The organism is Nonomuraea insulae, assembly GCF_042656245.1.
On sequence record NZ_JBHSPA010000027.1, the window covers coordinates 1 to 57,347 of the forward strand.

The window sequence follows — 57,347 nt, forward strand, 5'->3', positions numbered from 1 at the left end:
CAACGGCCGCGTCCGGTGCGTGCACGAGCGACTCCCGACAGGGCCGACAAATCCCTTCAAGGACCCGAGGTCGGTCAGAGGCTGGGTCAAACCCTGCCGGGAGAAGCTCCCCTCCATCATCACTGTCAGAGGGCGTTTCCTGGAGGGCCGTCAGCCGGAGTGCGGCGGGTGGGCGGCCACGGCAGCGCGTAAAGGATGAAAGGGCTCAGCGGAGCGCGGGGGCGTCGGAGAAGACTTCACCGAGGACACGCCGCTGCGTCGGGAGGGCCTGCGCGTGGCGGGTGCGGCCCTCGTCGGTGATGTGGACGAAGACCCCCCGCCGGTCGGCGTCGCAGACGCCGCGGGTGACCAGCGACGACTTCTCCAGGCGGGCCACCACGCGCGACAGCGCGCTCTGACTCAGGTGGACCTCGTCGCAGAGCTCCTGGATGCGTAGCTTCCTGTCGTGATGGACGATCCGGTCCAGGACCTCGAACTCGCTGGGCCCCAGGCCGTGCCGCTCGCCCAGCTCGCGCTCCAGCGCGCACATGGCCTTGGCGTGTTTGGCCAGGACGTAGTGCCAGGTGTCCACCACGAACTGCTCGTCCATGTCGCGGAGGTTACCACTTCGCTAAAACTCATGCAATGGAATTAAATGCGGTTGCATTAGATGCGCCTGCATGTATTGTTCTGACTCATGTCCTCTCCCTCATCCCGGTGGAGCGCGCTCGCCGTGCTCTGCGCAGTGATATTCCTTGACGCCCTTGACGTCTCGATGGTCGGTGTCGCCCTGCCCGCCATCCAGCACGACCTGGGCCTGACGACGTCTTCTCTGCAATGGGTGGTCAGCGGCTACGTGCTCGGCTACGGCGGTCTTCTTCTGCTCGGGGGCAGGACCGCCGACCTGCTCGGGCGGCGCAGGGTGTTCCTGGTCGCCTTGGGTGTCTTCGCCGTGGCGTCGCTGCTCGGTGGTGTCGTGGACGACGGCGGGCTGTTGATCGCGGCCCGGTTCGTCAAGGGTGTGGCCGCCGCGTTCACCGCGCCCGCCGCTTTGTCGATCATCACGACGACTTTTCCCGAAGGGCCGGAGCGCAACAGGGCATTGAGCATCTTCACCGCCTGCGGCGCCAGTGGCTACTCGCTCGGCCTCGTGTTGTCCGGGTTGCTGACCGAGATCGGCTGGCGGTGGACGTTGCTGATGCCGGTGCCCGTCGCGATCATCGCGCTGGTCGCCGCGCTGAAGGTGCTGCCCAGGGGCAGGGAGGACCGTGCCGAGGGCGGGCACGACCTGGTCGGCGCCGTGACCATCACCGCCTCGATGTTGCTGCTGGTGTTCACGGTCGTGCAGGCGCCCGAGGCCGGTTGGGCCTCGGTGCAGACGATCGGCTCGCTCGCGGGCGTGGCCGCGCTGCTCGCCGCGTTCGTCTTCACCGAGTCGAGGGTGCGCCACCCGCTGGTGCGGCTGGGCATCCTGCGCTCCGGGCACATCGTGCGGGCCAACCTGGGGCTGCTCATCCTCATGGGCTCGTACGTGTCCTTCCAGTTCGTGGCCATGCAGTACTTCCAGAACCTGCTCGGCTGGTCCGCCCTCGGCACCGCCATGGCGTTCCTGCCCGCCGGCGTGCTCGTCGCGGTCACCTCGACCAAGATGGGCGACTTCGCGGACCGGTTCGGCACCGGCAAGCTGATCGTCATCGGCGCCGCCGCGCTGGCCGGCGGATACGCGATCTTCCTCGGCATCGACCGCACGCCCAGCCTGGGCGGCATGGTGATCCCCGGCATGATCCTGCTGGGCATCGCGTTCGCCCTGTCGTTCCCCTCGCTGAACATCCAGGCCACCAACGGCGTGGACGACGACGAGCAGGGGCTGGCCTCCGGCCTGCTCAACACCTCCGGCCAGGTGGGAGGCGCGATCGTGCTGGCCGTGGTCACCGCGGTGCTCACCTCGGGCGGCGAGACGCTCTCCATCGGGGCGTTGCGCGCGGCGATCGTGGTGTCGCTGGTGCTGGCCCTGGTCGGGGTGGCGATCTCGGCGACCGGCCTGCGTGCCCGCAAGGCGGTGGTGGCCGCCGAGCCGGACGACGTGAAGGCGTACGAGACTGTCTGATGGTCTCTCACGGTGGGCTCCGGGCGGGGCCCACCGTGCTCCACTGATCGGGCAATTCTGCCGGAATGATTCTGCTTCCCCAGAAATCAGACCTGCGATAGCATCTGCGCGTTAGGTGTACGAAAGGTACTGATGTGGCGGATGCATTTCAGGCGACGATCGAGGAAATGGCAGCTGAGGTCAATCAGCAGATCGCGCGCATCCGGGAGACCTGCACGGAGTTCGCCGCCATCGAGCACACGTCGCGTTCCAAGGACGGGCTGGTGAGCGTGACCGTCGGCGCGCACGGCCGGCTCTGCGGCGTCGAGCTGAATCCCCGTGTCTATCGCACGCTGTCCCCCTCTGAGCTCGCCGAGGCGATCATGCGGCAGGCCGAACAGGCCAGTGCCGCGGTCACCGAGCAGAGCAAGGAGCTCATGACGCCCCTCATGCCCGAGGGAACGCTGGTCGACGAGATCTTCGGCGGGACCGCCACACTGGACGCCTTCCTCCCGGGACCCGTGGAGCCGGCCCCGTGAGCGACGGCTTCTCCGTGGAGCCGGCGTCGTTGCGCCGGCACAGCGCCGTCTACAGCGACCTCAAGAGCAACGCCGAGGAAGCGCGTGACGGCCTGCGCACCGCCTTCGACCAGGACAGGAACACCCTCGGCAACGACGAGTACGGCGCCGAACTGGCCAAGAAGCTGCCCGGCATCGAGCAGAGCGTCTTCCAAGCCCTGAAGGCCTACATCGACGAACTCGACGACCTCGCCTCGGGCCTGCACGTCTCCAGCCGCAACTACGAGTGGGCGGACCGGCCCTCCAACGGCCGCGCCTGATCGTCCGTGGGCTTCGACGGATTGCTCGTGCCCGACTGGGCCAAGCCGTATGTCGGCTGGGTGGTCGGCATGGACTGGCCGGAAGGGGACGAGACCGGCTGCTTCCGGCTGGCCGACGCCTGCGTGACCGCCGCGCACCGGCTCGTCGAGGGCACGGAGGCCGACCAGCCGCGCAGCGCGCACAAGATCGGGGTCGCCTGGGACGGCGAAGCCCACCTCGCCTTCGCCACCCACGTCAAGCAGATGGCCGACGGGCGGGTCGTCGCCCTGGTCGAGCGGTTGATCAACACCGCGGTCTCGCTCAACGGCGTGGGTGTGCAGATCCAGTACACCAAGTACATGATCGAGGCCACCGTCTGGCTGCTGATCGGGCAACTGGCGGTTCTGCTGCGCGCCGCCATCGCCAACAAGGCGGTGCTGGCACTCATCCCGCTGCGCGTACAGATCGCGCGGATGACGGTCGCGCAGATCGCCAAGACGTGCCTGCGCAACATCCTCATCTTCGCCGGCATCGTGGGCGGCATGGACCTCGGCATCCAGGTCCTGCAGATGATGCAGGGCCGCAGGGACGAGATCGACGTCCGGCAACTCGCGATCTCGGCGCTGAGCGGCGGCGCCATGGGCGGGCTCATGGGGCTGCTCTCCGGCGGGCTGTCCCGGCTGGCCACACCCGCCCTGCGGGCCGGCCTGACCAGGGCAGAGATGTCCGCGGCCGAGCGGCTGCTGGCCGCGGCCAACTCCTCCCTGTACGGGCAGGCCGCGCAGTACGCCGTCACCGGCGGCATCACGACCGCGGGCACCATGCTGGCCCAGGGGAACTTCAGCTGGGACCTGCTGGCCAAGGGCATCACCTCCAGCGCGCTCGGGGCGGACGGGCAGCACCTGGTCACGGGTTTGCCGCATGGCGGCGACGGCCCGGTCCGTACGGCCTCAGGGGACCCTTCGCCCGTTCCCGACCCGCGCCCCGCCCCCGACGGACCGGGGCGTTCCGCCGATCCGGGCCGGGACCCGGGGCCGGGCGCCGCCCCCCAGGCCACGCCCCGCGCGGCCCCCGACGGATCGCTGCCGGGTCCGGCCTCGTCCGGCCACCCCGCCGCGCACCCACCCGAGACCGCTCTCGCGGCCGTCACGGAGCCCCGGACCGCCGTCAACCAGGTGACCAACGGGTCCGGCGCCCCCGACCAGGTGGCGAACGCGCACTCGACGGCGGTCTGGAAGAGCCCCGAGCTGCTGCCTCACCAGGCCGAAACCGCCACGTCCCGCCCGGCTGCCGAAACCATGCCGGTCAACGCGTCCACGCCGAAGTCGGGGACGAACGCCGTTCCGGCGTCCCGTCCGGACGGGACGCCGGTGTGGAAGGGCGCCGACACCTCCACCCAGCCACCGGGCAGCGCGGCTTCACGGGCTGAGGCTGCGGCGAGCTCGCCGGACAAGCCCGAGATCCATCCGCCCCGTACCGTCGAGATCGACGCCCTGGGCGAGACGGCCGTGCACGATGTCACGGTCCCGGAGAACCCGATGGCGGCGGCGCAGGCCCTGGCCGACGGCATCACGGGGGTGACTCCGCGGGAACGGGCGGCGATCCGCGACTGGCTCGCGCAGGTGCTCGCCGACGGCGACCGCGACGCGTGGACCGGCCACCTCCAGAGCGGGGTGGCGCTCAGCGTCGGGGACAAGGTGCTCTATCTCAAGCTGCGGCCCGACTCGTTCACGCATGTGGAGCAGCCGGGCGTGCCGCCCGAGAAGCCGGTCGCGTTCGGCGGGGACGGCGTGGAGGGCAAGTCCGCGCAGACCTCCACCAGGGACGTGTCCGGAGGTGTGGTGCGCAACCTGTACGAGTCGCCGGACGCGGCCGAGGAGTCGACCGCCCTGCCTCGTACGGGCATCTCCGAGACCTCGCGCACGACGCAGGTGAACAACACCGAACTCATGAGCGGCCACAAGACCATCTCGGCGAAGCACGACTACTTCGTCGCGGACCTCGCCATCGACGTCTACCGCGACGGCCAGAAGGTCACCTCGACCGCGAAGGTGCCCGAACTGGCCGTGACGCTCCCGTTCCCGCAGCAGTTCAACCGCACGGGGCCGCTGCTGGACGCCGACCATCCGCCCGCGCTCCCGTGTTACGAGGTCCCGCCCGGAGCCGCTCACAAGTTCCGCGATCACGGGGTCACCGTCACCGGGATGGACCTCACGCCTCTGGTGCTGGAAGTGCAGCGCCGGGCGCTGGCCGAGGGCGTGCCCCCGCGCGAGGTGGCCAAGATCATCGAACACCTCACAGGGACCGTGCTGAACGAGCAGGGGATCAAGAACCGCAGCCAGGCGTTGTTGTCGAGCGGGGCGGTCTCCGAGGCGGTCCGGTACAAGACCTCCGCAGTGCGTTCGGCGGAGGAGTCCATCCGGGTCACCGGGGAGGTGACGCGGGTGGAGGCCGTGGACGGGGACGGGCGGCCGCTCGTCGAGACGATGCTCCGGGACGACATGGGGCGGCGCACCGGCGAGGGCGTGTCGTACCGGCAGGGCAAGGACCTCAACGTCCATGTGGGCGGCAAGGTCGGCGTGCACTTCGGCGGCGCGGTGGAGGCCATCGGGCGGGTCATCGGCGGGTTCGGCTTCGGTTCGGATCACGGGACGACGACCAGCAGGGCACACGGCAACCACACCGTCGTGAACACCAGGGGCGACGTCACCATGTACGACGCCCACATGCGCCTGCACGTCGAGACGGAGACGATGGGCACGTTCGCGGTCGATGTGCGGGCCGAGCTGGCCGTGCCGACGCGCGACGCGGCGGGCATGGAACGGGACGTCTTCGGCCACGACGTTGGCCGGCCGGGTGAGTTCAACCGCATCCAGGAGGAGCTGGCCGGCCTGCATCAGGAGGTGGAGCGCGCACGCGAGGAGTTCGCGGCCGGCGAACCCGAAGGTGCGCCCGCGAACCGCGGCGGCTACGACCCGCACCCCCTGGAGCCGGAGACGCTCGCCGCCGGGCGGGGGCCGGGACTGGGCAGCGGCATCCGGGTCCACGTGGACTCGCGGCTCTTCACGGAGCTGCGCCAGGCCGTCGAGCAGGCACTGCCCGACCTGCCGCAGAACGTCAGGCGGCAGGTCGTACGCGACCTTGAGCATCGTTACGGCGGCGCCGCCCTGGAGGGCGACCTGACGTACGCCCTGCACGGGATCAGGTACGAGAAGACGATCGCCGGCCACACCATCGAGATCGTGGCCGAGGGCGTGCTCGGGCCTCGGCGCGAGGTCGGCTCGACCAACATGACGGTGAACGAGCGCAGGATCACGGCGTGGAGCGGCACGAGCCAGCGGGAGGTCTCCGGCGGGCTGCGCGGGGAGGTCGCCGCCGTCGCGCGCATCGACGTGGGCGAGGCGCTCAGGACCGGTGTCCCCCATGGCCTGCTCAAGGTCGACGCCCCCAACATCGTCGGCTCCGGGAGCGGCACGAAGGCGGACGCCGTCGCCTTCACCTCCGGGCACACCAGGTACGACCGCACGGAGACCAGCGGCGAGGGCTTCGTCTTCACCCGGGACCTCTCCTTCGACGTCAAGATGCGGATCTCCCAGGACGGCACGGAGACGGCGAACACCTCGTGGCGGGTCGAGGGCAGCAGGGCCGAGATCGTCGTCCCCAATCCGCACCTGCCGGAGACGCCGGTGCTCGCGCGGGACGTCACGAACGTGGGCCGCATCGAGACGTCGTCCGAGCCGCCCCACGACGTGTGGGCTCATGGCCGGCTGCACGCCATCGTCCGCCTCGGTGCCATGCCGGACCTGGCCCAGGCGGTGGCCAAGGTCCACGCCGGCTGGGCAGAGGTGCCGGTGCCCGCGCAGCGGCTCGACGTACCGATGGTGCTGGAGACCGCCACCGACGTGATCAAACTGGAGACCATGATCACGTCCCACCCCGACGGCCTGCGGTACACCGTGTCCGAGCGGGGCGGATGGCGTTACGAGGTGCACGTGCGGGCCGACGTCGCGGGGTTGACCCACACGAAGTCGGAGGCCGGGGTCGAGCACGAGTCGTACACGAGCAGCAACTCCCGGGCCACCGAAGGCGAGCGCAGCTCCCGGAGCCTGGGCGGGCACGCGCGCGCCGGTGTGCGTGTCACGCTCGGCAACGACGGTACGGCCGAGGGCGGCGCCGCCCACGCCGGGACCGAGCACAAGATCATGGCGCGGGTGGGCGGGCACGCCGCCACGAAACAGATGTCCCTGAATACGACGTACCGCGGCGGCAGCGACGTCGCCCGGGTCACCTACGGCGACGGCGGCACCTCGCACTGGTACCGCGGCGACCTCGTCCTGACGGTGACCCCGAGCAGGACCGACGGGACCGTCGTCGAGCGGGGTGAGCCCTCCTACATCCGCGTGGACCAGATCACGGACGTCGTCCTGCCCGACGAGATGGCCCGCCGGCACGCGCTGGACGGTCCGGAGTACGGTGAGCCCGCCACGTCCGCCGGGTCCGCCGGGTCCGCCGGGTCCGCCGGGGACACGGCCCGCGCCTACTCCGCGCCGGAGGCGGCGATGAGCACCGCCTTCGTCGATCATCTCGACGCGGGGGACGTGCTGCCGACGATCGTGGAGACGCTCCGCAAGGAGGGGCTGCTGTTCCCGGGCCAGGAGTTCACGAACCACCCCGTGGCCGAGCACCTGCGCGGTCACTTCGGCCAGGACGCGCTCGGCACCAAGCTGGGCGAGCTCCGCGGGAACGGAGTGTCCTCCTGGCTGCTCGTCACCGACGAGCACGGCCGGATCACCGAACGCGTGGGCGTCAGGGTCACAGCCGAGATCGGCGACGGGGCACACGTCGGCGAGCGTTCCGACACGGGCCTCATGCTGCGCAGCGAGCGCCTCGGCGGCGATCTGAGCCTGCACGAGAAGGGGGCGGACCACGGCAAGGAGGCGCTCGCCCGCTACATCAACAGCTCGCACGGGAACATCACGGGAGCCGAGGGCGGGGTCGCCAACTTCCATGACGCCCACGCCGTGGACGCGACCGGGACCAACGTGAAGGACATCAACCGGTTCCAGACGCGTGAGGCGCCGCAGGAGTTCACGCATCCGGTCACGTACGACATCACGCTCGAACGGGCCAAGGTCAGCGCCGTCATGGAGCCCGTCCAGGGCGGAGCCCGCGGTCTGCTGCTCAAGGTGGGCGAGCTGACCGGGCACGACGGCGCCGTACGGTTCTTCGACCGGCACGTCGGCGTGACCACCACGGCCGACGCCGTCGCACACGGCCAACTCGGCCTCCTGGTGCCGGGGCACCTCACCACGGAGGTCCCGCACGGCACGCCGGTCCTGGCGGGCACGCCGGTCGCCGCCGCGGACCCGCGATGGGCGGATCCCGCCGGGCCCAACCCGGCGACCGCGACGCTCGTGAACGCCATCCCCAGAGGGGACGTCAACCAGGTCGCCTTCCCCGCCGCCACGCTGGTGGAGGGCTGGGCGCCGCTGGCGACGGTGCCGCCGCGGCTCCGGGAGGGGGTGCCCTCGCTGGACGACCGTCCCAACGGGTTCGGGCTCTCCCGCCCCGAGGGCATGGCCCTGACCGAGGCCACCAAGGAACGGACCATGCGCGCCCACCTCGGGGAACTGCTCGCGCACGAGTACGAGATCCCCGGGGTCGGCCGGGTGGGGGTCGACGTCCATGAAGCCCGCGAGATCGGCGGTGCGGAGGTCAAGCAGCGCGTCTACGCGCAGACCATGGACACGACCGGCCACGGTCAGGGGGAGGGCAAGGGCAGGGCGGCCCGGCGCGGTGCGTCCGGCAGCCTGAGCAACCCGTCCCCGGATCACGGCGACGGCGCGGACGCCGGTCACGGCACCCCGACCGTGGGCTACGGCGGTGTCGGCGGCGCGTCGAAGGTCAGGGAGGAGGCCGGGTCGCGCAACGGTGACGTGCTCGAACGCAACTTCCTGGAGGAGGTGCACACGAACACGTATCTCGAATGCGACATTTCCGTCGTGGTCTACGGCAAGGGCCGGCCCTTGGTGCTGGACGTGGACAAGGGCCTCTATCTGAGGCTCACCCCGCAAGGGCTCGCCGGCTTCGAGGCCGCGCATCCCGCGGTCATCGTACGATGAGTCATCAGTCGTCACGCTGGGCATCTACCGGGCATGCGCACGCCATCCCCGCCCGGTTCACTGTCGTCCAGCCGTTCAGCACGTGCGGTCGTCTCCCTCGCCTGCCTGGCCGTGCTCACCGCCTGCGGCACCGTTCACCAGGCCACGCTGCCGGACACCCCGGCGGCGACCGAGAGCGGCCCGGGTCCCGGCACGCCGTCCGCGAGCGGGAGCGGGCCAGGGCCTGACGCGCCGACCAGCACCGCCGAGGTGGACGTCGATCGTGGCGGCATGGAGCCCGCGGTCGTGACGGCCGTACGGTATGCCGCGCACGAGACGTACGACCGGCTGGTCGTCGATCTACGGGGCGATATACCGGGATACAACGTGAAATGGGTGGACGAGTTCGTTCAGGATGGCTCCGGCAAGCCCCTGGGCGTGCGTGGCGGCGCCTATCTGCAGCTGACGCTCTTCCCCGCCAACGCCCATGACGACGAGGGCGTGTCCACCTGGGGCGGCGGGCCCGTCTACCCGGCGCACCTGACCAACCTCAGCGACGTCGTCAGGACCGGCGACTTCGAGGGGCGCGTGGGGATCGGGCTGGTGTTGTCCAGGCAGGCCGCCTTCCAGCTCACGGAGCACAGGTCGCCGAACCGTCTGGTCCTCGACGTGGCACACTGACTCCGTGGTGAGAAAGATAGAGGGCCCGGCCCGCATTCCCGTACCGGGTGGAAAGATCATCGACGAGCACGTGGGCCGCGTCGGCAGCGGCGACGAGGCGATCTCCATCGCCCACATGACGGCCCCGCCGGGCTGGGAGGAGCCGGCGCAGACGCCGTCGTTCACGGAGTACACCGTGGTCCTGCGCGGCACGCTGGTCGTGGAGCACGCCGAGGGCACGACGCGGGTCGAGGCCGGGCAGTCGGTGGTGACGGAGCCGGGGGAGAAGGTCCGTTACAGCGTCGGGCCCGAGGGGGCCGAGTACATCGCGGTGTGCCTGCCCGCGTTCTCACCCGAAGCCGCGGGCCGCGACTGAAGCGTTCGCGCTTCGATCACCGCGACCGAATGCCGGGCAGTACTCATATCATGGCGTGATGAGCCCCACACTTGACGAGATCCGGCGGGCTCCCAAGGTGTTGCTGCACGATCACCTCGACGGCGGGCTCCGCGCCGAGACGATCGTCGAGCTGGCCCGGGAGATCGACTACGGCCGGCTGCCCACCACTGATCCCGACAACCTGCGCCTGTGGTTCGAGGAGGCGTCCGACTCCGGATCGCTCGAACGTTACCTGGAGACGTTCGACCACACGGTCGCCGTCATGCAGTCCCGCGACTCGCTCGTGCGCGTGGCCGCCGAGTGCGCGCAGGACCTGGCCGCCGACGGGGTGGTCTACGCCGAGGTGCGGTTCGCGCCCGAGCAGCACACCACCACGGGGCTGAGCCTCGACCAGGTCGTTGAGGCGGTGCTCGACGGGTTCGAGCAGGGCTCGCGCGGCCGGGGCATCCGGGTGGGCACGCTGCTGACGGCCATGCGGCACCAGGCGCGCTCCAGGGAGATCGCCGAACTCGCGGTGCGTTACCGCGACGGCGGCGTGGTGGGGTTCGACATCGCGGGGGCCGAGGCCGGCTACCCGCCCACGAGGCATCTCGACGCCTTCGAATACCTGCAGCGGGAAAACGCGCACTTCACCATCCACGCGGGTGAGGCGTTCGGGCTGCCGTCGATCTGGCAGGCCATCCAGTGGTGCGGCGCCGACCGGCTCGGGCACGGCGTGCGCATCATCGACGACATCTCCGTGGCCGGCGACGGGTCGGCGAAGCTGGGGCGGCTGGCGGCATACGTGCGCGACAAGCGCATCCCGCTGGAGATGTGCCCCACCTCCAACCTGCAGACCGGGGCCGCGGCCTCGATCGCCGAGCACCCGATCGGGCTGCTGCGGCGGCTGCACTTCCGCGTCACCGTCAACACCGACAACCGGCTGATGAGCTCGACCAGCGTGTCGCTGGAGTTCCACAAGCTGGTCGAGGCGTTCGGCTACGGCTGGGACGACCTGCAGTGGTTCGCGGTCAACGCGATGAAGTCGGCGTTCATCCCGTTCGACGAGCGGCTGGCGTTGATCAACGGTGTGATCAAGCCCGGGTTCGCGCAGATCAAGTGGCAGCCGTGAAACGTACCTACCGCTCCAAGACCGCGTTCGTGCTGGCGTGGGTGTGGGTGGCCTTCGTCGCCTTCAACGTCTACGACCTGATCACCCGCTACAGCGGCAAGCCGTCGCTGGTGGCGCTGGCCGTGCTGGGGGCGCTGACGGCGCTGGTCTACGCGGTCGCGTTGCGTCCCGCCACCGTCCTCACGGAGGAGGCGCTGGTGGGGCGCAACCCTTTCCGCACCACCTACCTGCCCTGGGCCTCGGTCGAGGACGTCACGGTGTCGCACTCCGTCAACGTGCACTACGGCGACGAGCGGGTGTTGCGGTTGTGGACGCCGATGAGCAGCGCGCGGGAGCGGGCCAAGGCGCAGCGGCGCGGCGCCCCCGCGCCGCAGCGGGGGCGTTTCAGGACCGAGCCGACGTTGTCGAAGGGCGAGCAGGCGGCGGTGGAGGCGTTCGCGGGCAAGACGCACGCCGACTATGTGGGCGAGCAGATCCGCGAGCGCGCCGAGTCGGCCAGGCGCCGCCAGGAGGAGGCGGCGCCGGTCCGGGTGACGTGGTCCTACGACGCGATCGCGGTGCTGGTCGTCGCGGTGGCGCTGGTGGTCGCGGCCATCGTCGTCTAGCTCCTCCGGGGGGTCGACCCAGACAGAGGTGATTCGTTCCTCATGACGACGGACCTGGAGGCGCACCGGGCCGAGCTGACCGGCTACTGCTACCGCATGCTCGGCTCCGGGTTCGAGGCCGAGGACGCTGTGCAGGAGGCGTTCGTCAGGGCGTGGCGCACCTACGACCCCGGCCGCGGCCCCCTGCGCTCCTGGTTGTTCCACCTGGCCACGAACGTCTGCCTGGACATGCTCCGCGGCCCGCAGCGCCGCGCCCGCGCCATGGACCTCGGCCCCGCCGCCGTCCCCGGCGCAGCCCTGGGCGAGCCGCTGCCCGAGAACCGCTGGGTCCAGCCCGTCCCCGACGCCCGGGTGCTCGATCCAGCCGACCTGGCGGTGACGCGGGAGACGATCCGGCTGGCGTTCGTGGCGGCCCTGCAACACCTGCCGCCCCGGCAGCGCGCCGTCCTCATCCTGCGCGACGTGCTGAAGTGGAGCGCCGCCGAGACGGCCGCCCTGCTGGACACCACGGTCACCTCGGTCAACAGCAGCCTGCAGCGCGCCAGGGCCCGGCTGCCCGCCTCAGAGCCTCTCGACGAGGAGGTGGACGAGGGACTGCTGGCCCGCTACGTGGCGGCGTTCGAGAGCTACGACGTGGACACGCTGGTGTCGCTGCTGCACGAGGACGCGACGTCGTCCATGCCGCCGTTCACCTGGTGGTTGCGGGGGCGCGAGGCGAGCCGCGCGGTCCTGCTCGGCTCCGACGCGCCGTGCGCGGGATCGCGGCTGGTCCCGACGCGGGCCAACGGCTGCCCGGCCTTCGGCCAGTACCTGAAGGGGGAGGCGTTCGCCCTGCTCATCCTGGAGGTGGCCGGTGGGCTGGTCGTGGGGCAGACCACTTATCTGGATCCCGGGTTGTTCCCGGTTTTCGGGCTGCCGATGAGTTTCGAGGGCGCGCTCCGTACTGAGAGGTGAAGGAGGAATCATCGACATGCCACAGATCATCGAATTCCCGGAGACCCCGTACATCGGGGTGCGCCGCGCCATCACCATGACCACTTTCGGGCTGGTCGCCGACCGTATCGGCGAGATCGTCGGCTGGCTGGCCGCACGCGGCGCCGCGCCCGCGGGGGCGCCGTTCCTGAGGTACGACAGCATCGACATGGCCGGCGACCGGCTGGTGGTGCAGGCCGGGGTCCCGGTCGCCACTGCCTTGGAGGGCGAAGGAGACCTGTTCGCCGACGTCCTGCCCGCCGGCCGGTACGTCACCGTCTCCCATCACGGTCATCCTGACCAGCTCATGGACGTGACCGAGTCCATGCTGGAGTGGGCCAGGGAGCAGGGGCTGGAATGGGACATGACGGAGAAGGACGGGGCCGAGCACTGGGGGTGCCGCCTGGAGCTCTACAACACCAACCCGATGGAGGAGCCCGACCCCGCCAACTGGGACACCGACCTTCGCTTCCGCCTGGCCTGACGACTTAGGTCCGGCACCGAGGGGGTGGGGAGACTCAGGTCCAGCGTCCTGCCCGCCCCCACGGCCGGCCCGTCCGTGACGCCGGTGGCCAGGACTCAGCGCCAGACGTCGAGCAACTGCTCCGGGGTGATGTGCGTGACGCCCTCCACGGTGCAGCCGCTGCGGGAAACGGCGTAGAGAGGCGTCGAGGAGTCGGCGCCCTGCACCTGTGCTTGATGGACGATGAGCTCGCGCAGGTCATGGCCGTCGAAGGGCCGGTTCTCCAGCCACTTCACGGAACCGACCATGGTGATCTTCTTTGCGACGGGCTCCTTGTCAGCGCCGATCAGGTCGATTTCCGGATTGTTGGTCCTCGTCCAGTAACCTCCGATCGCATTGGTCTCTTCAGGAAGGCCGTCCATGCGACGAAGTGACTCACGGATGAAGGGCTCCACCGCGACACCGCGCCACGACGTCCACGAGCTTTCGATCTGCTCGAGCACGAGGTCGCCACGGTGGCGTTCGATCTCGGGCACACCTGGTTCGATGAAGGACAGCCAGAAGCGCAGGTGCGTGTCCGCGATGTGGTAGCGGCGGTCCTTGGAGGGACGGACGGACAGCGGAACCTCTGTCGTGACCATGCGCTTCTCCTGGAGGATCTGCAAGCCGCGCTGGACCGACGTGCCCGGCATTCCACCAGCGGCCTTGGAGATCGAGGAGTAGGTGCGATGTCCGGATCCGATCGCTTTCAGCAGAGTCCTCGCCTGTGCTTCGGATGGGAACTCCGCCGCCATGGTTCGCTCACCGCTGACGGTCAGCGTCGAGGTGGGGTCCGGGATGGTGGCACGCAGGAACTCCTGCGCGGTGGCGCCGGACGGCCATTCCTCAAGGATCATGGGCATGCCGCCGGTGATCAGGTGCGCGTCGATGGCCTCCGCGGCAGGCAGGCCGAGCTTGTCGGCCACGTCGGCGACGGTGAGGGCATTGACCACCATCTCGGAGGCCCGCATGTAGAACGGGCGGTCGTACTGGTTGATCGCCTCCATGACGGACAGGTCGGAACCGATGAGGATGAGCAGCATGGGACGGCGGGAGAAGTGGCGGTCGAAGAGCCACTGCAACACGCCTTCAAGGTAAGGGTCCTTCTGGATCATGTAAGGCAGTTCGTCGAGGACGACGATGCTCGGCGAGTCCTGGGGGACCGCTTGGGCCAATATCTGCAACACGTTGTCCCAGGAAGTGGGCGTGGCCCGGTCGAAAAGCGACGCATCGGGCAGGTCTGAGGCGGCCGCGCTTGCGATGAAGTGCTTGAGCTGGTCGGCCTTCGACTGCCGAGCTGCTGTGAAGAAGAGGCTGGGCACGCCGCTCCGGCGGATGAACTCCTCCGCGAGCCGCGACTTGCCTACTCGGCGCCTCCCGCGCATGAGGATGGCGCGGCCAGGGCGGTCGCCCGCGCCTACTCGGGTGAAGAAGCGGCCGAGCTTGTCCAGCTCGCGTCGACGTCCGATGAAGTGGTCCATACGAGAGCCCTCCCAGCGGCAAGCATCCACGTTTGGTTCATCCACTGACGGTGCAACCAAATTTGGATGTAAGCCTACCGCTGGCGATTACTCTCCGCGCATGAACGCCAAATCCTTTCCCCACGCATCCAGGACATGGCCGTGGCCCGCGGCGCGTGCGTGCGGCTCCAGGTCGTTCAGCAGTCCCCGGACGACTCGCGGGGCCTCGGGAGACAGGGCGGACGTCAAGGCGCGGCAGAAGCTCCTCTTCCGTCCAGGCCTCCAGCGGATGGCGCCGCAACTCCCACCCCAGATACTTGTTGTACGGCCGCAGCCGCCCATGCGACGCGAACACATACGTGAGGAAGTACGGAACGGCCTCCGCCCCGTCCAGCAGGGCCCCGGCGAGGTTGCCGTCGCGGTCGTTCTTCAGGCAGCGATACGCGCTGTTCAGGAACGCGCCCAACGCCTCCGACGCGACCGCCTCGGCCTCGGACGGGGTGAGGGTGGCTTTGGCGACGATCAGGTACAGGTCGTGGTCGGAGCGGGCGGTGGCGGTGCCTTCGCGGGCCTGGGAGCCGCTCAGCACCAGCCCCAGGGCCTGAGGATCCGGCCCGACCCTGCCCAGGAAATCCTCGAACGTCTCCATCCGGCCTAGAGTGCCAGCCGGGCCCCCAGATCCGCCTGCACATTTTCGAGCTGCTCCGCGGCGCGGGCCCTGGCCTCTGCCGGGGTGCCCGTCACCGGGACGACGACCTCCAGGTAGCACTTCAGCTTGGCCTCCGTGCCGGAGGGGCGTACGACGACGCGGGCGTCCCCCGCGAGCGTGTACCGCAGGCCGTCCGTCGGTGGCCGGCCGCCGTCGCCCTTGAGCAGGTCGTCGGCGCGTTCCACCGCCCTGCCGCCGAGTGTCGTGGGCGGGTCGGTGCGCAGGCGGGTCATGGCGGCGCTGATCAGGGACAGGTCGGCGACCCGGAACGAGAGCTGGGAGGTCGCGTGCAGGCCGTAGCGGCGGGCCTGGTCGTCCAGGAGGTCCAGCAGGGTACGGCCGTCGCGTTTGGCCGCTGCGGCGATGCCCGCCACCGTCAGCGCCGCGCCTATCCCGTCCTTGTCCCTGACCGGCAGGCCCGCGTCCGACCCGATGCTGTAGCCGAGGGCCTCCTCGTAGCCGAAGACCAGGCCGGGGCCCGCCTTGATGATCCACTTGAAGCCGGTGAGCGTCTCGCCGTACCGGACGTCGTACGCACGGGCGATCTTGGAGAGCAGGGTCGAGGAGACGATGGTGGTGGCCACCATGCGGTCGCCGGTGGTGTGCGTGATCACGTGCTCGGCCAGCAGGCCGCCGGTCTCGTCGCCGGTCAGCATGCGTACGCCGCCGCCGGGCAGCGGCACGCCCACCGCGCACCTGTCGGCGTCGGGGTCGTTGGCCAGGACCAGGTCGGCCTCCAGCTTGGCGGCCAGCGCGACCGCGAGGTCCATGGCGCCCGGTTCCTCCGGATTGGGGAAGGAGACCGTGGGGAAGTCGGGGTCGGGGGCGCGCTGCTCCTCGACCGCCATCGGGGTCTCGAAACCGGCGGCCAGGAAGGCGCCCGTCAGGGTCGCGGCGCCGACCCCGTGCAGGGGGGTGTAGGCGATGCGCACGTCGCGGGCCTCGCCCAGGGGGAGGGACGTGACGGCGGCGATGTAGTCGTCGACGATGCCCTCGCCCAGGTCCGTACGGGTGCCTGGGGCGTTCAGGGGGAGTTCGTCCACGCGGCCGACGGCGTCGATGGCGGCCGAGATCTCGGCGTCGAGAGGCGGCGTGATCTGGGAGCCGTCGGCCCAGTAGACCTTGTAGCCGTTGTCGCGGGGCGGGTTGTGGCTGGCCGTGACCGTCACTCCGGCGTCCGCTCCGAGGTGGCGGATGGCGAAGGCCAGGACCGGGGTCGGCAGCGGGCCGGGCAGGAGCGAGGCGTGCAGGCCCGCGCCCGTCAGCACCGCCGCGGTGTCATGGGCGAAGACGTCCGACTTGTGTCTGGCGTCGTAGCCGATGACCACGTGCTTGCCCGGCCCGAGCACCGCGGCCAGGCCGGCGGCGGCGCGCATGACGGTGACGCGGTTCATCCGGTTGGGGCCCGCGCCCAGTTCGCCGCGCAGGCCCGCCGTGCCGAACTCCAGCTTGGCCCCGAACCGGTCCTCCAGGTCCGCCAGCGCCTCCAGCGCCTCCGAACCCGCCCCCGAATCCGCCAGCGCCTCCAGCGCCCCCGAATCTTCCAGCGCCTCCAGACTCTCCCGGCCCGAAAGGTCCTCCCGGCCCGAAAGGTCCTCCCGGCCCGAAAGGTCCTCCCGGCCTGACAGGTTCTCGCGGTCGATCAGGCCCGCCAGGTCCTCGCGGTCGAGCAGGGCGGAGAGCTCGGCGCGGGTGTCGGGGTCCGGGTCCTGGGCCAGCCAGCGCCGGGCCTCCTCCAGGAGCGCGGCGGTGCGCCCGTTCACAGGCGGTCCACGACTTTGGACAGGAGCACGCCCATGCGGGCGGCCGTGGCGCGGCCCACCTCCAGGACCTCCTCGTGGTTGAGCGGCTCGCCGGACAGGCCCGCCGCCGGGTTGGTGACCAGGGAGAGGCCGAGCACCTCCAGGTTCGCCTCGCGGGCGGCGATGGCCTCCAGGACGGTGGACATGCCGATCATGTCGCCGCCCATGGTGCGGAGCATGCGGATCTCGGCCGGCGTCTCGTAGGTGGGGCCGCGGAAGGCCACGTACACGCCTTCGGCCAGGCTCGGGTCGACCTCGCGCACCAGCGCGCGCAGGCGGGGCGAGTAGACCTCGGTGAGGTCGATGAACGTGGTGCCGGTGATCGGGTTGGTCCCGGTCAGGTTGATGTGGTCGCTGATCAGGACGGGGTCGCCGACGTTCTGCGTCTCGGGCCGCAGGCCGCCGGCCGCGTTGGTGAGCACGAGCGTGCGTACGCCCGCCGCCGCCGCGGTGCGTACGCCGTGCACGACCGCGTCCACCCCGAGACCCTCGTACAGATGGGTGCGCCCGAGGAAGATCAGCGCGTGCCTGCCCGCGGAGGTGCGCACGACGCGGATCTTGCCGCCGTGCCCCGCCACGGCGGGCGCGCGGAAACCGGGCAGGCCGGTGAACGGGATCTCCTTCACCGTCTCGCCGATCGCGTCGGCGGCGGGCACCCACCCCGACCCCATGACGAGCGCCACGTCGAAGGTGTCGAGGCCGGCGGCGCTTCGCAGCTCCGCGGCGGCCTCGCCGGCCAGGGTGTATGCGTCGTTGGTCACATCTCAGTAGTTTAGGAGGAGCCTGTCCAGTACTCGTACGCCGAACTGCAGCGCGTCCACCGGCACCCGCTCGTCCACGCCGTGGAACATGGCGGCGAAGTCCATGTCCGCGGGCAGGCGCAGCGGCACGAACCCGAACCCGCGCACGCCCAGGTCCGCGAAGAACGTCTTGTTGTCGGTGCCGCCCGACATGCAGTAGGGGATCGCCCGCGCCGCCGGGTCCTCGACCTTCAGCGCCGCGATCATCGACTCCACCAGCGCCCCGTCGAACGTGGTCTCCAGCGCGATGTCGTGGTGCACGAACTCGCGCCGGATCTTCGGCCCGGCCAGCTCGTCCACGGTCTTGAAGAACTCCTCCTCGAACCCTGGCAGGAATCGCCCGTCCACCACGGCCGTGGCCTGGCCGGGGATGACGTTCGACTTGTAGCCGGCGGCGAGCTGGGTCGGGTTGGTGGTGTTGCGCAGGGTCGCGCCGACGAACCGTACCAGCGGGCCGATCTTGTCGAGGATCGGCTGCGGGTCGTTCTCGTCGAACGGGATCCCGAACGCGTCCGCGACCTCGGTGAGGAACCGGCGCACCGTGGGGGTGTAGGTGAGCGGCCAGTCGTGCTCGCCGAGCCTGGCCACCGCCCTGGCGACCTCGGTGACCGCGTTGTCGGAGTTGAGCATCGAGCCGTGGCCCGCCGTGCCGTCGGCGGTCAGCTTCATCCAGGCCAGGCCCTTCTGGGCGGTCTCGATCAGGTAGAGCCGCAGGGACGGGTCCACCTCCAGCGAGTAGCCGCCGACCTCGCTGATCGACTCGGTGACGCCCTCGAACAGGCCGGGGTGGTGGGCGGTGAGGTATTTGGCGCCGTACACGCCGCCGGCCTCCTCGTCGGCCAGCCAGGCGAAGACCAGGTCGCGGCGCGGCTTGCGGCCCTCGCGCTTGAGCTGGCGCAGCACGGCCAGCATCATCGCGTCCATGTCCTTCATGTCCACCGCGCCGCGGCCCCAGATGTAGCCGTCGCGGATCTCGCCCGCGAACGGGTCCACCGTCCAGTCGGCGGCGTTGGCCGGGACGACGTCGAGGTGGCCGTGGACGAGCAGGGCGGGCAGCGACGGGTCGGAGCCCTCGACGCGGGTGATCACGTTGCCGCGGCCCGGCTCGCTCTCGATGTAGGTGGACTCGATCCCGACCTCGGCCAGCCTGGCCATGACGACCTCGGCCGAGGCCCGCTCGCCGGGGCCGCTGCCGTCCCCGTAGTTGCTGCTGTCGACGCGGATCAGCTCCACGCACAGGTCGGCGACTTCCTTCTCAGCGGGTGTCATGGTGATTTCTCCAGTGTGAGCAGTCCGGACTTGTGGAGGTGGCCGCGCTTGTGGGCGCGGGTGATCAGGGTGAGATCGACGTCGGTGATCTCGTCGTGCCGGCCGACGACGCCGGTCATGAAACGGTAGAGGTCGGCTTCGTGCGCCGCCACGACCTGCACGATCAGGGAATGCGTGCCCGTGGTGGCGGCGCAGTAACGGACGTGGGGGTGCGCGGCCAGTTGCTCGCCGACGAGGTGCAGGCCGTTGGGGCGCACCTTCAGCCAGAGCATGGCCTCGACCTCCAGGCCGAGCAGCGCGGGCTCGACCTCCGCCCGGGGCAGCAGCAGCCGCCGCTCGATCAGCGAGGTGACCCGGCGGCGCGCGGTCGGCACGGAGATGTCCAGCTGTTCGGCGACGGTGGTGAAGGCGATCCTGCCGTCGGCGGCCAGCAACTCGGCGATCTCCTGCTCCAGAGGTGACAGGCCCTCCTCGTCGGGCAGGCACTCGGAGAGCGGTTCCGGCCGCAGGGCGGCCACCTCTTTTTCGGTCAGACAGGGCGCGTGCCACTCGGCGACGGTCCTGAACGTGTGGAGCACGACTTGGGTCTGCGTCTGCAGGACACCGTCGATGTCGGAGACCTGCGAGGACAGGATGCGGTGCAGGTCCTCCCTGGAGGGGGAGACCAGCTCGCAGCCGAGGTCCGCCGCGCCCGTCAGGGAGTAGACCGAGCGCGTGTCGGCCCGGTCGGCCAGCGCCTTGGCCACCTGCGCCGCGGTGCCGGGGCGGACCTGTACGTGCAGGTGGACAGGGCGTCCGTGCCCGGTGCGCAGGTCGTCGTAGATCGCCGTGACGCGCACGACCCCCTCGGTCATCAGCCGCTGCAACCGCCGGGCTACCGTGCGTTCGTGCTCGCCGACGGCCCGGCCGATCTCACCCCACGAGGCCCGCGGGCTGACCTGCAGCGCGGCCACGAGCCTTCGGTCGAGAACGTCCACCTGTACCCGTTCCTGTGTCGGGATTGTAAAAATCGGCTTAAACATTTGACTGTTTCGGTCGCCCGAATGCACAGTAAGCCATTACCGCACATGTCAGCAAAGGAACCCTTGTGGCGACCTCCCCCGTGACACACTCCCCGCTCGGCATCCCCAAGAGCCGGGTTCGCCAGCTCATGGCGGCCAGCATCGGCAACGTCGTCGAATGGTACGACTGGTATGCGTACTCGGCCCTGGCGACGATCTTCTCCGTACAGATCTTTCCGACGAGCGCCGGCAACAGCCTGGTGCCGTTGTTGAGCGCCTTCGTCGTCTTCGCGGTGGGCTTCTTCATGCGCCCTCTCGGCGGCCTGCTCGTCGGCGCCTTCGCCGACCGGTACGGACGCAAGTCCGCCATGACGTTCACCATCGTGCTGATGGGCGTGGGCTCCCTGCTCGTCGGCCTGACCCCCACCTACGCGGCCGTCGGCGTGCTGGCGCCGATCATCCTCACCCTGGCCAGGCTCATCCAGGGCCTGTCGGTGGGCGGCGAGTTCGCCGCCGCGACCACGTTCCTCGTGGAGTCGGCCCCCAAGGGCCGCCGCGGCCTCTTCTCGAGCTTCCAGTACGTCAGCACCACCATCGGCCAGCTCCTCGCCACCGGCCTGGCGGCGCTGATGGCCACGACACTGATCAAGGCCGACCTGGACTCCTACGGCTGGCGCATCCCGTTCATCGTGGGCGCGCTGCTCAGCCTCGTGGGCCTGTGGATCAGGAAGGGCGCCGACGAGACCTCGGCAGTGGCGGGGGAGATCCAGCGGGGCGAGGCCCAGCGGCCCAAGCTGTTCGAGTTCCTCAGGAACTATCCGCGGTCGGCGGCCACGATCGTGGGCATCACCATCGCCGGGACCGTCGCGTACTACACCTGGACCACGTTCCTGCCGACGTACGCGCAGATCACCGTGGACTTCGACAAGGCCGAATCGCTCCAGATCGGCACGATCTCGCTGGTCTTCTTCATGATCCTGCAGCCGCTGCTCGGCATGTTGTCGGACCGGATCGGGCGTAAGCCGCTGCTGATCACGTTCGGGCTCGGGTTCCTCATTCTGCCCGTGCCGCTGCTCGGCCTGCTCTCCGACGCCTACTGGAGCCTGCTGGTGGTGCAGCTCGTCGGCATGGTGTTCCTCGGCTGCTTCACCTCGATCTCGGCCGCGGTGAACTCCGAGCTGTTCCCGACCCGGGTGCGGGCTGCCGGGGCCGGGTTCCCGTACTCGCTGACCGTGGCCCTCTTCGGCGGCACCGCCCCGCTGATCGGCACCGCGCTGCAGGACGCGGGGAGCCCGGGGCTCTTCCCGTGGTACATGTCGGCGCTGGCGCTGATCTCCACGCTGGTCTATCTCTTCGTCCTCAGGGAGACCAAGGACCAGCCGCTGAGCTGAGCGGCTCTAGCCGCCGAACGAGGTGCAGGGGCGCTCCCGCAACTCCTTGACGTAGTCGTCGGGGGCGCCCGCCCGCTCGGCCGCCTCGGCCAGGCTGCCCAGGTAGCGGGCGGACGGCAGGCCGCCCTCGTAGCCGTCGAGCACGTAGAACCAGGCCACGACCTCGCCGTCCAGGGTCTGCACCCGCAGCCGGACCTTGTGGTAGGCGCCGCGCACCGCGCCCTCCCACTGGTCGAGCGAGGTCTCCTCCCAGTCGGGGACGTCATAGAGGACCACGAAAACGTGCTCTTCAGGATCTTCGACGATCGTGGCGATGGCCCCCTCCCACGCGAGGTCCATGCCCCCGAACGTCAGACGCCATTTGGGCAGCCAGCCCACGCCCCAGACGGGTGAGTGGGGGGCACGCATGGCCATCTGCTCCGGGTCCATGTTCGTGCCGTACGCGCCATAGAGTCTGAGGTCACTTGGGCTCCCCGAACGATCTGAAGACCACGCCACGATCCACCCCTCTCGCCGGGTGCCAGTCGTCATCCAGCTACCGCGCCATCCTGCCACGCTGGACGGCCGCGCCGGTCCATCGGATCCGGGCGGAGAGGCATCGTGTCACCCCCGCGCGAGCCACGCGGAGATTGGCCCCGATGCAGCTTCATGCGCGTCGTGCGGGACAATGGGACACGTGACGAGGATCGTGATCATTGGTGGCGGACCAGGCGGCTACGAGTCGGCGTTGGTGGCCGCTCAGCTAGGCGCGCAAGTCACGATGGTCGAGCAGGACGGCCCGGGGGGCGCCTGTGTGCTGACCGACTGCGTTCCGTCCAAGACGCTGATCGCGACCTCCGTGCGTAAACAGGCGCTGCTCGACGCGCCGTCCCTCGGTGTGGCGTTCTCCGGGGGGCCCGACGGTGACGCCGGGGTCGTCGGGGTTGATCTGCCGCTGGTGAACAAACGGGTCAAGGAATTGGCGCAGGCCCAGTCGGCCGACATCGCGACGCGGGTCGAGGCCGAGGGCGTCGAGATCATCAAGGCGCGCGGGCGGCTGGTGGACCCGCAGGTCGTGCGGGCGGGGGACCGGACGATCAGGGCCGACGTCGTGCTCGTCGCGACCGGCGCGACGCCGCGCATCATGCCGACCGCCGAGCCCGACGGTGAGCGCATCCTCACCTGGCGGCAGCTCTACGACCTGGAGGAGCTGCCCGAGCATCTGATCGTGATCGGCTCGGGGGTGACGGGGGCGGAGTTCGCCGGCGCCTACCGCTCGCTCGGGTCGGAGGTCACGCTGGTCTCCAGCCGCGACCGGATGATGCCCAACGAGGACGCCGACGGCGCCGAGGTGCTCGAAGAGGTCTACCGGCGGCGCGGCATGAACGTCATGGGCCGCTCCCGGGCCGCCTCCGTCAAACGCACCGCCGACGGCGTGGTGGTGACGCTGGAGGACGGCCGCACGGCCGAGGGCTCCCACGCGCTGATGACGGTCGGCATGATCCCCAACACCTCCGGCATGGGGCTGGAGGAGGCGGGGGTGCAGCTCGACCGGGGCGGGTTCGTCAAGGTCGACAAGGTCTCGCGCACGTCGGCGCCCGGCGTTTACGCGGCCGGCGACTGCACCGGCGTGCTGATGCTGGCCTCCGTCGCCGCCATGCAGGGGCGGATCGCGGTGTGGCACGCGCTGGGGGAGGCCGTGCAGCCGCTCCGGCTGTCCACCGTGGCCTCCAACATCTTCACCGACCCGGAGATCGCGGCGGTGGGCGTCGCCCAGCGGGCCATCGAGGCGGGGGAGATCGAGGCGAACGTGGTCAAGCTGCCGCTGGCCACCAACGCGCGGGCGAAGATGCAGGGGTTCAACGACGGGTTCGTCAAGGTGTTCTGCCGGCCGCACACCGGGATCGTGCTGGGCGGCGTGATCGTGGCGCCGCGGGCCTCCGAGCTCATCCTGGCCATGTCGGTGGCGGTGCAGCAGCGGTTGACGGTCGATCAGCTCGCGCACACGTTCGCGGTCTATCCGTCGTTGTCGGGGTCGATCACCGAGGCGGCGCGCCGGCTCATGCAGCCGGGGGTCTCCATCTAGCTTCTTCGAAGGAGAGGGCGCGCGGTGTACCGCGCGCCCTTTCCTGTGCCCGCTACCGTTGACGTTTGTTGGTATGGACAGCAAACTAATTCACGAGTTGGCGCCGCGTTAGAAGGAGCATCCATGCCCTATCGCCCCCCGCTGGTCGCGCACGAGTACTTCGTCGCGGACCCGCCCGAGTTGCCGGTCCGCCTGCGAGGCGAGGGCGGCCTGTCGGCGATCGCCTCCGCCGAGCTGGTCGCGGCCGATGGCGCCGAGGTGATGCTGAAGGCGGTGACCTCGGCGGAGGAGACGCTGGTCGTCCAGGTGGGGGCGGCGGGCGAGGGTGTGATCCGGGTGCGGCTGTCGGAGGACGCGACCGCCAGGCCGCGTTCGGAAGAGGCCATCTCGCTGGTGACGCCCGGCATGTACTCAGGGGCACGTGCCGTGGCGGAGCCGGGTGAGCCGATCGTGATCGACGCGGGGTCGTTGCGGGCCGAGATCAGCCTGGCGCCGTGGCACCTGCGCTTCACCGACGCGGCCGGGGCGATGCTGGTCGAGCAGGATCGGGGGCACACGGACATCAGCGGGCGGCTGCGCACGCTGCCGTTCGGGCGCTCCCGTTCCGCCGGTACGCCCGTGGCCTATCACGAGAGCTTCGCCGCCGCGCCCGACGAGGCGTTCACCGGGTTCGGCGAGTCGTTCACCCGGCTGGACAAGCGCGGCCAGCGGCCGGTCATGTGGAACTTCGACGCCTTCGGGGCCGAGTCGCAGCGGGCGTACAAGAACGTGCCGCTGTACCTGTCCAGCAAGGGGTACGGCGTGCTCGTGGACAGCGGCGCGCCCCTGGAGTTCGACGTGTGCCAGTCCACCCACAGCGTCGTGCAGATCGTGGTGCCCGACGACGTGATGGACTACTACGTGATCGCCGGGCCGACGCCACCCGAGATCCTGGACCGCTACGACCGGCTGACCTGCCGGCCCACGCTGCCGCCCAAGTGGGCGTTCGGCACCTGGATCTCCTCGGGGTTCTGCGTGGACAGCCAGGAGCGGGTGCTGGTCAGGGCGCGCACGATCAGGGAGCGCGGGATCCCGTGCGACGTGCTGCACCTGGACACGTACTGGCAGACCGACGGCCACTGGTCGGACCTGCGGTGGGACCCGGTGAACTTCCCCGACCCGGAGGGCATGCTGGCCGAGCTGGAGGGGATGGGGTTCAAGGTCTGCCTGTGGATGAACCCCTACATCTCCCACCTCAGCCCCGCGTTCCGCGCCGCCGCCGAAGCCGGATATTTCCTGAAAAACCAGGCAGGGCTGGTGTACGTCGCCGACTGCTGGCACGGCTCCTTCCCCGCCTGCGGGATCGTCGACTTCACCAACCCGGCCGCCGTCGAATGGTTCAAGGGCCTGCTGCGCCCGCTCCTGCGCCAGGGCGTGGCCGCCTTCAAGACCGACTTCGCCGAAGGCGTGCCCAGCGACGCGCTGGCCTGCAACGGCATGAGCGGCACCGACCTGCACAACGTCTACACGCTGATGTTCAACGACGTCGTCGCCGAGGTCACCCGCGAGGTCAACGGGCATGAGCTGGTGTGGGCCCGCTCGTCGTACCTGGGCGGGCAGCGCCACAGCGCCCAGTGGGGCGGCGACACCTACACCAGCTACGCCGCCATGGGCAGCACGATCAGGGGCGGGCTCGCGCACGGCCTGTCCGGCGTCCCGTTCTGGAGTCACGACGCGGGGGGCTTCACCGGCCGCCCCGCCGACGACCTGTACGTGCGGTGGACCCAGTTCGGCGCCCTGTCCCCGCTGCTGCGGCTGCACGGCACCACGACGCGCGAGCCGTGGGAGTTCCCCAAGGTCGAGGCGGAGGCCGTACAGGCGCTGAAGTTGCGCTACCGGCTGATGCCCTACATCTACTCGGCGGCCGTGGAGGCGGCGCGCACCGGCGCGCCGATGATGCGGGCGTTGTGCGTGGACCACCCGGACGACCCGGTGGCCTGGCAGGCCGACCTGGAGTACCTGCTCGGCAGTGACCTGCTCGTCGCCCCCATGACCACGCCGGAGGGCACCCGGCAGGTGTACCTGCCGCGCGGCCGGTGGGTGGACTACTGGACGGGCGAGGTGCTCGACGGCGCCCGCTACGTCCGGGTCAGCAAGCCGCTCGACCAGATCCCCCTGTTCGTACGGCACGGCGCGCTCATTCCCGTCGCCGAGCAGAAGGACACGATCGACGTGCCGGAAGAGATCACTCTCGTCGCCTTCGGGGGCGGCGACGGCACCACGGAGATTCACGACGCGGACGGCGTGACGGTCGCCGTCGCCACCAGGGACGGCGATGAGCTGCGTGTCGCCGTCACCGGCCCGAAGCGCGTCAGCGGGGTGGAGATCGCCCCGGTGGCCGGAGCCCCCGCGCGGGCCGTTCTTTCGTAACATCCCTGGAGGGATCATGATCAAACTAAGAGGCGCAGCGGTGCTGGCCGCCGCCGCGCTCGCCCTGTCGGCCTGCGGTTCCGGCGGCTCGGAGAGCAGCCCGAGCGCGAGTGGCACCGCGCCACGCGTGCTCAAGCTCTGGCACTACGAAAGCGCCGACAGCGCCATGGGCAAGGCGTGGGCCGAGGCGATCAAGAAGTTCGAGGCGTCGCACCCGAACGTGACCGTCAAGTTCGAGGAGAAGAGCTTCGAACAGATCCAGAAGACGGCCAGCATGGTGCTGAACTCGGACGAGGCGCCCGACATCATGGAGTACAACAAGGGCAACGCCACGTCGGGGCTGCTGTCCAAGCAGGGTCTGCTCACGGACCTGAGCGAACAGGTCACCAAGCGGGGCTGGGACAAACTGCTGCCGGGCGGCCTGCAGACCACCGCGAAGTATGACGACCGGGGCGTGATGGGCACCGGCAAGTGGTACGGCGTGCCCAACTACGGCGAGTTCGTGATGGTCTATTACAACAAGGACCTGTTCGACAAGCACAAGGTCAAGGTCCCGACCACGTACGAGGAGTTCACCGCCGCGCTGGACACGTTCGTCAAGGCCGGGGTGACCCCCATCTCCAACGCCGGAGCCGAATACCCAGCGCAGCAGATCTTCTACCAGCTCGCGCTGAGCAAGGCGCAGAAGCCGTGGCTGGAGGCGTTCCAGTCCTACAAGGGCAAGGTCGACTTCCACGGCCCCGAGTTCACCTACGGCGCCGACACCTTCGCCGACTGGGTGAAGAAGGGCTACCTCGCCAAGAACTCGGCCGGGCTCAAGGCCGAGGACATGGGCGTGGCGTTCATGAACGGCAAGTTCCCCATCGTGGTCAGCGGCAGCTGGTGGTACGGCCGCTTCGCCTCGGAGATCAAGGACTTCGAGTGGGGCCACTTCCTGTTCCCCGGCGCCACGATGTCGCCCGGTTCGAGCGGAAACCTCTGGGTCGTGCCCGAGAAGTCGGAGAACAAGGACCTGGCCTACGACTTCATCGACGTCACGATGAGCAAGGACATCCAGAACCTGCTCGGCAACTCCGGCGGCGTCCCCGTGGCCGCCGACCCGGCCGCGATCACCGACGCGAAGAGCAAGGAGCTCATCGAGACCTTCAACAAGCTCACCACCTCCGACGGCCTGGCCTTCTACCCCGACTGGCCCGCGCCCGGCTACTACGACGTGCTGGTGGCCGGGGTCCAGAACCTGATCAACGGCGAGAAGACCTCCGCCGAGGTGCTGGACGAGATCGCCGGGCCGTACGAGGACAACCTCGCCGACATAGGTAACTAATGAGAGTGCGTACGAGCGGCAGACGGGGATACTGGCTCTACCTGATCCCCAGCCTGCTGCTGTTCCTGGCCGTCATCGTGGTGCCGTTCCTGATGAACGTGGGCGCGAGCTTCACCCGCTGGTCAGGGGTGGGCACGCCCAGGTGGATCGGGCTCGACAACTACGCCAGGCTGCTGGAGGACGAGCGGTTCTGGCAGTCCTTCCAGCACAACGTGGGACTGATCGTGGCCATGGCCATCGTGCCGACCGCGATCGGCCTCGTGCTGGCGGCCGCGTTGTTCGACTACATCGGCAGACGCTTCGGACCGCGTACGGCCTCGGCGCTGCGGGCGATGTACTACCTGCCGCAGGTGCTGCCGGTGGCGGTGGCGGGCGTGGTGTGGGGGTGGATGTTGCACCCCTCGTACGGCGCCGTCAACGAGATCTTCGGGCTGGACCTCGACTGGCTCGGCGACCCCGACCTGGCGCTGGCCACGGTCATGGCGGTCATGGTCTGGTTCCAGCTCGGCTACCCGGTCGTGATCTTCATGGCCGGGTTGCAGCGCGTGGACCCGTCGTACTACGAGGCGGCCGAGATCGACGGGGCCTCGTGGTGGCGCAAGTTCTGGCACATCACGATCCCGCAGATCCGGCCGGAGATCTTCGTGGTGCTGCTGACGTGCACGATCGCCGCGCTGAAGGTGTTCGGGCCGATCTTCGTGCTGACCCGGGGAGGGCCGGGGAACGCGACGATGGTTCCGTCGTACTTCTCCTACCTGAACTTCTTCCAGAAGAGCAACGTCGGGTACGGCTCCGCGATCGCCACGGTGCTGGCGCTGATCATCATCGTGGTCACGTTCCTGTTCCTGCGGGTCCAGGAGCGTGAGCAGTGAGGGGCCCGGGGCGGTGGGCCGTGCTGTTCGCGCTGGTCGTGCTGGCCGTCGTGATGATCTTCCCGTTCCTGATCGTGGCGATGAACGCGGTCAAGTCGCCGGCCGAGTACAGCTCGCAGGGGCCGCTGAGCCTGCCCGACGGGCTCTACCTCCAGGGCATCGTGGACTTCTGGAACCGGGTGGAGTTCGGCACCAAGCTCTGGAACAGCTTCGTCATCAGCGCTTCCGTGTCGGTGCTCGCGGTGGTGTTGTCGGTGCTCAACGCGTACGCGCTGGGCATCGGCAGGGTGAAGGGCCGGCTGTGGATCCTCGTGTTGTTCCTGGTGGCCAACACGTTGCCGCAGGAGGCGCTGGCCTATCCGCTGTACTACCTGGCCAAGGCCGTCGGTCTCTACGACACCCAGCTCGCGGTGATCATCGTCATGACGGCGATCCAGGCGGCGTTCGGCACGTATCTGCTGAGCGCGGTCCTGGGGCAGTTCCCGAAGGAGATCTTGGAGGCGGCGGAGATCGACGGCGCGGGACGGCTGCGGTCGTTGTTCCGGATCGTGGTGCCGATCAGCCGGCCGACGATCAACGTACTGCTGATCTTCTTCTTCATCTGGACGTGGAACGAGTTCTTCCTTCCACTGATCTTCCTGATCTCGAACGACACCCAGACGGTGCCTGTCGCGCTCGGCGTGCTGCAGGGCGAGAAGTACATGGACGCCACCATGTCCAGCGCCTCGGCCCTGCTCGGCGTCGTGCCGGCGGTCGCCTTCTTCCTGATCTTCCAGCGAACGCTGACCCGAGGTGTGACGGTCGGCGCCATCAAGTGATGGAGAACCTCCCAACATGCGAAAAATCCCGTTATTAGCGACTCTTGCTCTGGCGGCCTCGCTGGTCGCCGCACCCGCTCAGGCCGTGGAGAGCTATCCGTTCCAGAACCCCGGCCTGCCCCTGGAGCAGCGCGTCAGCGACCTGCTCGGCCGGCTCACGCTGGATGAGAAGCTGAGCCTGCTGCACCAGTCGCAGCCGGCGATCCCGCGGCTGGGCATCGGATACCACAAGAACGGCACCGAGGCGCTGCACGGCGTCGCCTGGTCCAACCACCTCAACGACAACTGGAACCAGAAGTTCGCAAGCGGCACCGTGTTCCCGCAGGCCATCGGCCTGGCCAGCACCTGGGACCCGGCGCTGATCAAGAAGGTCGGCTCGGCCGTGGGCGACGAGGCGCGCGGGTACAACACCGTCGACCCCGTCCTGTGGGGGCTGCAGGTGTGGGCGCCGGTGGTCGACCTGCTGCGCGACCCGCGGGCGGGCCGCAACGAGGAGGGCTACTCGGAGGACCCGCTGCTGACCGGGGCCATCTCGACGGCGTACGGGAAGGGGCTGCAGGGCGACGACCCCTTCTACCTCAAGACCGCGCCCGTGCTGAAGCACTTCATGGCCTACAACAACGAGAACAACCGCGGCGTGACCTCCTCCAACCTGACGCCGAAGCTCAAGCACGAGTACTACGAGCCGGCGTTCAAGGCGGCCATCTCGGCCGACGCGGCGACCGGGGTGATGGCGTCGTACAACCTGGTCAACGGGCGGCCCAACCACGTCAACCCGGACCTGAACACCGCGGTCAGGTCGTGGACGGACAAGACGCTCTACAACCCCAGCGACGCGTGGGGGCCGCACGCGCTGACCGACCAGGAGTACTACTACGACACCAAGCCCGAGGCGTTCGCCGCGGTGCTGAAGGCCGGGCTCGACAGCTACACGATCGACGGCAGCGACATCGGGCCGATGGTCACGAACCTCAAGGCGGCGCTCGACCAGGGGCGCATCACCGTGGCGGACGTGGACAAGGCCGTGCACAGCGTGTTGTCCATCCGGACGCGGCTGGGGCACTTCGATCCGGACGGGGGGCCGTACAAGAAGATCAGCGCGTCGGCGATCAACAGTCAGGCCAACCAGCGGCTCAACAGGGAGACCGCCGCGAAGGCGGCCGTGCTGCTGAAGAACTCCGGGGTGCTGCCGCTGGCCAAGCCGAAGTCGGCGGCCGTGGTCGGGCCCCTTTCCGCGAAGTTGTACCGGGACTGGTACTCCGGTGAGATGCCGTACAAGGTGACGCCGCTCGACGGGATCAAGGAGCGCGTCGGAACCGTCTCCGCCGGCGAGGGGCTGGAGCGGATCGCGCTCAAGCACCTCGACTCCGGCAAGTACATCACCGCGACCGGCACCGGCCCCGACAACAACGCGGCGCTCACCGACACCGCGCCCACCGCGGCCTCGCAGTGGGACCTGACGGACTGGACCGGCGGCGTGTCCACGCTGCGCAACGCGGGCAACGGGCGGCTGCTCGGCGGCGACTGGCGCTCGCTCGACACCGACGACGCCGAGCCCGACGGCTGGTACGTCTCGCAGCAGTTCGCGCTGGACAAGCAGGCCGACGGCAGCTACCTGATCAAGTACGCCGGCTACGAGACGGTCGAGAGCTGGTTCGGCCTGCCCGACGCCTACGTGGGCGTCACCGACGGCACGCTCGGCCTGGTGCCCAAGGCGCAGGCGGCCAGGTTCGCCAAGGAGGTCGTCTCCGACGGCATCGCCGAGGCCGCCGCGCAGGCCGCCAAGTCCGAGGTCGCGGTCGTGGTGGTCGGCAGCAACCCGTTCGTGGCCGGGCGCGAGTTCCACGACCGCGAGAACCTGCGTCTCGGCGACGGCCAGCGGCGCCTGATCGAGGCCGTGCGCAAGGCCAACCCGCGCACCGTGGTGGTGCTGGAGACCAGCTACCCGGTCGTCGTGGACGCGCCGAACCTGCTGTGGACCACGCACGCGGGCGCCGAGACCGGGCACGCCGTCGCCGACGTGCTCTTCGGCGACGTCAACCCCGGCGGCCGGCTCACCCAGACCTGGCCCGCCACCGACGACCTGCCGAGCATCCTGAACTACGACCTGACCAAGACCGGCATGACGTACCTGTACGGGAAGGACAAGCCGCTCTACGCCTTCGGGCACGGGCTGAGCTACACCTCCTTCGGATACCAGGGCCTCCAGGCGCGTGGTGACCAGGTGAGCGTCAAGGTCACCAACACCGGCAAGGCCAGGGGCGACGAGGTGGTCCAGCTCTACACCCACCAGCGCGACTCCCGCTTCGCGCAGCCGGTCAAGCAGCTGCGCGGCTTCCAGCGGGTCACGCTGAACCCCGGCGAGACGCGGACGGTGAGCTTCACCCTGAAGAAGTCCGACCTGGCCGTCTGGGACCACACCAGGAACAAGTGGACGGTCGAGAACGCCACCCACGACGTCCTCGTCGGCTCCGCCTCCGACCGGATCCGCCAGTCCACGACCATGCGGGTCTCCGGCGAGAGCATCCCCGTACGCGACCTGACCAAGGCGACCCGGGCGATGGACTTCGACGACTACTCCGGCGTCGCCTTCGCCGATGAGAGCAAGGTGAGCGGCGAGGTCGTGGAGGGCTCGGCGGGCGACTGGCTGGCCTTCACCCGCGCCTCCTGGGGCTCGCGGCTGACGGCCTCGGTGTCGTCGGTGGGTGGCGGCTCGTTCGAGGTGCGACGCGGCTCGGCGACCGGGGCGCTGCTGGCGACCGTGCAGGTGCCCGCCACCGGCGGGATCTACCAGTACGGGAGCGCCGGCGCTTCGGTGAAGGCGGGCAGCGGGGACCTGTACGTGGTGTTCAAGGGCGACCTGCGGATCAAGGACTTCGCGCTCGCCAAATAGCCACTTGCTTCGATTGGATAGTTGTGTTATCTAGTTGATGGATAACACGGCTATCCAATTGGAGTGTCTGATGACTGTGATCGTGTTGCTGGTCGCCACGGCGGCGTTCCGGCTGCTGGGCGTGCTGGGCGTGGGCCGGTTCGGGACGTGGCGGGTGAGCGCGGCCCACGGGCTGGCGGTCATGCTGGTCATGACCGCCAGCGCCCATTTCGTCCCGGCCGGCGTGACGTTCATGCCGAACCACGCCGACATGGCGGCCATGGTGCCGCCGTTCGTGCCCTTCCCCGCCCTCATGGTCTATCTGACCGGTGTGCTGGAACTGGCCGGGGCCGTGGGGCTGGTGCTCGAAGGCACCCGGCGGGCCGCGGGGATCTGCCTGGCGCTGCTGTTCGTGGTCCTGCTGCCGGCGAACGTGTACGCCGCCGTGGCGGAGACCACGCTCGCCTCGCCGCTCTGGCAGCGGATTCCCGAGCAGGTGCTCTACATCGCCGCCGCGCTCTGGGGCGGGTTCAGCGGACCGTCGGGCCGCCGGCGTGCGGCGGTCAGCGGATCGTCCAGCCGCCGTCGATGACCAGCGTGTGGCCGGTGATCAGCGAGGCGGCGGGGGAGGCCAGGAAGAGCACGGCGCCCGCGACGTCCATGGGCTCGCCGATGCGGTGCAGGGCCGCGATGCGCTCGATCACGTCGGCCTCGAACGCCGGGTCCGACAGGGCGGGCCGGGTGCCCGGGGTGCGGATGAAGGTGGGGGCGACGTTGTTGACGGTGATGCCGTGGGGGCCCCATTCGACGGCGAGGCAGCGGGTCAGGTGGGCGATGGCGGCTTTCGTCATGCAGTAGATGGATTCGCCGGGCAGGGCCACCTCGCCGGCCTGCGAACCGACGTTGACGATGCGGCCGTGCCCCTGGCCGATCATCACGCGGCCCACCGCCTGGCTGGCCAGGAACGTGCCCTTCAGGTTGACCTGGAGCGTCCGGTCGAAGTCGTCCTCCGTCACGTCCTCGGCCGGGTTGCCCGGGGCGATCCCGGCGTTGTTCACCAGGAGGTCGATCCGGCCGAACCGGTCCACCGCCTGCCTCACGGACTCGGCGATCTGGCCGGGGGCGGTCATGTCCATCTGCAGCGGCAGCGCCGTGCGGCCCAGCTCCCCGATCTCCTCCGCCAGGCCGTCGTCCCGCCCCGCGTCCCTGAGCCCCAGTGCGACGTCCGCTCCGGCGTCGGCCAGAGCCAGCGAGATCGCCCGCCCGAGACCCCGCGCCGCACCTGTGACCAGCGCGACCTTGCCGTCCACCCGGTATTCGGGAAAGCCGGTCATGACGCCTCCTTAATTGGTTGTATGTCCAAACTATTGACCTCTGATGCGCGCGTGTGTGAGCCTTCTGGTGAGCTCATGCGCGAAGGCGCGGCGACGGTCAGGGTCCTGCATTCTGCTCGTGCATGGCGGTCATCTGACGCCTTTGGGGCGCCTGCTGGCGTGCCTGGAAAGGAAGAGCCGCGCATGCGAAGAAGATTATTCGTCATGCTCACGACCGTCGCCGTATTGCTCGTGGCGGCCGTCGTGCGGATGTCGCCGGTCTCGGCGGTCGCCGCCGATCCGTACGCGTACAAGAACGTCAGGATCGACGGCGGGGGCTTCGTACCCGGCATCATCTTCAACCCGACGGAGCGCAACCTCATCTACGCCCGCACCGACATCGGCGGCGCGTACCGGTGGAACCAGTCCACCAAGTCCTGGACCCCGCTGCTCGACTGGGCGGGATGGGACAAGTGGGGCTACAACGGCGTGATCAGCATGGCCACCGACCCCGTGCAGACCAACCGCCTGTACGCCGCCGTCGGCATGTACACCAACACCTGGGATCCCAACAACGGCGCCATCCTGCGATCGACGGACAAGGGCGACACCTGGCAGGTCACGGCGCTGCCGTTCAAGCTGGGCGGCAACATGCCGGGCCGCGGCATGGGCGAGGCGCTGTCCGTGGACCCGAACGACAACCGCGTCATCTACTTCGGCGCCCCCAACGGCAACGGCCTGTGGCGCAGCACCGACTACGGCGCGACCTGGTCGAAGGTGACGAGCTTCACCAACGCCGGCAACTACGCCCAGGACCCCAGTGACCCCAACGGGTACCTGAGCCACAGGCCCGGCGTGGTGTGGGTGACCTACGACAAGCGCTCGTCCACCACCGGCGCCGCCACCAAGACCATCTACGTGGGCGTCGCCGACAAGGACAACAGCGTCTACCGCACCACGGACGGCGGCGCCACCTGGTCGCGGCTGGCCGGGCAGCCCACCGGCTACCTCGCCCACAAGGGCGTGCTCGACACCGTCAACGGCTACCTGTACCTCGCCACGAGCGACACCGGCGGCCCCTACGACGGGGCCAAGGGCGACGTGTGGCGCTACGCCACCGCCACCGGCACCTGGACGCAGATCAGCCCCATACCGTCCTCCAGCGCCGACGACTACTTCGGCTACAGCGGCCTGACCGTCGACCGGCAACATCCGGGGACGATCATGGTGGCCACGCAGATCTCCTGGTGGCCGGACGTCATCTTCTTCCGCTCCACCGACTCCGGCGCCACGTGGACCCGCGTGTGGGACTTCACCTCCTACCCCAACCGCTCCTTCCGCTACAAGATGGACGTCTCCGAGAACCCGTGGCTGACCTTCGGCACCAACCCGCAACCTCCCGAGGTCACACCCAAGCTCGGCTGGATGACCGAATCGCTGGAGATCGACCCGTTCGACTCCAACAGGATGATGTACGGCACCGGCGCCACGATCTACGGCACCGAGAACCTCGCGCTGTGGGACTCGGGCGGCCAGTTCACGATCAAGCCCATGGCCAAGGGCCTGGAGGAGACGGCCGTCCTCGACCTGATCAGCCCGCCGAGCGGCGCGCCCCTGGTCAGCGCCCTCGGTGACATCGGCGGGTTCCGGCACACGAACCTGGACGCCGTACCGCCGACGATGTTCACCGCCCCTGCCTTCACCTCCACCACCAGCCTCGACTACGCCGAGAAGTCCCCCTCGATCATGGTCAGGGCGGGCAACTTCACCGACGCCGACCGCCCGAACGACAGCCACGTGGCCTTCTCCACGGACGGCGGCGCGAACTGGTTCCAGGGCACGGAACCCGGAGGCGTCAACGAGGGCGGCACGGTCGCCGCGGCGGCCGACGGCTCCCGCTTCGTCTGGGCGCCCAAGGCCGTGACCCCCGTCTACTCGGTCGGGTACGGCAACTCCTGGCAGACCGCCTCCGGCCTGCCGACAGAGGCGATCGTCGAGTCGGACCGGGTCAACGCCCAGAAGTTCTACGGCCTCAGCGGCGGCCGCGTGTACGTCAGCACGAACGGCGGCGCCACCTTCACCGCCACCGCGGCGACCGGCCTGCCCACCACCGGCAAGATCAAGGCCGTGCCCGGTGTCGAAGGGGACGTCTGGGTGGCCGGGGAGGGCGGCCTGTGGCACTCCACCAACAGCGGCGCCTCCTTCACCAAGGTGTCCGCCGTCACCAAGTCCGTCAACGTCGGCTTCGGCAAGGCGGCGCCCGGCAGCACGTACGTGGCCGTCTACGCCGTCGCCACGATCGACGGCGTCACGGGGCTGTACCGGTCGGACAACGGCGCTTCGAGCTGGGTACGGATCAACGACGACAAGCACCAATGGGGGAACATGGGCGAGGCGCTCACGGGCGATCCGCGTGTGTACGGTCGTGTTTACCTGGGCACGAATGGGCGCGGCATCATCTACGGCGACCGCACCGGCCCCCCGGTCACGGTCACGCCCACCGTCACTCCCACTGTCACGCCGACCGTGACGCCGACCGTCACTCCCACGGTCACCCCGACCGTCACCCCCACCACGGGGACGGGCTGTACGGCGACGTACAAGGCGGGCAATTCGTGGCCCGGCGGCTTCCAGGGCGAGGTCTCGGTCAGGAACTCCGGCACCTCCGCGATCACCGGCTGGAGGGTGACGTGGACCTGGTCGGGTGACCAGAAGATCACCCAGATCTGGAGCGCCACCCAGACCCAGACGGGCGCCACCGTGACGGCCGTTAACGCCGGCTACAACGGCAACCTGTCGGCGGGCGCTTCGACTTCGTTCGGCTTCAACGGCAGTTACACCACCACCAACACCCCACCCACCACCCTCACCTGCACCCCGGCTTAACGCCCGAAAGCGAGGACCTCGCGTTGGGGGGGCGCTGCGCGCCATGCGATGGCTCGGACCCTGCTCCCCAGGGGCTGCGCCCCTTCGACCCCCAAACTGCGTGGTCCTCGCTTCGCTCGGGCTGTGTCCATCCGGGGCTCGCGGCTCCGCCACAAGCCCCGGGCGAGAGGGCTTCCCAGCCCTCTCGCGCTCTCCCGGCTTTGCCCCACGCACAGGCGACGAGAACCGCCCGCGTGTCGGAGATCTTGGTCGGGAGCCGATCGCTGACCTGCTTGTCAGCTCCTCGTGAGCTGTTACCGGCAGAGGGGGTGGCGGCGGCGAGGGTCATGAAGGCTTCGTGGATGTCGCGGATCCCCAGCGGATGCGGAACCAGCGCAGGAACGCGATCACGTTCCGCCACCAAGCGATGAACGCCCGGTAGGAGTCAAGTCAGAAGCTCCCCTGCATGGGGGAGCCCGGCATCTCATGACGCTCGGCGCTGTCAGTACTACATTCGCGGGATATGGTGTGGCCCCCGAGAGGGACGGAGGCTTGTCCCTCCGGTGTAGAGAGCCCGGCCACTGGCAGGGTGGGACAGCTCAGTCGTGCTCCAAGGCCTGTACGAGATCAGCGGCCAGGAGGGATGTCGCCAAGGCGACCGTTTCAGGTTCTCCGATCCCCTCTTCAGCGCGTCCAGCCATTGTCGAGCCGAGCGCGTCCGGCCCCGCCGCGAAGAGTGTGATCAGGTATTCAACGGCTTCGCTCGTGACTTCGCTGCTGATGGGTTCCCGGCGCAGGATTCGGAAGGCGGCGGCCAGTTCGGCGGTGTCAGCATCGATCAACACGCGGTACGCGTCATGCGCGTCCTTGTCGTTCAACCGATGGGGAACGGAAACGCGTTCGGCGATCTTATGAAGCTTGGCCACCAACAAGGCCGCAGAGCCGGCGACTCGAACTTGATACTCACGGGTGTCTTCAGCATCGAGAGCGGTGACAGCCATGAGCGAATTGTCGATGACAGCGGCTTCGAGACCACGAGCGCGTCTGGTCGCACGACGATCATGCGGTGGGATACGGGCTCCCCTTGTGTTTTTCGTACCTGGTCCTGCGAGTGCCTCGGGCACCATGAGGTCGACGGGAGTGCCGTCGGAGTTCAGCCATGCGCCAGGCTGTCCGTCGAGGGGGTCGCGGTAGAAGCCCGCGCTGTTCATGGACTTCTCCAGGAGTGGTTCGTCCTCCAGCACTCTTGGGTCGAGTGCGAGATCGCTGTCCTTCGTTGTCTCAGCGAGCGCGACAGGGCTTCCTGCAGTGCGCAGGTAGATCGCCTGTGCCCCGATGACGATCACAGCGTCGCGATGTGCATCGAGCGCGGCCAGAGCATCAAGGAGAGCGGATCGAGATCGGACGAGGATGTCGCCACTATCTACGCCAGGAGGATTCATGTCGCTTCATCCATTCGATGAGTTCTTCGGCTTCGGAAGGGCTGCGCCCAGGGCCCGTCAGCAGGTCAACAACGACCTGGGATGGTGCTGCGATCGTGAGACCGGATGCGTCGGCAAGGGTGCGAGTGAAGACGACGTCGGTTTCCGGCTCGGCCAGCATCACATTCGCTCCGGCATCGGTAGGGCGAAGATCCCAGAGTTGCGCGGTTCGCTCGGCATTCTCGGCGTAGATCATTGCGGAGCGGGCGGGCGCATAGGGGGCCCATGTGGCGGCGGCCAAGGTCCCGGTCACGGCGTACTTGGTGAGACTCCCTGACGCCCGCTGCACGAGGTTTGACAGACCTCTCGGTGCTATCCAGCGTGTGATGCGACTGCTGCGCACGAACCCGTAGTCGTCGCTCCAACGCCTCAGCAGTGCAATCCAGTCGGGCACTACGACCGCGCCCGAACTGTTTCGTGTTGCCAGATCCTCGCCTTCGAGGAACTCGATCACCCGGTAGGTCGATCCAGTGGAAACGCCGGAGACAGTGACCAGGTCGCGGATCGCCCACGATCTGTCGTGGTCCAAGAGCGCGCGTACGACCTTGGCCGCGGGAGCGCCCTTCAACGTTCCGCGTGGTCTCCCGGGACCGCGCCACGGGTCGCGGTCAGCCCCTCGGTCCGCTATGTACAGACCGGGCTGTGGCACGTTCAGGAGTATGTTCCCGGTCGCGTCTATGTAGGACAGGCCAGCATCGGCGAGTCGCCTGCGTACGGGAGGCGAAAGGTATCTGGCGACGACAACTCCACGGCTGCCTGGAATCTGTCGGACGTAAGCATCCAGTTGCTGAAGCAGCGTGGCGGTGTCGCGGCTTCCCACAACGCGCTTGGCTTCCGTTACCAGCACGACCGAGGTTCCATCTGGTGCGGTCACCTCCCACAGTGCATCAAGGTGAGTATCTTCACGTTCGGGGCTGACCGATCGGACGTCCCAGCCCGTCGGCAATCGGTCGCCCAGCACAGCCATCCCAGCTGTCAAGATTGCGGCCTCGTTCTGAGGCTGTGGCCTGGCCTCCATCGGGTCTCCAGTCCCTTGACGTTCGGGAAAAACCTTATCTCCGTCGCGAACGGAATGCTGGTATTTCCCGAACGCTGCGCTGCCGCCCGGCCACTGTGCGGGTGTACCTCCGGAACCCGCAATATCTGATCGTGTGCGGCGTAGGCCCTCGGGGGGCCGCTCCACGGGGTTGGCGGACCGTACCTCGGCTCTTGCGTGATCATCACAGTTACAGTGCCGACATGTCGGAAAGTGAAGACCGGTTCTTTGCAACGGTGGCGGCACGCCAGCTCGTACGGGCCAGCGTGCGCGCGATCGTCATCGACGGCGATCGTGTACTGCTACAGCGCCCCGCTGATGCGACCCCGGAGCACCACTACGGGTTCATCGGCGGAGAGTACGAGGTGGGTGACACTTTCGAGAGCCGACTCCGCCAGGAGATCGACGAGGAGACCAACGCTCGCCTGCTCTACTGGGAATACCTGCTCGTGGCGGAGAACCGCTTCGTGCACAACGATCACCGGATCCACGCTCTGGAGCATTACCTGCTGGCCGTGATCGATCGTGCCGATGTGACCAGTCGTGAGGCGCATCTGGTCCAGGAATGATTGCCGCTGGCCGGGCTGGCCGACGTGGATGCGCGGCCGCACGCGGTGCGGGATGTCCTGTCTGCCGGACGTCACCGGCAGGTCCGGCATCTGGTGATCGACGGTTGGGCAGAGCAGGGCTGACTCCTGCGGACCGGGCGGCCTGGTTGCGAAGGGCCTTTTGCTGGACTTCGACGCTGTTTCAAGCGACATCCCGCCCATCGGCTCGATGCCGCAGGGCGGCCTCTGCCAGGCCATGGGGAGTGAAGGTCGCTGCCGCCACCCGGAACCGGGGATCGAGTGAGTCCCACAGCTCGTCGAGCAGTTCGTGCTGGTCGGCCGCCTCGGTGACGGCTTCGACGAAGGGCTCTCCGGTGACGGGGTGCTCTCCGTCTGATCGGTAGGTGGTCATCAGGACGGCGTCGCCGGGAGCCAGGTCCCGGACGGAGAGGGTCAGCAGGTTCGTCGTCGTTCTGTCGCTGAGACTGCGCCGGGCCGCGCCGAACCACGCCTGCGCCGCGGACCCCGCGATCACGGTGATCCGGGGGGTGAAGATCGGTGGATCCGGCTCGTACTCCAGTTCGTCCAGCGCGACCGTCGGCGGCTGCCCTTCCTGGAGGCGATCGGCCACAGTGGCCACCTGCTCGCCGTTGCCGTACACGAGCCAGTCCCCGCGCCGTGCGGCGGCGACATAGTGCCGCAGCGGATCGTTCGGGGCCGGGCTGGTGGGACCGACCACAAGCTCTTGACCGGTCAGGCGCAGGGCGCGCGCCTGTGATGCAGGGGTACGGCCGGTCAGGACGTAGCCGCCGCACGTCACGCCATCGAGGGTCCTGGCCCACACCACGATCCGGCCCGGGTAACGGCTGGCTTGGAAGATCTCATGCAAGGACTGCGGGCTCACTTCAGCTCCTCATGATTACCTGAAACCGGTTCTCACCAAGCCTGTACCCAAGACCCTTGCTTACCGGGAACGATCTGGGCGTTGCCCGATTCGAGCTCCAGGCGGAGCAGTTGTGAGGGCGCGCCGCCACACGGCGGCAGGCCGGCCAGGGGTGATCTGTCCATCCGGTCGGCCTCCCGGTCGATCCCCACCAGCATGTGACGGCCGGTCGGGGCGAGCGCCAGCGACTCGATGTGGCCGCAGTTCAGGTCGAGGAGCGTCCTGATCCGGCGGGTCCCCTCGTGCAGGACGAGAGTGCGGGCCGGTCGGCCGAGCACGCGGAGCTGTCTCCCCCCGGGCAGGACGAGGAACGGGTTGTAGATCTCGTGCTCGGCCGGGGCGGGAAGCCGGCGGATCGCACCCGTGCCGACGTCGAGAGCCGCCACGCCGTCTGCCGGAACGCTGTGCGAGGGGAGCGCGAGGGTCCGCGCGTCCAGCCACTGAACGCCGTAGCCGTTGGCGGGCCATTCGCGCTCCAGGGTGCCCACGACGCCGAAGCCGGGCTCGTCCGTCAACCGCCCGTAGGCGATGCGGCCCTCGGATGAGACGGCCAGGCCGTTGACCGTGCCCTTGATCGTGGGGGTGAGCCGCTCGCCGACCGTGACCCGGCCGTCGGCGCCCATGGCCAGCCGGTAGAGGCGGAAGTAACCGCCAGACGGGCTGGTGATCGCCGCTATGTAGTTGCCTGGCTCCTTGTCGCGGACGATGCGATCGTAGATGGCGTACGTGCGCGTCGCCTCGGGCAGGCTGCTCACTGGATCGCCGGACTCCAGGTCGAGTACGTACGACGACAGGCCCTCCCCGGTCACCACGTAACGCGGGGTGCCGTCGGCGTTGTCGGGCAGGCCGACGAGCAGGCCGGGCATGAGCGCGGCGAGCATGACGGCCGCCGCCGCCGTCCCGAGGTTCCGCAGGTCGGTCAGGCGTGGCCGGATCCCCGCCGCCGCCATCCCGGCCAGCACGACCATGGTGGCTGGAGAGAGCAGCCAGGCCAGGACCAGGCGCGGCACCGCGAAGGACGGCGGGGTCAGCTGGGCTTCCAGGCACTCACGCCACCAGAAGGGCGCCTCAGGAGACAGACGCTCCTCGATTTCGGCCAGCGCGGTGGGGAGCAGGGCGAACGCCAGTCCCAACGTGGTGGGGAGCAAGGTGGCTGCCGTCCCGGGGGTGGTGGGCAGCAAGCGGGCCGCTGGGCCCGGCGCGGTGGGGGGAGAGCCGACAGCCCGTTGCGAGACAGCGGTCCGCGCCGGCGACCGGATAGCCCACAACGCGATCAGCGCCAGCAGTATGGGCTGGAGCAGGGTGAGCCAGAGGCCGAGGAACTCCGCCGCCTCCGCCAGGGGGCCGGGCGGCTGCATCTCCAACGGCGCGCCACTCGTGCAGACGACCGTCTGTCTTTCGGCGAATAAGGGCTCGATCAGCAGTTCCCAGAGCGACAGCGCCACCGCTGCCCACCAGAAGAACTTCACTTTCCGCATCGGGGGACTTTCCGGGTGATCAACAGGGGGCCGGGGAATCGTACCCGGGAAGATCACGCGCGGATGGTCAATGGGGAAGTCCCGCTTCGGCCGCCAGGATGCCGAGGATGCGGCCGAGCTCCTTCCTGTCCTGCTCGCTCAGCGGCTCCGCCAGGTCGGCGTCGAGCCGGTTCGCGGCGGCGAGGCCGGCCGCCAGGAGGTCGCGGCCCTGGTCCGTGAGGCTGAGCACCTGACGGCGGCGGTCCGCCGCATCGCGTACGCGCTGGATCGCGCCCAGTTTCTCCAGGTGGTCCGCCAGGCTCACCACCAGGCTCGGGGCGACGCCCATGGTACGGGCGATCTCCAGCTGGGCGGCCGGGCCGCCGGTGTCCAGGAGGACCAGCATGCCGACGTGCTTGGGCTTGAGGTCGAGTGGGCCGAGCGCGGCGACGAACAGGTCGGTGACCATCGCGCCCAGGATGCCGAAGCGGAAGCTGAGCGTGCCGGGAAGGGACGTGGCCTTGACTCTGTTCATGCTCCGCATGTTAGCGTAGATGAATCATTCAGAGCATGAACGATTAAGGAGAAGAACGATGAGACTGCTCACTGTCGTCAACGGTGCGCTGGTGGTCGGTTCCATGGCCTCGGCCGTGATCGGGCTGGTCAAGCCCAGCCTGCTCCTGCCCGGCGGCGAGGTCTCCGTGGGGCTCGAGCTGTACGCCGCGCGCGCCCTCCCTCTGGGCGCCGCCGTGCTCTACGCGCTCAGCGGGCGCGCCAAGCCCGAACTGCTCCTGCCGATGCTGACGGTGGCGGGGATCGTGCAGGCGGTCGATGTTGTCATCGGGCTCAGGCAGGGGGTTCCCGGGATGGTGGTCGGAGGGAGTGTGAGCGCCGTCGTCCATCTGGCCTCCGCCTGGATCCTGCACACCAGGCAACGCCCGGCCCCGGCCGCCGCCTGACGCCGTACTCGGGGCTCAGGCGGCGCGCGGTCACGGTCGCTGTTCGACGCCGTACCACTCCGAGGCTCAGCTACGGATATTTGATCGAATATGCCTGCAGACAGATGGAACGATGGCCGCATGGCAGGCACCGAAGAGCATTTACCGCCGTCGGCCGGTGAGCCGATCGTGGATTCGATTCGCCGGCTGGTCTCCGAGGCCGCCGACGGCCGGCGGTCGTCCTTCGACGATCTCGCCGCCGCTATGTTCGCCGTGGTCACGGACTCCGGGCTCGCCGGGCAGGCCATGGACGTGATGGCGGCGGCGCCGACGTTGTGGATCGAGCTGGATGTGGCGGTGCGTCGCCGGTACCCGCTGTTCCCTGCCTGCGCCTGCAGGCCGCACGGCCCTCTCGCAGCCGTACCCGAGGGGTGTCAGTCTCTCGGCCGAGTGCCGGACGGCTCAGCCGAGCCGGGGAGTCGCGGCGGCACATCGCCTGAGCCGTCCTCCACCTCTCTCGCCGTCGCGCTGGCGGCCTGTGCCAGGGACGGGCGTGAACGGGAGCGAGCCGTCCGGCATCCGGCCATGCGAACCGACGCCGGTCTGCTGCCCGTGCTGGTGATGAGAAGCACCGATTGGGTGCGGCCCGTGCGCGATCGGGCGGTGGCGGTCCTGGGCGAGGTGCTCGCGGGTGCGGTCGATGCGACGGCGTTCCTGGCGGCCGTGCCGGTGGTCGCGGGTCTGGAGGACCGCGCTCGTGTCCTCCCGGCCTTGGAACTGGTCCGCGACGCTCTCGCCCGGGCCGACGACGAGACGCTGGACCTCGTGCGCCGGTGCCCGGACCGGAGCGGGCGGCGGTTCGTGTACGACGTGGCGCTGCGGGCCGGACGCCTGGATCACGGGCGGCTCGCCTCGGCCGCGATGCACGAGTCCGACCAGGTCTCCCGTACGCGCTGCGCCCGGGCCCTCGCCGCCCAGGCAATCGAACACGACCGGCCCGAGCTGGTCCTGAGCATCCTGGACGGCACCTCGGCGCAGGGCCGGGTCGAAGCCCTGACCGCCCTCGTACGGCTCGGCGGGACCGAGCATGGGCTGCGATTCCTGGCCGACAGCGCCGGGATGGTGCGGCTGACCGCGCAGTGGGCCGTGCGGCGGGCGGGTGGCGATCCGGCCGAGCTCTATCGCGAGCGCATCAAGACCGACCAGCGGGTGGTGGGCGGCCGGGCGACACGCGGGCTGCTGGCCGGGATCGGCGACTGCGGTACGCGGGACGATGCCGCCCTCGTCCTGCCGTACCTGCGGGATTCGAGGCCGCGTGTGCGGGCGGAGGCCGTACGGACGTTGCGTCGCCTCGGGGCGGTGGAGGCCGGCGTAGCCGCTCTGCTGGAGGACCCGGCGCCCATGGTGGTCAGGAACGTCGTCATCACCCTCCGGGACTCCTTCCCCAGCGTGCCGATCGAGCGCCTGTGGACGTTGCTCGGCGCCGGGCATCCCCGTCACGTCCGCCTCGGCGCGCATCGGCTGCTCATCCACCGGGGCAACTGGAGCCGGGTCAGGGCGGACCTGCTGCTGGTACACGATCGGGACGAGACGGTGAGCAGGCGAGCCTGTGTCGACCTGACCGCCTGGTGCCGGAGGGACTCGGCGAGCCAGTACCTGCCGCCACCGCCCGCCGACCTGCGGCAGGAGCTGGAGAGGCTGGCCGGCGCGGCGGAGGGCGTTCTGAGCGCGAGGAACATGCGGGTGTTGCGATGGATGCTGGGGAGTGCCGGGTGAGTGAGGTGGTGTGCGGGGTAGCGGGAGCGTATGCACAGACTTGTCAAAGGGCTGGTCGCGGGAGCGGCGGGCACTTGTGCGCTCAATATCGCTGCAGGCCTGCTTCGAGGCCGGCGATCAGGCCCGGGTGCTCGGGGCGCCATCTCGGGCTCTGGCGGGTCAGCACCCCGACATGCGGAATCCGTATAACGCCCGAAGGGCCACCATCGGGAGGACGGTGACCCTTACCGAGACGAGGTCAGCCCTTGATGGCCCCCACGATCACGCCCTTGGTGAAGTGGCGCTGCACGAAGGGATAGATGATCAGGGCGGGGACCACGGCGATCACCACGATGGCCATCTTGATCGCCAGAGTGGGCGGGGCGTCGCCCGTCACCCCGGCCGTGGCCGCGGGCAGGGGGTTGGAGTCCACGACGTACTGCCGCAGGATCAACGCCAGCGGCCACTTCCGTGTGTCGTCGATGTACAACATCGCGTTGAACCACGCGTTCCAGTAGCCCACCGCGTAGAACATCGCCACGACCGCCGTGACCGCCTTCGACATGGGCAGAATGATGCGGAACAGGATCCGGAACTCCCCGGCCCCGTCGATGCGCGCGCTGTCCATGATCTCCCCGGGGATGTTCATGAAGAACGAGCGCAACACCACCACGTTGAACGCCGACACGGCCGTCGGCAGGATCAGCGACCAGTAGCTGTCCTTCAGCCCCAGCCCGCTCACCATCAGGTACACGGGGATGATGCCGGGGAAGAAGACGAACATCAGCAACACGCTGAACAACAACGGCCGGTGCAGGAACGAGCCGGGGCGCGACAACGAGTAGGCCCCGAGCACGCTCACCCCGGCGCTGATCAGCGTGCCGACCACGGTGATGCCGGTGCTGACCAGCACCGCGCGGCTGACCACGGTGTCGGAGAAGATCTGCCGGTAGGCCTCGAACGTGAGCCCGTCGGGCACCAGCACGAGCCCGCCCGCCTGGTTCACGGTGGCCGAGGAGCTCAGGCTGGTCAGCACGATCGTGTAGAGGGGACCCAGCACGATGAGGAGGATCAGCGTCACCAGCGTGCCCTTGCCGAGCCGGCCGGCCGGCGAAGGACGCTCCTCCCAGGGGGCCAGCCGGGCCGGGTTCCTGGATGTCAGGGCCGTCATGATCGTGAATACACCCCTCGTTCGCCGAACGCGTGCGCCACCCGGTTGGCCGCCACGATGAGCAGCAGCCCCACCAGGCCCTTGAACAGCCCGGCCGCCGCCCCGTACCCGAGGTCGCCGCTGCGGATGCCGGACCAGTACACGAAGGTGTCGAACACCTCTGACGCGCCGCTGCCCACGGCGCTGCGTTGCAGCATGAACTGCTCGAAGCCGACGTTCAGCGCGTCGCCCAGGCGCAGGATCAGCAGCAGCACGATCACCGGGCGCAGGCCGGGCAGCGTGATGTGCCACATGCGCCGCCAGCGGCGGGCGCCGTCCACGGCGGCGGCCTCGTAGAGGTTCGGGTCGATGGTGCTGAGCGCGGCCAGGAAGATGATCGCGCCCCAGCCGGCGTCCTTCCAGATGGTCTGGGAGGTGATCAGCAGGATGAACGTGTCGGAGTTCGTCATCCAGTCCACGGCCTCGCGGCCGTTCTGCCGCAGGATCTGCGCCAGCAGGCCCGCTCCGCCGAACATCTGCTGGAAGATGGCCACGACCAGCACCCAGGAGAAGAAGAACGGCATGTAGACCACGCCCTGCACGAACGCCCTAAGCCTGGCCGAGACGATGCTGTTCAGCAGCAGCGCCAGCATGATCGGCACCGGGAAGTAGAAGATGAGCTGGAAGGCGGTGATCGACAGGGTGTTGCCGATCGCGCGCAGGAACTGCGGGTCCTCGAAGAGCAGGGCGAAGTTCGTGAAGCCGATGATCGGGCTGCCGAGGATGCCGCCCGTGTACGGGTTGTAGTCCTGGATGGCGATCACGTTGCCGAGCGCCGGGACCCACCAGAAGCCCACGACGACCAGCAACATCGGCAGGTTCATCACCAGCAGCGGCCAGTCCCTGCGCAGCTTGGCCCGCCAGGACAACTTCGGTGGTGCGACGTGCGTGGGTGATGGGGACGTGGCGCGCCCGGGGGAACGCCGCCTGGTGGTCACGGCGCCCATGGCAGGCCCCTCATCGCGTTCATGAAGTGCTCCCTCAAAGCCTGCCGTTCTCGCGCGCGACCTTCATGTAGAACTCGCGCGCCTCGTTCCCGCCCTGGTCCTGCCACTCCCTGAGGATCTTGGGCCACTCGGAGACAGGGCGCTTGCCGCGGAAGATCTCCTGCATCTTGTCCTCGGTGGGCACGGTCAGCCCGGCCATCTTGGAGGGCGTCTCCACGCGGATGCCTACGAACGGGTCGTTCTCCAGGAGCTTGGCCGCCTTGGTCTGCCAGTCCCACTGGGCCTGGACGAGGCCCTCGTACTGGCTCATCGCGTTGGCGTTCGGCCGGCCCGACAGGAACATGTAGGTGGGCGCGACCTCCTTGCGCCCGAGCGCGGTCTGCTTGACCTTGCCGTCCTCGACCGTGTAGTGCTTGCCCTCGACACCGTTGTTGACCAGCTCGTACTCCTGCGTGCCGAACGGCCCCGAGGCCCAGTTGGACACCGCGAGCAGTTCGCGGGTCCTGGCGTCGCCGAGGCCCTTCTTGAGGAAGACGAACATGCTGGCCGGCTCGTTGCGCCACATGATCGGGGTGCCGCCCGCGCGTGCCGGGTACGGGTCCACGATCTGCTGGTCGAACTTCGGGTTGTCGGGCTGGAAGCGGCCCAGGTTCTCGTGCCAGGCGCCGAGGCCGTCACGGTAGATGACCATCTCGCCGCTGCCGAAGATGCCCTTGTTGTCGGCGTCCTTGTTGGCCATGACGTCGGGGTGCACGTATCCGGCGTCGAAGAGCTTGGTCATGAACTCGATGTGGGCGGCCCACTCGTCGGTCTCGTACTTGTAGATGAGCGTGCCGTCGCCCTTCTTACGCCACTCGCGCGGCGCGCCGAAGGCCCGCTGCATCTCCTGCTCCATGCCGCCGCCGTAGGCCCAGCGCTTCTTCTTGGCGTCGGTGATCGCCTTGCCGAGCGCGACCAGGTCGTCGCCGCTCTTGGGGTGCTGCAGGCCGAGCTCCTCCAGGATGTCCTGGCGGACGAACGTGGCGAACGGGTACGGGTCGTTCTGCCATGGGATGCCCTGCAGGACGCCGCCGAAGACGCCGTACTGCCAGGCGGCGGTGTCGTAGTTGGCCAGCAGGGGGAACTCCTTGGCCTTGTCCCCGGCGAGGTAGGGGGACAGGTCGGCGAAGAGCTTGTTGGCCGCCTCGGTGAAGTGGGCGATCTTGATGAGCTCCCAGTTCGGGACCATCACCATCTCGGGTACGTCGTTGCTGGCCAGGAGCGTGGACAGTTTCTGCCCGTAGGTGTTGCCGTCGGAGATGTTGAACCGTACGGTGCCGCCGAGGCGCTCGTTGACCGCGTCGTAGTAGGAGTTGCTGCCCAGGCCGGGAGGCACCGTGCCCCACAGCGGGGTCATCGCGGTCACCTCCTTGCCGCTGGTGAGCGGTTTGGCGGTGACGGCCTGCACCATCTGGGCCGGACGGGTCAGGAAGCCCGGCTGGACGAACTCGGCTCCTTGAAGGTCGGGCTTGAGCCCGGGGATGTCGAACGGCACTCTGGTGGGCACCAGGTTCTTGAGCTTGTCGGCCGCCACGGCCGTGCCCTTGGACGCCTCTCGCTTCTCGGCGCAACCGGCTACGAGCACGCTCGCACCGACCAGACCGAGGAACCCGCGGCGAGTCGTGGAATTTGCCATGGCTCGCTCCCTTTCTCCGAGTGGAATGGCCTCTTATAATTAGTTGGTATTCCGACCAAACAAATTAGTAGACTGTGCCGGTAGCCACAAGGGACCACGACGGTCACAGGTTGGTGAAGGGAGCCCGCGATGCGGCATGCTGGGGTCATCTCTTGGCGGGAACGGGGCTGATATTGATCACTTCTACGACCGGGCCTCAGCCGGCCGACTTCGCCGACGTACGGGCCACCAATCTCACGGTGGTGCTGCGGTTCGTCCGCGAGCACGCGCCGTGCTCGCGCGCCGACATCGCGGCCTCCACCGGGCTGAACAAGGCGACGGTCTCCAGCCTGGTTGCCGACCTCATCGATCGCCGGCTGGTACGCGAGACCGGGCTCACGGAGAACCGCGTCGGCAGGCCGGCCACGATGCTCGTCCTCGACGGCTCTCCCTACGCGGCCATCGGGGTCGAGATCAGCGTCGACACCGTGTCGGCCGTGGCGACCGATCTGGCGGGGGAGCGGCTGCTGACCTGGCGGCGCTCGTTCTCGGGGGGTGACTCGGTCAACCAGGGCATGGCCGGCGTCGGCGCGATCGTCAGGCGCGTGGTCGGCCGGATGGCCAAGGAGGAGCGCCAGGTGCTCGGCCTGGCCGTGGCCGTGCCGGGGCTGATCGACGTGCAGGGCACCGTGCGCATCGCGCCCAACCTCGGCTGGCGCGACGCCGACATCGGCGGCGACCTGACCAAGGCGCTGCGCGACCCCGGTTTCCCCATCCAGGTCGACAACGACGCCAACCTCGCGGCCCTGGCCGAGCAGCGCTTCGGCGCGCACGCGGGCGCCTCCGACCTGATCTACCTCACCGGCGAGATGGGCGTGGGCGCCGGCATCATCCTCGACGGACGGCTGCGCAGGGGCGGGCGCGGCCACAGCGGCGAGATCGGTCATGTGCAACTCGACCCCGACGGCCCCGCCTGCCACTGCGGGCGGCACGGCTGCCTGGAGGCCATGGCCGGGATCGGCGCCGTGCTGCGCAAGGACCCGTCACCGGCCGAGATCCAGGTCGAGATCGAGGAGGTCGTGCGCCTGGCCAGGTCGGGCGACCCCGAGAGCCTGAGCACGCTCGACTCCGTGGGCCGCAGCCTGGGCAAGGGCGTGTCCATCCTGGCCAACCTGCTGGACCCCGAGGTGGTGATCCTCGGCGGCTACTACGTTCCGCTGGCGCCGTGGTTGCTGCCCGCCGTCCACGAGGAGCTGGGCCACCGCGTCGTCGCCGGGGGCTGCCACGTCGTGGCCTCGACGCTGGGGCACGACGCGGCCGCGCTCGGTGGTGCGGCGAGGGTGCTCGACTCCGTTGATTCGGGAAGATTGCCGGGAGGATTGTCGCGAATCCCTTGACCTTGGTCACCGGGACGTGCACCCTTCAGTCAACCCACCGAAATGTCCGCGTAACTTCCCCAGGCCGGTCGTCGAAGCGCTTCGACACTCTCAGAGGGATGATCATGCAACAACCCCCCTTCCGCGACCCAGCCGCCCCCCTTCGCGACCGGATCGACGACCTGATCGGCAGGCTCACCCTCGACGAGAAGGTGGGCCTGCTGCACCAGTACCAGGCGCCGGTCGAGCGCCTGGGCGTCGGCGCGTTCCGCACGGGCACCGAGGCGCTGCACGGCCTGGCCTGGCTGGGCCCGGCCACCGTGTTCCCGCAGGCCGTCGGGCTGGCCTCGACGTGGGACTGCGACCTCGTGCGCAGGGTCGGCGAGGCCACCAGCGACGAGGTGCTGGCCTTCCACCACAAGGACCCGGCCGGGGCGGGGCTCAACGTGTGGGCGCCCGTGGTCAACCCGCTGCGCGACCCCAGGTGGGGGCGGAACGAGGAGGGGTACTCGGAGGACCCGTGGTTGACCTCCGTCATGGCCACGGCCTATTCGCGCGGACTTCGTGGGAGCGCTCCCGAAATCCTCAAGACGGCTCCGACGCTCAAGCACTTCCTGGCCTACAACAACGAGACCGAGCGGTGCACGACCTCCAGCAACCTGCCGCCGCGGGTGTTGCACGAGTACGAGCTGCCGGCCTTCCGCGGGCCCATCGAGGAGGGCGTGGCGGTGGCCGTGATGCCGTCGTACAACCTGGTCAACGGGCGGCCCGCGCACCTCAGCCCGCTGATCGGGCAGGTGTTGCGGGCCTGGGCGCCCGACGACCTGCTGGTGGTCAGCGACGCGTACGCGCCGGGCAACCTCACCGCGCTGCAGGGCTACCACGACACCCTGCCCGAGGCGTACGCGCACGCGGTCAAGGCCGGGCTCGACAGCTTCACCCAGGACGACGACCGCTCCGAGGCCACGCTGGGCCACCTGCGTGCCGCCCTCGCCCAGGGGCTGCTGGCCGAGGAGGACGTGGAGACGGCCGTACGGCACGCGTTGTCGATCCGGTTCAGGCTGGGGGAGTTCGACCCGGCGACGCCGTACGACGACATCAACGACAACGTGGTCAACTGCCCCGAGCACCAGGCGCTGGCCAGGGAGGCGGCGCGGCGCTCGTTCGTGCTGCTGGACAACGACGGCCTGCTGCCGCTCCGCGACGTGAGCAGGATCGCGGTGATCGGGCAGCTCGGCGACGCGCTCATGGAGGACTGGTACAGCGGCACCCTGCCCTACGCCGTCACCGCCCGCGCCGGGCTGGCCGAGCGGTGCGTGACCGAGTTCTGCGAGGCGGTGGACCGGGTCACGCTGACCGCCGACGCGGGCCCCGTCACCGCCGATCCGGCGGGCGGGCCGCTGACCGTCGGCGCCGCGGAGCCGGGGCTGTTCGACCTGTTCGACTGGGGCGGCGGCGCGTACGCGCTGCGCTCCCTGACCACCGGCCGCTTCCTGTCGGTGGACGGCCTCACCCTGGTCAACGACCAGCCGGGGCCGAACGGGTGGGAGGTGCGCCAGACGTTCCGCATGGAGGAGCGCCCGCGCGGCACGCTCGCCCTGCGCCACGTCTCGACCGGCTGCTACGTCGGCGCGGGCGACGACGGCGTGCTGCGCCTGGTGGACGACGCCGACCAGGCCGTGTGGCTGGCCATGGACGTGGTCAGGAGCGGCACCGACGAGGCCGCCAGGCTGGCCGCCGAGGTGGACGTGGCGGTCGTGGTGGTCGGCGACCATCCCCTGGTCAACGGCCGCGAGACCGAGGACCGCATGACCCTGGCCCTGGCCCCCGCCCAGGACGCCGTGGTGCGCGCCGTGCGCAGGGCGAACCCCCGCACGGTCATGGTCATCACCAGCGGCTACCCGCTCACCTGGACCGAGGGCGAGCTGCCCGCGGTGCTCTGGTCGGCGCACGGCGGCCAGGAGTACGGCCACGCCCTGGCCGAGGTGTTGTTCGGCGACGCCGACCCGGAGGGCCGCCTCACCCAGACGTGGTACCGCTCCGAGCAGGAGCTGCCCGACCTCCTCGACTACGACATCATCGCCTCCGACGCCACCTACCAGTATTTCCGCGGCGTCCCCCTCCACCCCTTCGGCCACGGCCTCAGCTACACCACGTTCGACTACGCCGACCTGCGCGGGGCGCTGATCGACGGGGAGCTGCAGGCGCGGGTCACGATCACGAACACCGGTGATCGCCCCGGCGTCGAGGTCGTGCAGTTCTACACCCACCAGCAACGCTCCCGCGTCAAGCAGCCGCTGCGCCGCCTGCGCGGGTTCGAGAAGGTGCGCCTGGAGCCCGGCGAGAGCCGTACGGTCGCGCTCCGGCTGCCCGTCGCCGAGCTGGCCTTCTGGGACGTCACCAGGAGCAGGTTCGTCGTGGAGAGCGCCCCGCACCAGCTCATGGTCGGCCGCAGCGCCACCGACCTGCGGCTGAGCGCCCGCTTCGAGGTCGAGGGCGAGACCGTCCCGCCTCAGTCGGGGCTGCTGCGCGCGGCCGACCACGACGAGTACGACGCGATCACGTTCGTGGACGAGACCAGGGTGGACGGCGACGCCGTGCGCTCCGACGCGGAGGGGGCCTGGATCCTGTTCCGCCAGGTGGACCTGACCGGCGGCGTGGCCTGCGTGGCCGAGGCCGGCGGCGCGGAAGGCGGCATGATCACCATCCGCCGCGGCGACCCGCTCTACGGGCCCGCGCTGGCCACGTTCCCCGTGCCCAGAACCGACCGGTACGGCTACCACTCCATCCCCGCCTCGCTCGACGGCGCCGACGGGGTGCACGATCTCTATGTGGTCTTCGAGAACGAGGGTGTGACCCTGGCCGGGATCGACTTCGGAGCAGGGGCTTGAGCGGGCGCACGGTCACGATCGCCCAGGTCGCCAAGCACGCGGGCGTCGCCGTGAGCACCGTCTCGTACGTGCTCAGCGGCAAGCGGACGATCTCGGCCGACACCAGGCGGCGGGTGCTCGACAGCGTCAGCGCGCTCGGCTACCACCCCAACGCCGGCGCCCGCGCCCTGGCCAGCAAGCGCTCCAACGTGATCGCGCTGGTGCTGCCGCTGCGGGCGGGCATGCACGTGCCCGTGCTGATGCGCTTCGCCAGCGCCGTCGTCACGGCCGCCCGCCGCTTCGACCACGACGTGCTGCTGCTGACCGCGGACGAGGGCACCGCCGGCATCCGCCGGGTGGCCGCGAGCGCCCTGGTGGACGCGCTGGTCCTCATGGACGTGGAGCTGGACGACCGCAGGGTGCCGCTGCTGCGGGAGCTGCCCGAGCCGAGCGTCCTGATCGGCTTCCCCGCCGAGCCCGCCGGGCTGACCTGCGTCGATCTCGACTTCGCCGCCGCGGGCGCGCGCTGCGTGGAGCACCTGAGCGAGCGCGGGCACGAGGAGATCGCGCTGCTCGGGGCTCCCTCGGTGGTGTACGACCGGGGCACCGGCTTCGCCACCCGAACCCGGGAGGGCTTCGTGGAGGCGCTGGACACCCATGGGCTCAAGGGTGTCGCGCTGCCGTGCGAGGAGACGTTCGACGAGGTGTACGAGACCGTCCGCGACCTCCTCCTCGACCGACCCGGCCTGTCCGGGCTGGTCGTGCACAACGAGGCCGCCGTGAGTCACGTGCTGGCCGCGCTGCGCCAGCTCGACCGGCGGGTGCCGCACGACGTGGCCGTGGTGGCGATCTGCCCGGACGACGTGGCCGAGCGGGCCGGCCCGCCGCTCACCTCGGTGCTGATCCCGGCCGAGGAGGTGGGCAGGGAGGCGGTGCGGCTGGTCATGGACAAGCTGGAGGGCCGTACGGTGCCTCACTCCACCCTCCTGACGCCCCTCCTGGCCGTCCGGGCCAGCTCCTGAGACAAACACTCCGCCGCGCTAATTTTGCGGAAGGTAATCGAGCGTAAGCGCAGAGTATGTCAAGGCTGTCGGATTTTTAGCTGTATGGGGTTCCTTGTCGCATTCGCCGGGCAGGCTGGCGAACGCAAGGGGGGAATCACATGAGTACGTCTGTGCAACCGGCAGCGCCCGGTCAGATGGGCGGGCACGGCCCCACGGGCCTGGCCGACGTCATCGACACCATCCTCGACAAGGGCCTCGTGATCGACGCCTACGTCAGGGTGTCGCTCGTCGGCATCGAAGTCCTGACCATCGACGCGCGCGTCGTCGTGGCCAGCGTCGACACCTACCTGCGCTTCGCGGAGGCCGCGAACAGGCTGGACATGAACCAGAGCGAGAAGGGCCTGCCCGACGTCATCGCGCAGGCCAAGGGCGCGCCCGGCGCCGACAAGACCAAGGACGTGATCCAGGGCGTCGTGGAGCAGGCGGGCGACTCGCTGCGCGAACTCGCCGAGTCCAAGCCGGACCCGGCGGCCGAGGCGGCGGATCCGGAGGTCACCGTGGAGCGGGAGCACAGGGGGCCGCCGAAGAAGAAGCTGAGGGCGAAGCGAGAGGAAGGGTAAGGATCATGGGACGCTCTACGAAGGTCTCCGGAACCTCCGTGCCCAAGCAGGCCAGCCGCCAGCGCCAGAACATCGGCTCCTACGTCTACGGCATCGTGCTCTCGGACGCCAAACTCTCCTCTGACCAGCGCGGACTCGGCGATCCCGCGGGCAAGGTCAAGCTCGTCAAGCAGGACGAGATCGCGGCCCTCGTCAGCGACGTCAACGTGGACCAGCCGCTGGGCCGGCCGGGCGACTTCCTGGCGCACGAAGGGCTGCTCGACGCCATGGCCGCCAAGGGGCCGGTGTTGCCCTTCCGGTTCGGGGCGGTGATGTCCGATCCCGACGCCGTCGTGGAAGAGCTGCTCACACCGCACCACGACGACTTCCTCGCCGCACTGGACGAGGTCAAGGGCCACGCCGAGTACGTCATCAAGGGCCGCTACGTCGAAGGCCCCATCCTCGCCGAGATCCTCGCGGAGAGCCCGGAGGCCGAGAGCCTGCGCCAGGCCATCCGCGGCACGTCCGAGGACGCCAGCAGGAACGAGCGCATCAGGCTCGGCGAGATCATCACGGTCTCGATCGAGGCCAAGCGCGACATGGACACCCGGCTGCTCCTCGACGCCCTGACCGGGCACTACTCCCAGGCGGTCCTCAGGGAGCCGACGCACGAGCAGGACGCCGTACACGTGGCCCTGCTCGCCGAGACCCGCGAGCAGAAGTCTTTGGAGCGGGCGCTGCGTGAGTTCGGCGAGCGCTGGGAGGGCCGCGTGGACCTGCGGCTGCTCGGGCCGCTCGCGCCCTACGACTTCGTCACCGCGCAGGCGTAAGGATGACTCATGGGTCTGGTGAGCGCGATCCTCACATTGCCGCTGGCGCCGGTTCGCGGGGTGATCCGGCTCGCCGAGCTGATTCAGGAGCAGGCCGATCGGGAGTTGCACGACCCCGCCGCCGTACGCCGGCGTCTGGAAGCCATTCAGGAGGCCAGGGAGTCCGGCCAGATCACCGAGGAAGAGGAGCGGCAGGCCGTCGAACAGGTCCTCCAGGAGGCGACCCGGAGAGTGAGCCGGTGACCACCCGGCAGGAGGAGCTGACCGCCGCGTCGGCCGGCGGCATCGGCCTGCGCCACATCGCCGACCTGACCATGAAGGAGGCCGAGGGAGTCACCTCGGTCGCGCCCACGGACGGCGGCTGGACGGTCAACGTCGAAGTCGTCGAGGACCGCCGCATCCCCTCCTCGGGCGACATGCTCGCCATCTACCAGGCCGAGATCGACAAGGAGGGCAGCCTGTTGTCCTATCGGAGGGTACGAAGATTCCGGCGGTCCAACGCCGACTACGGCGAGGCGTTGTGAGATGGACAGGATAGCGTCGTCCGGTCCCGTGGCCCGCCCCTCATACGGCTCGGGCCCCGCCCACCGGGAACCGGCCAACCTCGGCGACATCCTGGAGCGGGTGCTCGACAGGGGAGTGGTGATCGCCGGGGACATCCGGGTGAACCTGCTCGACATCGAGCTCCTCACGATCAAGCTGCGCCTGCTGATCGCCTCCGTGGACACCGCCAGGGAGCTGGGCATCGACTGGTGGGAGCACGACCCGTGGTTGTCGGGGCGGGACCGGGAGCTGGTGGAGGAGAACCGCCGCCTGCGCCGCCGCCTGTCCGCCGTCGAGGGACGGGAGGAAGTCGGTGACTGAGGGCACTTACCTGTACGCGGTCGCGCGCGACCCGCTGCCCGGCTGTCCGCCCGGCGTGGTGGGCACTGCCGTGCGGACGATCGTGCGTGACGGGCTCGTGGCGTACGTGAGCACGGTGCCGCTGGAGCAGTTCGGCGAGGAGCCGCTGCGGCGCTCGCTGGAGGACCTCGACTGGCTGGCGGAGACCGCCCGCGCCCACCACCGGGTCGTGGACGCGGTCGCGGCGGTCACGACGACCGCTCCGGTGCGGCTCGTCACGGTGTACGAGGACGACGGGCAGGTGGTGGACCTGCTGGAGCGCCGGGGGGATGACTTCCAGGAGCTGCTGGCGCAGGTCACGGGCCGTCGGGAGTGGGGCGTCAAGGCGTACACGAAACCGGGCGGCGGAGTCGGCGCGGCCGACGAGGGACCCGCCGGCCGACCGGAAGCGGGCGAGGGGCAGCCGGGTACGGCCCAGAGTGAGGGGCACGCGTGCCAGGCCGAGGCGGGCGCGGGCCGGGGTGAGGGGCACGCGTGCCAGGCCAAGGCGCGCGAAGGCCGTCCGGGGACCGCGTACCTGCACAGACGCCGGGCCAGTCTGCGCGGGCGGGAGCACGCGCGCAGGCAGGCGCTCAACCGCGCCGAGCACATTCACCGCGCCCTGTCCGAGATCGCCGCCGCGGGCCGGCGGCACCGCGCCCAGGACTCGCGCCTGTCGGGCCGTCAGGACTGGATGTTGCTGAACGGCGCGTACCTGGTGGACGAGGCCCGCGCCGCCGAGTTCGCCGCCCTGGCGGACACCCTCGGCGGCGACGGCGTGGAGATCAGGGTGACGGGCCCCTGGGCGCCCTACTCGTTCACGGTCATGGAGCCGGCGTGAGAGGGGAGGTGCTGGCGGAGGCGTACGAGCGGCTGCCACCCGAGCGCGTGGCCCTCGTGGACCTCCTGGACCGGCTGCTGAGCGGGGGCGTCGTGGTGACCGGCGACCTGGTGCTGTCCATCGCCGACATCGACCTCGTGCACATCTCGCTGCGCACCCTGATCGTGTCCGCGGACGAGCTCGAAGGGACACTGTGATGGAGACGCCCCGCTGGCGCATCGCCGCCGACTCGGAGACGGTCGAGCGCGACCTGACCAAGCTCGTCCTCACCCTGGTCGAGCTGGTACGCCAGCTCGTCGAGCGTCAGTGCGTGCGCCGCATGGAGCAGGGCAGCCTGACGGACGAGCAGGTCGAGGTGCTCGGCGTCACCCTGATGCGCCTGGAGGAGGCCATGGCCGACCTGTGCGACCGCTTCGACCTCGCCCCCGAGGACCTCAACCTGGACCTCGGTCCCCTGGGCACCCTCCTGCCCGCGAGCTGAGGAGGGGTGCTCGCCTAGCATCGGACGGGTGGTGTCCGAGCGGGCCCGCCGTCACCTGCACCGGGCGTTCGCGCGGATGGGCGTCTCGGTACGCGAGCACGCCCCGGTCGCCAAGGTCGGCCCGGATGGCCTGCTGCCAGACGAGCCTCCCCATGGGCGTGTCCGTGGGCGGGGCCGTGGCGGACCTGCTGACCGGCCGCGACCCGCGCAAGGCCAGATTCCGGTACGTCTGGCAGAACATCAGCCTGGGCCGCCACGACGGCGTCACCCAGTTCACCCGCCAGGACGACAGCC

Annotated in this window: 51 protein-coding genes (1 of these 51 running past the window's edge); 34 read left to right on the forward strand and 17 right to left on the reverse strand. The window is 69.5% G+C overall.

Annotated elements, in window-relative coordinates; all coding sequences use genetic code 11:
• Positions 1-205: 205 nt before the first annotated feature.
• Positions 206-589 (reverse strand): MarR family winged helix-turn-helix transcriptional regulator, encoded by a 384-nt coding sequence (locus tag ACFPZ3_RS22320; RefSeq protein WP_379516130.1) that lies wholly within the window; start codon positions 587-589, stop codon positions 206-208.
• An 87-nt stretch (positions 590-676) separates the two neighbouring features.
• Between ACFPZ3_RS22320 and ACFPZ3_RS22325 the strand changes: the two genes are divergently transcribed.
• From ACFPZ3_RS22325 to ACFPZ3_RS22370, 10 genes are all read left to right on the forward strand, one after another.
• Entirely contained in the window at positions 677-2,086 is a 1,410-nt protein-coding gene (locus ACFPZ3_RS22325) for an MFS transporter (protein WP_379516131.1), read from the forward strand.
• Between the two features lie 167 nt (positions 2,087-2,253).
• The gene (locus ACFPZ3_RS22330; protein ID WP_379516132.1) at positions 2,254-2,604 is read left to right on the forward strand and encodes a YbaB/EbfC family nucleoid-associated protein; all 351 of its coding nucleotides are present in this window, start codon (positions 2,254-2,256) and stop codon (positions 2,602-2,604) included.
• Positions 2,601-2,903: a type VII secretion target gene (locus ACFPZ3_RS22335; protein ID WP_379516133.1), complete on the forward strand. Its 303-nt coding sequence runs from the start codon at positions 2,601-2,603 to the stop codon at positions 2,901-2,903. Before ACFPZ3_RS22330 ends, ACFPZ3_RS22335 begins: the two co-directional genes overlap by 4 nt.
• A gap of 27 nt (positions 2,904-2,930) precedes the next feature.
• A complete protein-coding gene (locus tag ACFPZ3_RS22340) occupies positions 2,931-9,005 on the forward strand; it encodes a WXG100-like domain-containing protein (RefSeq protein WP_379516134.1) in 6,075 nt (2,024 codons plus the stop codon).
• A gap of 33 nt (positions 9,006-9,038) precedes the next feature.
• Positions 9,039-9,665, forward strand: coding sequence for an AMIN-like domain-containing (lipo)protein (locus tag ACFPZ3_RS22345; RefSeq protein ID WP_379516135.1), 627 nt, complete (start codon positions 9,039-9,041; stop codon positions 9,663-9,665).
• 4 nt (positions 9,666-9,669) lie between these two features.
• Positions 9,670-10,020 (forward strand): cupin domain-containing protein, encoded by a 351-nt coding sequence (locus ACFPZ3_RS22350; RefSeq protein WP_379516136.1) that lies wholly within the window; start codon positions 9,670-9,672, stop codon positions 10,018-10,020.
• A gap of 58 nt (positions 10,021-10,078) precedes the next feature.
• On the forward strand, positions 10,079-11,152 hold the full coding sequence (locus ACFPZ3_RS22355) for an adenosine deaminase (RefSeq protein ID WP_379516137.1): 1,074 nt from the start codon (positions 10,079-10,081) through the stop codon (positions 11,150-11,152).
• A complete protein-coding gene (locus tag ACFPZ3_RS22360; RefSeq protein ID WP_379516138.1) occupies positions 11,149-11,757 on the forward strand; it encodes a PH domain-containing protein in 609 nt (202 codons plus the stop codon). The genes ACFPZ3_RS22355 and ACFPZ3_RS22360 overlap by 4 nt, the downstream gene beginning before the upstream one ends.
• A 42-nt stretch (positions 11,758-11,799) precedes the next feature.
• On the forward strand, positions 11,800-12,711 hold the full coding sequence (locus ACFPZ3_RS22365) for a sigma-70 family RNA polymerase sigma factor (RefSeq protein WP_379516139.1): 912 nt from the start codon (positions 11,800-11,802) through the stop codon (positions 12,709-12,711).
• Between the two features lie 16 nt (positions 12,712-12,727).
• Positions 12,728-13,213: a GyrI-like domain-containing protein gene (locus tag ACFPZ3_RS22370; RefSeq protein WP_379516140.1), complete on the forward strand. Its 486-nt coding sequence runs from the start codon at positions 12,728-12,730 to the stop codon at positions 13,211-13,213.
• Between the two features lie 95 nt (positions 13,214-13,308).
• Here the strand turns inward: ACFPZ3_RS22370 and ACFPZ3_RS22375 are convergent, their stop codons facing one another.
• From ACFPZ3_RS22375 to ACFPZ3_RS22400, 6 genes are read right to left on the reverse strand one after another with little or no spacing between them, the layout of a single operon-like run.
• Positions 13,309-14,712 (reverse strand): ATP-binding protein, encoded by a 1,404-nt coding sequence (locus ACFPZ3_RS22375; RefSeq protein ID WP_379516141.1) that lies wholly within the window; start codon positions 14,710-14,712, stop codon positions 13,309-13,311.
• Between the two features lie 37 nt (positions 14,713-14,749).
• Complete coding sequence (locus tag ACFPZ3_RS22380; RefSeq protein ID WP_379516142.1) at positions 14,750-15,340, reverse strand: hypothetical protein; 591 nt, start codon at positions 15,338-15,340, stop codon at positions 14,750-14,752.
• Positions 15,341-15,345: 5 nt separating this feature from the next.
• Positions 15,346-17,163, reverse strand: a complete 1,818-nt coding sequence (locus ACFPZ3_RS22385) for a phospho-sugar mutase (protein ID WP_379516143.1) — start codon at positions 17,161-17,163, stop codon at positions 15,346-15,348.
• Positions 17,160-17,963 carry a purine-nucleoside phosphorylase gene (locus ACFPZ3_RS22390; protein ID WP_379516144.1) on the reverse strand — a complete coding sequence of 268 codons (804 nt, stop codon included), beginning with the start codon at positions 17,961-17,963 and terminating at the stop codon, positions 17,160-17,162. Before ACFPZ3_RS22390 ends, ACFPZ3_RS22385 begins: the two co-directional genes overlap by 4 nt.
• 3 nt (positions 17,964-17,966) lie before the next feature.
• Entirely contained in the window at positions 17,967-19,271 is a 1,305-nt protein-coding gene (locus ACFPZ3_RS22395; protein WP_379516145.1) for a M20/M25/M40 family metallo-hydrolase, read from the reverse strand.
• The gene (locus ACFPZ3_RS22400) at positions 19,268-20,248 is read right to left on the reverse strand and encodes an Lrp/AsnC family transcriptional regulator (RefSeq protein WP_379516146.1); all 981 of its coding nucleotides are present in this window, start codon (positions 20,246-20,248) and stop codon (positions 19,268-19,270) included. Before ACFPZ3_RS22400 ends, ACFPZ3_RS22395 begins: the two co-directional genes overlap by 4 nt.
• Positions 20,249-20,358: 110 nt before the next feature.
• On the opposite strand from ACFPZ3_RS22400, the gene ACFPZ3_RS22405 reads away from it, so the two are divergent.
• Positions 20,359-21,663 carry an MFS transporter gene (locus ACFPZ3_RS22405; RefSeq protein ID WP_379516147.1) on the forward strand — a complete coding sequence of 435 codons (1,305 nt, stop codon included), beginning with the start codon at positions 20,359-20,361 and terminating at the stop codon, positions 21,661-21,663.
• A gap of 6 nt (positions 21,664-21,669) precedes the next feature.
• On the opposite strand, the gene ACFPZ3_RS22410 is transcribed toward ACFPZ3_RS22405, so the two are convergent.
• Complete coding sequence (locus tag ACFPZ3_RS22410; protein WP_379516148.1) at positions 21,670-22,161, reverse strand: gamma-glutamylcyclotransferase family protein; 492 nt, start codon at positions 22,159-22,161, stop codon at positions 21,670-21,672.
• A 178-nt stretch (positions 22,162-22,339) separates the two neighbouring features.
• Between ACFPZ3_RS22410 and ACFPZ3_RS22415 the strand changes: the two genes are divergently transcribed.
• From ACFPZ3_RS22415 to ACFPZ3_RS22445, 7 genes are all read left to right on the forward strand, one after another.
• Positions 22,340-23,728: an NAD(P)H-quinone dehydrogenase gene (locus tag ACFPZ3_RS22415; RefSeq protein WP_379516149.1), complete on the forward strand. Its 1,389-nt coding sequence runs from the start codon at positions 22,340-22,342 to the stop codon at positions 23,726-23,728.
• Positions 23,729-23,851: 123 nt separating this feature from the next.
• Entirely contained in the window at positions 23,852-26,137 is a 2,286-nt protein-coding gene (locus ACFPZ3_RS22420) for a TIM-barrel domain-containing protein (RefSeq protein ID WP_379516150.1), read from the forward strand.
• Positions 26,138-26,153: 16 nt separating this feature from the next.
• Positions 26,154-27,461: an ABC transporter substrate-binding protein gene (locus ACFPZ3_RS22425; protein WP_379516151.1), complete on the forward strand. Its 1,308-nt coding sequence runs from the start codon at positions 26,154-26,156 to the stop codon at positions 27,459-27,461.
• Entirely contained in the window at positions 27,461-28,333 is an 873-nt protein-coding gene (locus ACFPZ3_RS22430; RefSeq protein WP_379516152.1) for a carbohydrate ABC transporter permease, read from the forward strand. Before ACFPZ3_RS22425 ends, ACFPZ3_RS22430 begins: the two co-directional genes overlap by 1 nt.
• Positions 28,330-29,151 carry a carbohydrate ABC transporter permease gene (locus tag ACFPZ3_RS22435; RefSeq protein WP_379516153.1) on the forward strand — a complete coding sequence of 274 codons (822 nt, stop codon included), beginning with the start codon at positions 28,330-28,332 and terminating at the stop codon, positions 29,149-29,151. The genes ACFPZ3_RS22430 and ACFPZ3_RS22435 overlap by 4 nt, the downstream gene beginning before the upstream one ends.
• Before the next feature lie 16 nt (positions 29,152-29,167).
• On the forward strand, positions 29,168-32,044 hold the full coding sequence (locus ACFPZ3_RS22440) for a glycoside hydrolase family 3 protein (protein WP_379516154.1): 2,877 nt from the start codon (positions 29,168-29,170) through the stop codon (positions 32,042-32,044).
• Positions 32,045-32,114: 70 nt separating this feature from the next.
• Positions 32,115-32,615: a DoxX family protein gene (locus ACFPZ3_RS22445; protein WP_379516155.1), complete on the forward strand. Its 501-nt coding sequence runs from the start codon at positions 32,115-32,117 to the stop codon at positions 32,613-32,615.
• Here ACFPZ3_RS22445 and ACFPZ3_RS22450 read toward each other — a convergent pair.
• Entirely contained in the window at positions 32,587-33,357 is a 771-nt protein-coding gene (locus tag ACFPZ3_RS22450) for an SDR family NAD(P)-dependent oxidoreductase (RefSeq protein WP_379516156.1), read from the reverse strand. The genes ACFPZ3_RS22445 and ACFPZ3_RS22450 overlap by 29 nt on opposite strands.
• 183 nt (positions 33,358-33,540) lie before the next feature.
• Here ACFPZ3_RS22450 and ACFPZ3_RS22455 point away from each other — a divergent pair, with 183 nt between their 5' ends.
• Positions 33,541-36,222 carry a cellulose binding domain-containing protein gene (locus ACFPZ3_RS22455; protein ID WP_379516157.1) on the forward strand — a complete coding sequence of 894 codons (2,682 nt, stop codon included), beginning with the start codon at positions 33,541-33,543 and terminating at the stop codon, positions 36,220-36,222.
• Positions 36,223-36,800: 578 nt separating this feature from the next.
• Here ACFPZ3_RS22455 and ACFPZ3_RS22460 read toward each other — a convergent pair.
• On the reverse strand, positions 36,801-37,643 hold the full coding sequence (locus ACFPZ3_RS22460) for a hypothetical protein (protein ID WP_379516158.1): 843 nt from the start codon (positions 37,641-37,643) through the stop codon (positions 36,801-36,803).
• Positions 37,621-38,700, reverse strand: a complete 1,080-nt coding sequence (locus tag ACFPZ3_RS22465; protein ID WP_379516159.1) for a hypothetical protein — start codon at positions 38,698-38,700, stop codon at positions 37,621-37,623. Before ACFPZ3_RS22465 ends, ACFPZ3_RS22460 begins: the two co-directional genes overlap by 23 nt.
• A gap of 221 nt (positions 38,701-38,921) precedes the next feature.
• On the opposite strand from ACFPZ3_RS22465, the gene ACFPZ3_RS22470 reads away from it, so the two are divergent.
• Positions 38,922-39,287 carry an NUDIX hydrolase gene (locus ACFPZ3_RS22470; RefSeq protein ID WP_379516160.1) on the forward strand — a complete coding sequence of 122 codons (366 nt, stop codon included), beginning with the start codon at positions 38,922-38,924 and terminating at the stop codon, positions 39,285-39,287.
• A gap of 181 nt (positions 39,288-39,468) precedes the next feature.
• Here ACFPZ3_RS22470 and ACFPZ3_RS22475 read toward each other — a convergent pair whose 3' ends face one another.
• The 3 genes from ACFPZ3_RS22475 to ACFPZ3_RS22485 all read right to left on the reverse strand — a co-directional run bounded on the left by ACFPZ3_RS22475 (position 39,469) and on the right by ACFPZ3_RS22485 (position 42,201).
• The gene (locus ACFPZ3_RS22475) at positions 39,469-40,170 is read right to left on the reverse strand and encodes an IMP cyclohydrolase (RefSeq protein WP_379516161.1); all 702 of its coding nucleotides are present in this window, start codon (positions 40,168-40,170) and stop codon (positions 39,469-39,471) included.
• A gap of 32 nt (positions 40,171-40,202) precedes the next feature.
• Positions 40,203-41,687, reverse strand: coding sequence for a hypothetical protein (locus ACFPZ3_RS22480; RefSeq protein WP_379516162.1), 1,485 nt, complete (start codon positions 41,685-41,687; stop codon positions 40,203-40,205).
• A 67-nt stretch (positions 41,688-41,754) separates the two neighbouring features.
• Positions 41,755-42,201, reverse strand: coding sequence for a MarR family winged helix-turn-helix transcriptional regulator (locus ACFPZ3_RS22485; RefSeq protein ID WP_379516163.1), 447 nt, complete (start codon positions 42,199-42,201; stop codon positions 41,755-41,757).
• 58 nt (positions 42,202-42,259) lie between these two features.
• Between ACFPZ3_RS22485 and ACFPZ3_RS22490 the strand changes: the two genes are divergently transcribed.
• A complete protein-coding gene (locus ACFPZ3_RS22490) occupies positions 42,260-42,625 on the forward strand; it encodes a hypothetical protein (RefSeq protein ID WP_379516164.1) in 366 nt (121 codons plus the stop codon).
• 120 nt (positions 42,626-42,745) lie between these two features.
• A complete protein-coding gene (locus tag ACFPZ3_RS22495) occupies positions 42,746-44,380 on the forward strand; it encodes a hypothetical protein (protein ID WP_379516165.1) in 1,635 nt (544 codons plus the stop codon).
• A gap of 238 nt (positions 44,381-44,618) precedes the next feature.
• Here ACFPZ3_RS22495 and ACFPZ3_RS22500 read toward each other — a convergent pair whose 3' ends face one another.
• Genes ACFPZ3_RS22500 through ACFPZ3_RS22510 form a run of 3 tightly spaced genes read right to left on the reverse strand, consistent with a single transcriptional unit; the run spans position 44,619 to position 48,191 of the window.
• The gene (locus tag ACFPZ3_RS22500; protein WP_379516166.1) at positions 44,619-45,530 is read right to left on the reverse strand and encodes a carbohydrate ABC transporter permease; all 912 of its coding nucleotides are present in this window, start codon (positions 45,528-45,530) and stop codon (positions 44,619-44,621) included.
• Positions 45,527-46,516, reverse strand: coding sequence for an ABC transporter permease (locus tag ACFPZ3_RS22505; RefSeq protein WP_379516167.1), 990 nt, complete (start codon positions 46,514-46,516; stop codon positions 45,527-45,529). Before ACFPZ3_RS22505 ends, ACFPZ3_RS22500 begins: the two co-directional genes overlap by 4 nt.
• Positions 46,517-46,550: 34 nt before the next feature.
• The gene (locus ACFPZ3_RS22510; protein ID WP_379516168.1) at positions 46,551-48,191 is read right to left on the reverse strand and encodes an extracellular solute-binding protein; all 1,641 of its coding nucleotides are present in this window, start codon (positions 48,189-48,191) and stop codon (positions 46,551-46,553) included.
• A 173-nt stretch (positions 48,192-48,364) separates the two neighbouring features.
• Here ACFPZ3_RS22510 and ACFPZ3_RS22515 point away from each other — a divergent pair, with 173 nt between their 5' ends.
• The 12 genes from ACFPZ3_RS22515 to ACFPZ3_RS22570 all read left to right on the forward strand — a co-directional run.
• Complete coding sequence (locus tag ACFPZ3_RS22515) at positions 48,365-49,567, forward strand: ROK family protein (protein WP_379516169.1); 1,203 nt, start codon at positions 48,365-48,367, stop codon at positions 49,565-49,567.
• A 98-nt stretch (positions 49,568-49,665) separates the two neighbouring features.
• A complete protein-coding gene (locus ACFPZ3_RS22520; protein WP_379516170.1) occupies positions 49,666-52,437 on the forward strand; it encodes a glycoside hydrolase family 3 C-terminal domain-containing protein in 2,772 nt (923 codons plus the stop codon).
• The gene (locus tag ACFPZ3_RS22525) at positions 52,434-53,438 is read left to right on the forward strand and encodes a LacI family DNA-binding transcriptional regulator (protein ID WP_379516171.1); all 1,005 of its coding nucleotides are present in this window, start codon (positions 52,434-52,436) and stop codon (positions 53,436-53,438) included. The genes ACFPZ3_RS22520 and ACFPZ3_RS22525 overlap by 4 nt, the downstream gene beginning before the upstream one ends.
• Before the next feature lie 140 nt (positions 53,439-53,578).
• Positions 53,579-54,040, forward strand: a complete 462-nt coding sequence (gene gvpJ / locus ACFPZ3_RS70315; RefSeq protein WP_465263564.1) for a gas vesicle protein GvpJ — start codon at positions 53,579-53,581, stop codon at positions 54,038-54,040.
• A gap of 5 nt (positions 54,041-54,045) precedes the next feature.
• Positions 54,046-54,849 carry a GvpL/GvpF family gas vesicle protein gene (locus ACFPZ3_RS22535; protein ID WP_379516172.1) on the forward strand — a complete coding sequence of 268 codons (804 nt, stop codon included), beginning with the start codon at positions 54,046-54,048 and terminating at the stop codon, positions 54,847-54,849.
• A 9-nt stretch (positions 54,850-54,858) separates the two neighbouring features.
• Positions 54,859-55,092, forward strand: coding sequence for a gas vesicle protein GvpG (locus ACFPZ3_RS22540; protein ID WP_379516173.1), 234 nt, complete (start codon positions 54,859-54,861; stop codon positions 55,090-55,092).
• Positions 55,089-55,373 carry a gas vesicle protein GvpO gene (gene gvpO, locus ACFPZ3_RS22545; RefSeq protein ID WP_379516174.1) on the forward strand — a complete coding sequence of 95 codons (285 nt, stop codon included), beginning with the start codon at positions 55,089-55,091 and terminating at the stop codon, positions 55,371-55,373. Before ACFPZ3_RS22540 ends, gvpO begins: the two co-directional genes overlap by 4 nt.
• Position 55,374: 1 nt before the next feature.
• Positions 55,375-55,713 (forward strand): gas vesicle protein, encoded by a 339-nt coding sequence (locus ACFPZ3_RS22550; RefSeq protein ID WP_379516175.1) that lies wholly within the window; start codon positions 55,375-55,377, stop codon positions 55,711-55,713.
• Entirely contained in the window at positions 55,706-56,572 is an 867-nt protein-coding gene (locus ACFPZ3_RS22555) for a GvpL/GvpF family gas vesicle protein (protein ID WP_379516176.1), read from the forward strand. Before ACFPZ3_RS22550 ends, ACFPZ3_RS22555 begins: the two co-directional genes overlap by 8 nt.
• Positions 56,569-56,769: a gas vesicle protein gene (locus ACFPZ3_RS22560; protein WP_379516177.1), complete on the forward strand. Its 201-nt coding sequence runs from the start codon at positions 56,569-56,571 to the stop codon at positions 56,767-56,769. The genes ACFPZ3_RS22555 and ACFPZ3_RS22560 overlap by 4 nt, the downstream gene beginning before the upstream one ends.
• On the forward strand, positions 56,769-57,053 hold the full coding sequence (locus ACFPZ3_RS22565; RefSeq protein ID WP_379516178.1) for a gas vesicle protein K: 285 nt from the start codon (positions 56,769-56,771) through the stop codon (positions 57,051-57,053). The genes ACFPZ3_RS22560 and ACFPZ3_RS22565 overlap by 1 nt, the downstream gene beginning before the upstream one ends.
• A 152-nt stretch (positions 57,054-57,205) precedes the next feature.
• Positions 57,206-57,347, forward strand: partial view of a hypothetical protein gene (locus tag ACFPZ3_RS22570; RefSeq protein ID WP_379516179.1) — the 5' portion only. The gene runs 86 nt beyond the window's last position; 142 of the gene's 228 nt are visible here — the first part of the coding sequence; the start codon lies at positions 57,206-57,208; its stop codon lies off the right edge, out of view.

Bases quoted from the DNA above. Each gene is read 5' to 3' on its own strand.
- ACFPZ3_RS22320 (WP_379516130.1), bottom strand. From the start codon at position 589: ATGGACGAGCAGTTCGTGGTGGACACCTGGCACTACGTCCTGGCCAAA.
- ACFPZ3_RS22325 (WP_379516131.1), top strand. From the start codon at position 677: ATGTCCTCTCCCTCATCCCGGTGGAGCGCGCTCGCCGTGCTCTGCGCA.
- ACFPZ3_RS22330 (WP_379516132.1), top strand. From the start codon at position 2,254: ATGGCAGCTGAGGTCAATCAGCAGATCGCGCGCATCCGGGAGACCTGC.
- ACFPZ3_RS22345 (WP_379516135.1), top strand. From the start codon at position 9,039: ATGCGCACGCCATCCCCGCCCGGTTCACTGTCGTCCAGCCGTTCAGCA.
- ACFPZ3_RS22355 (WP_379516137.1), top strand. From the start codon at position 10,079: ATGAGCCCCACACTTGACGAGATCCGGCGGGCTCCCAAGGTGTTGCTG.
- ACFPZ3_RS22365 (WP_379516139.1), top strand. From the start codon at position 11,800: ATGACGACGGACCTGGAGGCGCACCGGGCCGAGCTGACCGGCTACTGC.
- ACFPZ3_RS22370 (WP_379516140.1), top strand. From the start codon at position 12,728: ATGCCACAGATCATCGAATTCCCGGAGACCCCGTACATCGGGGTGCGC.
- ACFPZ3_RS22375 (WP_379516141.1), bottom strand. From the start codon at position 14,712: ATGGACCACTTCATCGGACGTCGACGCGAGCTGGACAAGCTCGGCCGC.
- ACFPZ3_RS22380 (WP_379516142.1), bottom strand. From the start codon at position 15,340: ATGGAGACGTTCGAGGATTTCCTGGGCAGGGTCGGGCCGGATCCTCAG.
- ACFPZ3_RS22395 (WP_379516145.1), bottom strand. From the start codon at position 19,271: ATGACACCCGCTGAGAAGGAAGTCGCCGACCTGTGCGTGGAGCTGATC.
- ACFPZ3_RS22420 (WP_379516150.1), top strand. From the start codon at position 23,852: ATGCCCTATCGCCCCCCGCTGGTCGCGCACGAGTACTTCGTCGCGGAC.
- ACFPZ3_RS22425 (WP_379516151.1), top strand. From the start codon at position 26,154: ATGATCAAACTAAGAGGCGCAGCGGTGCTGGCCGCCGCCGCGCTCGCC.
- ACFPZ3_RS22430 (WP_379516152.1), top strand. From the start codon at position 27,461: ATGAGAGTGCGTACGAGCGGCAGACGGGGATACTGGCTCTACCTGATC.
- ACFPZ3_RS22440 (WP_379516154.1), top strand. From the start codon at position 29,168: ATGCGAAAAATCCCGTTATTAGCGACTCTTGCTCTGGCGGCCTCGCTG.
- ACFPZ3_RS22445 (WP_379516155.1), top strand. From the start codon at position 32,115: ATGACTGTGATCGTGTTGCTGGTCGCCACGGCGGCGTTCCGGCTGCTG.
- ACFPZ3_RS22450 (WP_379516156.1), bottom strand. From the start codon at position 33,357: ATGACCGGCTTTCCCGAATACCGGGTGGACGGCAAGGTCGCGCTGGTC.
- ACFPZ3_RS22455 (WP_379516157.1), top strand. From the start codon at position 33,541: ATGCGAAGAAGATTATTCGTCATGCTCACGACCGTCGCCGTATTGCTC.
- ACFPZ3_RS22460 (WP_379516158.1), bottom strand. From the start codon at position 37,643: ATGAATCCTCCTGGCGTAGATAGTGGCGACATCCTCGTCCGATCTCGA.
- ACFPZ3_RS22465 (WP_379516159.1), bottom strand. From the start codon at position 38,700: ATGGAGGCCAGGCCACAGCCTCAGAACGAGGCCGCAATCTTGACAGCT.
- ACFPZ3_RS22470 (WP_379516160.1), top strand. From the start codon at position 38,922: ATGTCGGAAAGTGAAGACCGGTTCTTTGCAACGGTGGCGGCACGCCAG.
- ACFPZ3_RS22480 (WP_379516162.1), bottom strand. From the start codon at position 41,687: ATGCGGAAAGTGAAGTTCTTCTGGTGGGCAGCGGTGGCGCTGTCGCTC.
- ACFPZ3_RS22485 (WP_379516163.1), bottom strand. From the start codon at position 42,201: ATGAACAGAGTCAAGGCCACGTCCCTTCCCGGCACGCTCAGCTTCCGC.
- ACFPZ3_RS22490 (WP_379516164.1), top strand. From the start codon at position 42,260: ATGAGACTGCTCACTGTCGTCAACGGTGCGCTGGTGGTCGGTTCCATG.
- ACFPZ3_RS22495 (WP_379516165.1), top strand. From the start codon at position 42,746: ATGGCAGGCACCGAAGAGCATTTACCGCCGTCGGCCGGTGAGCCGATC.
- ACFPZ3_RS22500 (WP_379516166.1), bottom strand. From the start codon at position 45,530: ATGACGGCCCTGACATCCAGGAACCCGGCCCGGCTGGCCCCCTGGGAG.
- ACFPZ3_RS22505 (WP_379516167.1), bottom strand. From the start codon at position 46,516: ATGGGCGCCGTGACCACCAGGCGGCGTTCCCCCGGGCGCGCCACGTCC.
- ACFPZ3_RS22510 (WP_379516168.1), bottom strand. From the start codon at position 48,191: ATGGCAAATTCCACGACTCGCCGCGGGTTCCTCGGTCTGGTCGGTGCG.
- ACFPZ3_RS22520 (WP_379516170.1), top strand. From the start codon at position 49,666: ATGATCATGCAACAACCCCCCTTCCGCGACCCAGCCGCCCCCCTTCGC.
- gvpJ (WP_465263564.1), top strand. From the start codon at position 53,579: ATGAGTACGTCTGTGCAACCGGCAGCGCCCGGTCAGATGGGCGGGCAC.
- ACFPZ3_RS22535 (WP_379516172.1), top strand. From the start codon at position 54,046: ATGGGACGCTCTACGAAGGTCTCCGGAACCTCCGTGCCCAAGCAGGCC.
- ACFPZ3_RS22540 (WP_379516173.1), top strand. From the start codon at position 54,859: ATGGGTCTGGTGAGCGCGATCCTCACATTGCCGCTGGCGCCGGTTCGC.
- ACFPZ3_RS22550 (WP_379516175.1), top strand. From the start codon at position 55,375: ATGGACAGGATAGCGTCGTCCGGTCCCGTGGCCCGCCCCTCATACGGC.
- ACFPZ3_RS22565 (WP_379516178.1), top strand. From the start codon at position 56,769: ATGGAGACGCCCCGCTGGCGCATCGCCGCCGACTCGGAGACGGTCGAG.